The sequence below is a fragment of the Mumia sp. zg.B21 genome, from assembly GCF_019550855.1.
In the GTDB taxonomy this organism is placed as follows: domain Bacteria; phylum Actinomycetota; class Actinomycetes; order Propionibacteriales; family Nocardioidaceae; genus Mumia.
This window is the reverse complement of sequence record NZ_JAHWCJ010000002.1, coordinates 1,069,395-1,126,036: the sequence shown is the minus strand read 5'-3', so window position 1 is coordinate 1,126,036 and position 56,642 is coordinate 1,069,395. Positions and strand designations below refer to the sequence as shown.

Annotated in this window: 41 protein-coding genes, 1 tRNA gene and 1 pseudogene (1 of these 43 only partly in view); 13 read left to right on the top strand and 30 right to left on the bottom strand. The window is 70.7% G+C overall.

The features are described from left to right. Both KV100_RS14230 and KV100_RS14225 read right to left on the bottom strand, forming a co-directional pair. Positions 1–4,820: pseudogene (locus tag KV100_RS14230) on the bottom strand (DUF11 domain-containing protein); the annotation flags it as partial. A gap of 127 nt (positions 4,821–4,947) precedes the next feature. Continuing rightward, positions 4,948–6,321: a cystathionine beta-synthase gene (locus tag KV100_RS14225; RefSeq protein WP_220343672.1), complete on the bottom strand. Its 1,374-nt coding sequence runs from the start codon at positions 6,319–6,321 to the stop codon at positions 4,948–4,950. Positions 6,322–6,383: 62 nt separating this feature from the next. On the opposite strand from KV100_RS14225, the gene KV100_RS14220 reads away from it, so the two are divergent. Continuing rightward, positions 6,384–7,358 carry an SGNH/GDSL hydrolase family protein gene (locus tag KV100_RS14220; RefSeq protein WP_220343671.1) on the top strand — a complete coding sequence of 325 codons (975 nt, stop codon included), beginning with the start codon at positions 6,384–6,386 and terminating at the stop codon, positions 7,356–7,358. Positions 7,359–7,487: 129 nt separating this feature from the next. On the opposite strand, the gene KV100_RS14215 is transcribed toward KV100_RS14220, so the two are convergent. Next, positions 7,488–8,348, bottom strand: a complete 861-nt coding sequence (locus KV100_RS14215) for a Bax inhibitor-1/YccA family protein (RefSeq protein ID WP_220343670.1) — start codon at positions 8,346–8,348, stop codon at positions 7,488–7,490. Positions 8,349–8,687: 339 nt separating this feature from the next. Here KV100_RS14215 and KV100_RS14210 point away from each other — a divergent pair, with 339 nt between their 5' ends. The 8 genes from KV100_RS14210 (at position 8,688) to KV100_RS14175 (ending at position 17,392) form a co-directional block, all read left to right on the top strand. After that, positions 8,688–10,277 (top strand): ABC transporter substrate-binding protein, encoded by a 1,590-nt coding sequence (locus KV100_RS14210; protein WP_220343669.1) that lies wholly within the window; start codon positions 8,688–8,690, stop codon positions 10,275–10,277. Between the two features lie 95 nt (positions 10,278–10,372). Further along, the gene (locus KV100_RS20215) at positions 10,373–11,377 is read left to right on the top strand and encodes an ABC transporter permease (protein WP_220343668.1); all 1,005 of its coding nucleotides are present in this window, start codon (positions 10,373–10,375) and stop codon (positions 11,375–11,377) included. Further along, positions 11,370–12,305, top strand: a complete 936-nt coding sequence (locus KV100_RS14200) for an ABC transporter permease (RefSeq protein WP_220343667.1) — start codon at positions 11,370–11,372, stop codon at positions 12,303–12,305. The genes KV100_RS20215 and KV100_RS14200 overlap by 8 nt, the downstream gene beginning before the upstream one ends. A gap of 8 nt (positions 12,306–12,313) precedes the next feature. Continuing rightward, a complete protein-coding gene (locus tag KV100_RS14195; protein WP_220343666.1) occupies positions 12,314–13,330 on the top strand; it encodes an ABC transporter ATP-binding protein in 1,017 nt (338 codons plus the stop codon). Continuing rightward, on the top strand, positions 13,317–14,372 hold the full coding sequence (locus tag KV100_RS14190; protein WP_220343665.1) for an ABC transporter ATP-binding protein: 1,056 nt from the start codon (positions 13,317–13,319) through the stop codon (positions 14,370–14,372). Before KV100_RS14195 ends, KV100_RS14190 begins: the two co-directional genes overlap by 14 nt. After that, a complete protein-coding gene (locus KV100_RS14185; protein ID WP_220343664.1) occupies positions 14,356–15,108 on the top strand; it encodes a type 1 glutamine amidotransferase in 753 nt (250 codons plus the stop codon). Before KV100_RS14190 ends, KV100_RS14185 begins: the two co-directional genes overlap by 17 nt. Position 15,109: 1 nt before the next feature. Next, the gene (locus KV100_RS14180) at positions 15,110–15,913 is read left to right on the top strand and encodes a serine hydrolase (protein WP_220343663.1); all 804 of its coding nucleotides are present in this window, start codon (positions 15,110–15,112) and stop codon (positions 15,911–15,913) included. 132 nt (positions 15,914–16,045) lie between these two features. Next, on the top strand, positions 16,046–17,392 hold the full coding sequence (locus tag KV100_RS14175) for an FAD-binding oxidoreductase (protein ID WP_220343662.1): 1,347 nt from the start codon (positions 16,046–16,048) through the stop codon (positions 17,390–17,392). A 197-nt stretch (positions 17,393–17,589) separates the two neighbouring features. Here KV100_RS14175 and KV100_RS14170 read toward each other — a convergent pair. The 3 genes from KV100_RS14170 to KV100_RS14160 form a co-directional block, all read right to left on the bottom strand. Further along, a tRNA-Leu gene (locus tag KV100_RS14170) sits at positions 17,590–17,662 on the bottom strand. 39 nt (positions 17,663–17,701) lie between these two features. Further along, positions 17,702–18,529 (bottom strand): hypothetical protein, encoded by an 828-nt coding sequence (locus KV100_RS14165; RefSeq protein WP_220343661.1) that lies wholly within the window; start codon positions 18,527–18,529, stop codon positions 17,702–17,704. After that, a complete protein-coding gene (locus KV100_RS14160) occupies positions 18,522–19,367 on the bottom strand; it encodes a uracil-DNA glycosylase (protein WP_308291446.1) in 846 nt (281 codons plus the stop codon). Before KV100_RS14160 ends, KV100_RS14165 begins: the two co-directional genes overlap by 8 nt. Before the next feature lie 61 nt (positions 19,368–19,428). Here KV100_RS14160 and KV100_RS14155 point away from each other — a divergent pair, with 61 nt between their 5' ends. Together KV100_RS14155 and KV100_RS14150 are read left to right on the top strand one after the other, a co-directional pair. After that, positions 19,429–21,744, top strand: a complete 2,316-nt coding sequence (locus tag KV100_RS14155; RefSeq protein ID WP_308291445.1) for a glycoside hydrolase domain-containing protein — start codon at positions 19,429–19,431, stop codon at positions 21,742–21,744. After that, positions 21,741–23,051, top strand: coding sequence for a glycosyltransferase (locus KV100_RS14150; RefSeq protein ID WP_220343660.1), 1,311 nt, complete (start codon positions 21,741–21,743; stop codon positions 23,049–23,051). The genes KV100_RS14155 and KV100_RS14150 overlap by 4 nt, the downstream gene beginning before the upstream one ends. 13 nt (positions 23,052–23,064) lie before the next feature. Here KV100_RS14150 and KV100_RS14145 read toward each other — a convergent pair whose 3' ends face one another. From KV100_RS14145 to mfd, 8 genes are all read right to left on the bottom strand, one after another. Then, a complete protein-coding gene (locus KV100_RS14145; protein WP_220343659.1) occupies positions 23,065–23,985 on the bottom strand; it encodes a Ppx/GppA phosphatase family protein in 921 nt (306 codons plus the stop codon). After that, positions 23,982–24,521 carry a DUF501 domain-containing protein gene (locus KV100_RS14140; protein ID WP_374107003.1) on the bottom strand — a complete coding sequence of 180 codons (540 nt, stop codon included), beginning with the start codon at positions 24,519–24,521 and terminating at the stop codon, positions 23,982–23,984. The genes KV100_RS14145 and KV100_RS14140 overlap by 4 nt, the downstream gene beginning before the upstream one ends. After that, positions 24,518–25,081: a septum formation initiator family protein gene (locus KV100_RS14135; protein ID WP_220343658.1), complete on the bottom strand. Its 564-nt coding sequence runs from the start codon at positions 25,079–25,081 to the stop codon at positions 24,518–24,520. Before KV100_RS14135 ends, KV100_RS14140 begins: the two co-directional genes overlap by 4 nt. A 4-nt stretch (positions 25,082–25,085) precedes the next feature. After that, positions 25,086–26,363 (bottom strand): phosphopyruvate hydratase, encoded by a 1,278-nt coding sequence (eno, locus tag KV100_RS14130; protein ID WP_220343657.1) that lies wholly within the window; start codon positions 26,361–26,363, stop codon positions 25,086–25,088. Positions 26,364–26,495: 132 nt separating this feature from the next. Then, positions 26,496–27,428 carry a MazG family protein gene (locus KV100_RS14125; RefSeq protein WP_308291444.1) on the bottom strand — a complete coding sequence of 311 codons (933 nt, stop codon included), beginning with the start codon at positions 27,426–27,428 and terminating at the stop codon, positions 26,496–26,498. Next, positions 27,425–28,093: a hypothetical protein gene (locus KV100_RS14120; RefSeq protein WP_220343656.1), complete on the bottom strand. Its 669-nt coding sequence runs from the start codon at positions 28,091–28,093 to the stop codon at positions 27,425–27,427. Before KV100_RS14120 ends, KV100_RS14125 begins: the two co-directional genes overlap by 4 nt. 105 nt (positions 28,094–28,198) lie before the next feature. Next, positions 28,199–28,642: a Fur family transcriptional regulator gene (locus tag KV100_RS14115; protein ID WP_220343655.1), complete on the bottom strand. Its 444-nt coding sequence runs from the start codon at positions 28,640–28,642 to the stop codon at positions 28,199–28,201. Between the two features lie 77 nt (positions 28,643–28,719). Continuing rightward, positions 28,720–32,289, bottom strand: coding sequence for a transcription-repair coupling factor (mfd, locus tag KV100_RS14110; protein ID WP_220343654.1), 3,570 nt, complete (start codon positions 32,287–32,289; stop codon positions 28,720–28,722). A gap of 185 nt (positions 32,290–32,474) precedes the next feature. Here mfd and KV100_RS14105 point away from each other — a divergent pair, with 185 nt between their 5' ends. Next, entirely contained in the window at positions 32,475–34,055 is a 1,581-nt protein-coding gene (locus KV100_RS14105) for a right-handed parallel beta-helix repeat-containing protein (RefSeq protein ID WP_220343653.1), read from the top strand. 2 nt (positions 34,056–34,057) lie between these two features. Here the strand turns inward: KV100_RS14105 and KV100_RS14100 are convergent, their stop codons facing one another. Continuing rightward, positions 34,058–34,897, bottom strand: a complete 840-nt coding sequence (locus KV100_RS14100; RefSeq protein WP_220343652.1) for a sugar phosphate nucleotidyltransferase — start codon at positions 34,895–34,897, stop codon at positions 34,058–34,060. Positions 34,898–35,018: 121 nt separating this feature from the next. Here KV100_RS14100 and KV100_RS14095 point away from each other — a divergent pair, with 121 nt between their 5' ends. Further along, positions 35,019–35,705: a phosphatase PAP2 family protein gene (locus tag KV100_RS14095; protein ID WP_220343651.1), complete on the top strand. Its 687-nt coding sequence runs from the start codon at positions 35,019–35,021 to the stop codon at positions 35,703–35,705. Here KV100_RS14095 and KV100_RS14090 read toward each other — a convergent pair. From KV100_RS14090 to KV100_RS14020, 15 genes are all read right to left on the bottom strand, one after another. After that, positions 35,672–36,853, bottom strand: a complete 1,182-nt coding sequence (locus tag KV100_RS14090; protein WP_220343650.1) for a polysaccharide pyruvyl transferase family protein — start codon at positions 36,851–36,853, stop codon at positions 35,672–35,674. The two genes, KV100_RS14095 and KV100_RS14090, sit on opposite strands and share 34 nt — an antisense overlap. Further along, a complete protein-coding gene (locus tag KV100_RS14085) occupies positions 36,850–37,755 on the bottom strand; it encodes a glycosyltransferase family A protein (RefSeq protein ID WP_220343649.1) in 906 nt (301 codons plus the stop codon). The genes KV100_RS14090 and KV100_RS14085 overlap by 4 nt, the downstream gene beginning before the upstream one ends. Further along, positions 37,752–39,068: a hypothetical protein gene (locus KV100_RS14080; RefSeq protein WP_220343648.1), complete on the bottom strand. Its 1,317-nt coding sequence runs from the start codon at positions 39,066–39,068 to the stop codon at positions 37,752–37,754. Before KV100_RS14080 ends, KV100_RS14085 begins: the two co-directional genes overlap by 4 nt. 2 nt (positions 39,069–39,070) lie before the next feature. After that, a complete protein-coding gene (locus KV100_RS20210) occupies positions 39,071–40,273 on the bottom strand; it encodes a glycosyltransferase (protein ID WP_220343647.1) in 1,203 nt (400 codons plus the stop codon). Continuing rightward, positions 40,270–41,481, bottom strand: a complete 1,212-nt coding sequence (locus KV100_RS14070; RefSeq protein ID WP_220343646.1) for a hypothetical protein — start codon at positions 41,479–41,481, stop codon at positions 40,270–40,272. The genes KV100_RS20210 and KV100_RS14070 overlap by 4 nt, the downstream gene beginning before the upstream one ends. Further along, positions 41,478–42,962, bottom strand: a complete 1,485-nt coding sequence (locus tag KV100_RS14065; RefSeq protein ID WP_220343645.1) for a hypothetical protein — start codon at positions 42,960–42,962, stop codon at positions 41,478–41,480. Before KV100_RS14065 ends, KV100_RS14070 begins: the two co-directional genes overlap by 4 nt. Continuing rightward, a complete protein-coding gene (locus KV100_RS14060) occupies positions 42,959–44,527 on the bottom strand; it encodes a hypothetical protein (protein WP_220343644.1) in 1,569 nt (522 codons plus the stop codon). The genes KV100_RS14065 and KV100_RS14060 overlap by 4 nt, the downstream gene beginning before the upstream one ends. Beyond that, positions 44,520–46,589 (bottom strand): alginate lyase family protein, encoded by a 2,070-nt coding sequence (locus KV100_RS14055; RefSeq protein WP_220343643.1) that lies wholly within the window; start codon positions 46,587–46,589, stop codon positions 44,520–44,522. The genes KV100_RS14060 and KV100_RS14055 overlap by 8 nt, the downstream gene beginning before the upstream one ends. After that, a complete protein-coding gene (locus KV100_RS14050) occupies positions 46,586–48,751 on the bottom strand; it encodes a bi-domain-containing oxidoreductase (RefSeq protein WP_220343642.1) in 2,166 nt (721 codons plus the stop codon). The genes KV100_RS14055 and KV100_RS14050 overlap by 4 nt, the downstream gene beginning before the upstream one ends. Positions 48,752–48,777: 26 nt before the next feature. After that, the gene (gene asnB / locus KV100_RS14045) at positions 48,778–50,679 is read right to left on the bottom strand and encodes an asparagine synthase (glutamine-hydrolyzing) (protein ID WP_308291443.1); all 1,902 of its coding nucleotides are present in this window, start codon (positions 50,677–50,679) and stop codon (positions 48,778–48,780) included. An 11-nt stretch (positions 50,680–50,690) separates the two neighbouring features. Next, entirely contained in the window at positions 50,691–51,956 is a 1,266-nt protein-coding gene (locus tag KV100_RS14040; protein WP_220343640.1) for a glycosyltransferase family 4 protein, read from the bottom strand. Continuing rightward, a complete protein-coding gene (locus KV100_RS14035; protein ID WP_220343639.1) occupies positions 51,953–53,272 on the bottom strand; it encodes a nucleotide sugar dehydrogenase in 1,320 nt (439 codons plus the stop codon). The genes KV100_RS14040 and KV100_RS14035 overlap by 4 nt, the downstream gene beginning before the upstream one ends. A gap of 155 nt (positions 53,273–53,427) precedes the next feature. Beyond that, complete coding sequence (locus KV100_RS14030; protein WP_220343638.1) at positions 53,428–54,750, bottom strand: DUF4910 domain-containing protein; 1,323 nt, start codon at positions 54,748–54,750, stop codon at positions 53,428–53,430. Next, a complete protein-coding gene (locus KV100_RS14025; RefSeq protein WP_220343637.1) occupies positions 54,747–55,769 on the bottom strand; it encodes an NAD(P)-dependent oxidoreductase in 1,023 nt (340 codons plus the stop codon). The genes KV100_RS14030 and KV100_RS14025 overlap by 4 nt, the downstream gene beginning before the upstream one ends. A gap of 118 nt (positions 55,770–55,887) precedes the next feature. Then, positions 55,888–56,642, bottom strand: the 3' portion of a protein-coding gene (locus KV100_RS14020) for a glutamate-1-semialdehyde 2,1-aminomutase (protein ID WP_220343636.1). Its footprint extends 562 nt past the window's final position; 755 of the gene's 1,317 nt are visible here — the last part of the coding sequence; the start codon falls outside the window, past its right edge; its stop codon occupies positions 55,888–55,890.

The window sequence follows — 56,642 nt, the reverse complement described above, 5'->3', positions numbered from 1 at the left end:
GAGCCGGCAGCGACCAGCAGGAGCGCCACCGCCCCGATCCAACCGGCAGGACCACCCGTGCCGGGGAGATCCGGGAACCCCGGACCGGCAGGTGTGCTCGGACCACCAGGACCACCAGGACCACCAGGCCCACCAGGACCGCCAGGCCCATCGGGACCCGGTGGCGACGGCTCGGTCGGCGTCTCGTGGGTCGTCGTCCGACAGTCGTCCTCGTCCGCCGGCGCCGCCGCACGGGCGGCAGGCAGGTCCGGACCCTCAGGCGGACACGGCTCAGCCCCGTCGCCGGTCACGACGTTGACGAGGGTCACCCCCGACGCGTCGTCGTCGACCCTGACCTTGTACGTCAGGGTCTGCGTACCCGTGAGCTCTCCGATCTCCCAGCGCAGCGTCGTCCCCGTGACCGCTGCCGTACCGGACGTCGCCTCGACGCTCCCCGGGACCAGCGACGCCCGTGAGAGCACCCGCGACAGGTTGTCGGTCACGACCACCCCATCGACGCTCGACCCGGTCACCACCCCCGCACGGACCGTGTACGTGATCACATCACCAGGATCGACCGTGGAACCCGACGGCGGATCACTCGTCTTCAGCACCGTCCACGTGCTCGCCGGCGGCACAGCATTGTCGTCGTTGGTGATCGTGCAGGTCACGTCCGCGCCGTTGGGGACGGCGAGACTGCCGTCGTCGTCGACGGGCAACTGCGTGTTCGCGGCGACGCACTCCCACGGCGACGCGGTGTAACCCGAAGGCCCGAACTCCTCGAGCTGGTAGGTGCCGGCGTTCACCGTCACACCGGTCACCGCCTCAGACCCGGTGACGCCCGACAGTGGCGTCGGACCGTCAGCGGCCACCGTCCAGTCGGTCGGCTCCGCCGTACCACCGTCGTCGTTGACGACCTCCTTGACCAGCGTGAGCGTGGCCGGCTGGTCGTCGTTGACGATCGTGCAGGTGGCCGCCTCACCGTTGGCCAAGGTGATCCTCGCACCGTCGATGACACCGCCCCCGCCGCAGATCCAGTCGCTCGCGTCATAACCGGCAGGCCCAGACTCCGACAGATCGTACGCGCCAGCAGAAACCTCCGCGTCGGTCACGGCCGCCTCACCAGTCGCGCCGGAGATCGTCGTCGGCCCCGTCGCGGTCAACGTCCAGTCACCGATCACCGCCGTCCCGCCGTTGTCGTTGAAGACCGTCTTCACCAGCGTCAACCTCGCCGGCTCGTCGTTGTTGGTGATCGTGCAGGTCACGTCCGCGCCGTTGGCGACCGTCACCGTGGCACCGGTCACCGTCGCGCCGGTGCAGGTCCAGTCCGACGCGGCGTAACCGGCCGGCCCGTCAACCTCCGACAAGTCATACTCACCCGCCTCCACCGTCGCACCAGTCACCGCGCCAGTGCCAGTCGCACCACTGATCGGCGTCGGCCCATCAGCAGACAGAGTCCACTCCGTCGCCTCCGCCGACCCACCGCTGTCGTTGACGACCTCCTTCACCAACGTCAACGTGCCCGGCGCATCGTCATTCGTGATCGTGCACGTCACGTCAGCACCGAGGCCGACGGACACGGATCCTGCGACCACGGGTAGCGAAGTCCCGTCCGTGACGCACACCCACTGCGAGGCCCCGTACCCCGCCGGTCCCCCAGACTCGGCCAAGGCGTAGGAGCCGACCGCCACGTCCCTGTTCGTCACCGGCGCAGACCCCGTCACCCCCGAGATGCCCCCGGTCGGCCCCGTCGCCGACAACGTCCAGTCGGTCGGCGCCGCAGTGCCGCCGGCGTCGTTGACGACCTCCTTCACCAGCGTCAACGACGATGGCCGAGCAGTGTTGGTGATCGTGCAGGTCACGCTGGCGCCGTTGGCGAGCGTGACGGCAGAGCCCTCGAGCGTCCCGCCGGTCCCCTCACAGGTCCAGTCGCTCGCGTCATACCCTTCCGGGCCGGCCTCGCTCAGGTCATAGGTCCCGGCGATCACGTTCACGTCAGTGACACCGTCGGCGCCGTCGCCGCTGACCGGGTCCTGGTCTGGGATGTCCTGCGGCGTCGCCGTCAGCGTCCAGTCCGCCGGTGTCTGCGTCGCCCCGGTCGAGCCGGCGTCGACGAGCTTGCGCAGCGTCAGCTGCGCGGGGTCGTCCGTGTTGGTGAAGACGCACACGACGTTCTCGCCGGCGCGCACGACGACCTCAGTTGCTGGCTGCGGCGTCCCGTCGACGAAGCACAGCAGCTCGGTGAGCTCGTAACCCTCCACCCCTGACTCACTCAGCGTGTACGGATGGTTCGGACGGACCTCGACCGACTGGGCCTCACCGCGGGCTTCACCGATCACCGCGACGTCGGCGAGTCCCGGCACCGCCGGCACCGGGCTCGGCTCAGCACGCAGCGTGAAGTCTGCGGCGACGGCCGTACCGCCGGAGTTGTTGACGACATCCTTCGCGAGCGTGAGGAGTCCAGTCTGGTTGGTCGCGGTGCAGCTGATGCGTTCCGCGATCGGGACGGTGACGCCGCCGTTGAGGCCGTCGTTGAAGCCGGGGATCTGGCCGCCGTCGGCGTCGATGCGGATACACGTCCACGAGCCCGTGGAGAGCGGATAGGTCTGCAGGTTCGTCCGGTTGTCGACCTGGAGGTACGTCGGAGGGCCGCCGGACTCGGCGAGCTGGTACGGGATGCCCGCGGTGACGATCTGGTCGGTGACCGCGGCGCTTCCGGCCTGTCCGCTCGGGCCGGGCAGCTGTCCCGCCGGTGTGCCGGGAGCGGGAAGGGCGGCCAGGTCCCACAGGGTCGGGGCGGCGCTTCCCTCGACGTCCTTGGCGAGCGTGAGGCGCGACTCGCAGTCGACCGTGTTGCGGACGGTGTAGCTGTTGGCGCCCTCGACCAGATCAGCCGCGTACCCGGTGTCGGCCAGGGGGATCGGCGTCACCGGTTCACCGCCGATCTCCACGATCTCGCCCGGAGAGACCTCGCAAAGGTCAGGATCGATAGCAGGCGCCTCCAGCGTCACCTCCTCGTCGATCACGACCTGTTCACCCGCCACGTATCCCGTCCGGGTGACCCCCCACCCCTGGTCGGTCGCCGGGTCGTCGCCTGGACCGGTGAGCGTCAGCTGAGCAGTGAACCCCGAGGGCTGATTGCCCTCCGGCACGGGGTCGGCGCCGTTGATCACCCACTCTTTGTCCACCGTCACCGACGCCGGTGCCGCCGCCTGGTTGTAGACCGTGCAGCTCACCGCGGCCGTGCTCGACACGTCCACCGTGAAGCCCGCCGCCCCGGCGTTGACGACGGGCACGCTCGCGCCCGTGTCGAGGTTCGTACAGACGGCGTTCGCTCCGCCCACCGGGAAGAGCGCGGTCCCCGGCTGAGTCTGCTCCTGCACCTCGATCGCGCCGGAGGTCACGCCGCCGCTGAAGGTGATGGGATAGTTCACCGCGCTGGAGGAGTCCGTCGTCGCGCTCGTCGTCGGCAGTGTCACACCGGTCGACGCGGTCGAGGCATCGAAGGTCCATCCGGCGCCGCCGGGCGTGGCGTTGGCGATGTCGCCGTCGGCGCCGACGATCTGCTTGACCACCGACAAGGAGCCGGCACAGTCTCCGAGCGCCAGCTCGCGCAGCGCGTCACCCACAACCCCGTAGTTGGAGACCTGGTAGTAGTCGGCGGTCGACGCGTTCGTCCCGTCGTACCGGGTCGGGCCCGAGATCGCCGACAGGTTGAGTCGAGTGGCCGGGTCGCTCACCCCCGCGCCGACGCCGACGGCGATCGTCCGCGTGCCCTTCGCCTTGAGGGCGTTGGCCGAGAAGATCCCGTTCTCCGTCTCGCGAAGTCGGTTGAAGTTGCCGGGGCCCTCTGCAGGCTGGGAGTAGTACGTCGGGTCACCATCGGTGATGACGACCGCGATGTCGTACGTCGGTGACGATTGCGCTGCGACCGCCAGCCCGCGGTCCCAGTTCGTGCCGCCACTGGCGGTCCAGCTGGTGTACCGCGACTTGAAGTCGTCCGCGCCGTTCTGTGTGGAGACGGGCACGAGGCCTGGATAGTTCTGAGTCGCCCCGAGCGCAGGTGAGGTCGTCGAGAACGAGAAGAGCGCCATCTGCGACGGCGTCCCGACGAGCGAGTCGGTGAAGGTGTCTGCTGCGGCCTTGAGATTCGCGAGCTGAGGAGCAGTAACCGATCCCGACAGATCCAGGATCAGCGCGACGTCGAGCCCGCACTGCTGCACGGGCGCTGGGTTGACCCGGGACTGCTGCCAGACGCCGCCGGACGCCACACGGTTCGTGTTTCCCGAACCGATCATGAAGTCGGCGGCCGAGGTGTAGGTGTTGCCGGCGCGCAGGGTCGTGCCCGTCCGGAACCGGTACGGCGTCTCCTGCGACCCGCTCCCATCACCGTTGCCCGTACGGAGGGTCGGGTTCTCGGTGAAGCCGGAGGGCGCGTCGGTCTGGACGATCCAGAACCTCCGGTCGCAGTTGACCCCTGCGCCACCCAGGCATCCGGCCGCCCCGGTCTGGGTGTTGGGGACGACGAAGCTGCAGTCCCCGTCGGCGTCCGACACGCAGGTCGCCCATGCGTCGGCCACCGGGGTCGTCGGGGCCGACGTTCCGTTGTAGAGCCGGAGGGTCACGCCGGCCAGGTTGGTGACGCCGGTCGTGCCGACACGGTCGGCGCCCACCTTGACCGTGATGACGGCGTTGGTGCCTGTCGCCGGCGGGACGTCCGCAGGCGCAACGGCCGGCACCGCACCCGTAGGCGGCGCGCCGAGGAGACCCATCAGCAGCAGCACCGCGGCCGACGCCACGAAGCGACCCGACCGCTTGTTCCAGAATTCCTTGCCGCCCATGGATCCCCCAACCCGGCCCGTGCGTGACGCACTCACGCACGCATAACGGGCATCCTGCCCCAGATGGGACGAACCGGCACACGGGAGCCGGGTCGGGGGCCAGGTCGGGGGCCAGAGGGCTGGAGGGTCAGAGCGTGGCGACGTACCCGAGGAGGTCCTGACGGGTCAGCACGCCGACCGGATCCCCGTCCTCGTGAACGACGACCGCATCGGCGTTCTCAAGCTCGCCGACGGCCTCCTCGACCGGCTCACCGGCTCCCACGCTGGGCAGCGGCGGCGCCATGTGCTCCTCGACCATGTCGGAGAGCGACGCGACTCCGTGGAACAGCTTGTCGAGCAGGTCGCGCTCACTGACCGCTCCCGCGACCTCTGCGGCACGGATCGGCGGCTCGGCCAGCAGGACCGGCATCTGCGAGACGCCGTACTCCCTGAGGATCTTGACCGCCTCGGCGACCGACTCGTGCGGGTGCGTGTGCACGAGGTCGGGGAGGCGCCCGTCCTTGTCGCGAAGCAGGTCACCGACCGTCCGCTCACCCCGGGGCGGGGTGAGGAAGCCGTAGCGGGAGAGCCACTCGTCGTCGAAGACCTTGGTCAGGTAGCCCCGGCCGCCGTCGGGCAGCAGCACCACGATCACTGCCTCAGGATCGTTCAGCTCCTTCGCAAGGCGCACGGCCGCGGCGGCCGCCATGCCCGACGAGCCGCCGACCAGCATGGCCTCCTCGCGGGCGAGACGTCGCGTCGTCGCGAACGAGTCGGCGTCGCTCACCTCGATGATGCGGTCGCAGATGTCACGGTCGTACGTGTCAGGCCAGAAGTCCTCACCGACGCCCTCGACGAGGTACGGGCGACCGGTCCCGCCGGAGTAGACCGACCCGTGCGGATCGGCGCCGACGATCTGGACCCGCCCGTCGCTGACCTCCTTGAGGTAGCGGCCCGTGCCCGAGATCGTCCCACCCGTCCCGATGCCGGCGACGAAGTGCGTGATGCGGCCCTCGGTCTGTGCCCACACCTCAGGCCCGGTCGTCTCGTAGTGCGTGCGGGGGTTGTTCTCGTTCGCGTACTGGTTGGGCTTCCACGCGCCGTCGATCTCGCGGACCAGGCGGTCCGAGACGGAGTAGTAGGAACTCGGGTGCTCCGGCGGCACCGCCGTCGGGCACACGACGACCTCGGCGCCGTACGCCGTAAGGACGTTGCGCTTGTCCTCGCTCACCTTGTCGGGGCACACGAAGACGCAGTGGTAGCCCTTCTCCTGGGCGACCATCGCGAGGCCCACCCCGGTGTTGCCGCTGGTCGGCTCGACGATCGTGCCGCCCGGCTTGAGCTCGCCGGACTCCTCGGCGGCCTCGACCATCCGGGGGGCGATGCGGTCCTTCACGCTCCCGCCCGGGTTGAAGTACTCGACCTTGGCCAGCACGAGGCCGGGTGCGTCGTCGGTCACTCTCCTGAGCTTGACCAGCGGTGTGTCACCGACGAGGTCAAGCAGCGCGTTAGCGTAGTCCACACCCTCAGTCTAGGGAACCCTCGCGAAGGCGAGCACAGCGAAGGGGATGATGGTGTGAGTCGATGACCCGGGCACGAGCAGCGCGCAGGCTGGCCGCCGCCGCCATCGTCGGAGGCGGCGGTGTCGGGGTGCTGGGGGGCAGCGCCGTCGGGCTCCTCAAGATGCAGGCCGGACTCGCACGCCGTGCGATCGGGGTCAGCGACGAACGCCCTCCCTCCCCCGACGGTGTCTACGGTGCCGATCTGCCCGGAGACCCGCTGCGGTTCGTCATGCTCGGCGACTCCACGGGCGTCGGCTACGGGATGACGCGGGCCGAGGACACTCCTCCTTCCCTCATCGGTGCCGGGCTGTCCCAGATTGCCGGGCGTCCGGTCGAGGTGACCAGCCAGGCCGTGGTCGGCGCTGTCTCGGCCGATCTCGCGGAGCAGGTCGAGCTCGCCCTGCCGACGAGGCCCCACGTCGCGGCGATCGTCATCGGCGCCAACGACGTCACCCACGTGAGCAACGTCAACGCGATCTCCGGCGCGGTCGCCGCGCTGGGTGAAGCGGTGCGGGCCCTGCGCCAGCACGGGTGCGAGGTCGTCGTCGGGACGTGCCCCGATCTCGGCTCCGTCCGCCCCCTGCCGCAGCCGCTGCGCTTGATCGCCCGCCAGTTCAGCCGGAGGCTGGCCGCCGCCCAGGTCATCACGGTGGTCGAGGCCGGCGGCCGTGCGGTGTCGCTGAGCGACCTGCTGCAACGCGACTTCTGGAGCGCGCCGACCGAGATGTTCGGTGACGACCGCTTCCACCCGTCGGCGACCGGCTATGCCAGCATGGTCGCCGCGATGCTGCCGTCCGTCGCGGTGGCCGCAGGCGTGTGGGACGAGGACGAGGAGTCCGCCGCCTTCCCTGAGGGCGTCGTGCTGCCCATATCGTTCGCCGCTGCCGAGGCGGCCGACACCGCCGGCACCGAGGTCTCCCGTACGCAGGTCGGCGGCGCCGAACGCGGCCCGCGGGGGCGTTGGGCCGCACTGCGGGTCGTACGCCGATCGCCCTGATCGTCGATCGCCGGAGAGTGACCCGCGAGGGCCGGAGAGTGACCCGCGATCGCCAGAGAGTGACCCGCGAGGGGAAAGGGGAGCGCCCCGCCCCTCTGACGAGGGACGGGGCGCCGGAGGTCCGACCTGCTAGTTATCTCCGCGCAGGATCGCGAGGATGCGCAGGATCTCGATGTAGAGCCAGATCAGCGTGACCGTCAGGCCGAACGCGGCGCGCCAGGACTCGCGCTCCGGGAGACCGGCCTTGATGCCGTTCTCGACGAAGTCGAAGTCGAGGATCAGGCACAGCACACCGAGGACGACGGCGATGCAGCTGACGATCAGGCCGAGCATCGAGAAGTCGCGGATGCCGAAGTCGGCGCCGAAGAAGCTCAGCACGAAGTTGAGCAGGATGACGGCCATGAAGCCGAACAGCGCGGCGGTCACGCCTCGGCGGAACTTGTCCGTGACCTTGATGTTGAAGAAGCGGTAGACGAACAGCGTGCCGGCGAATGCGGCGATCGTGCCGAGGACGGCCTGCGCGACGATGCCGGGGTCACCGACGTAGGAGGAGACGACCTTCGAGAGGGCACCGACGAAGACGCCCTCGACGACCGCATACGCGAGGACGAGCGGCGGGCTGATGACCTTCTTGAAGGAGTTCACCATCGCCAGGACGAAGCCGATGATCGCGCCGCCCGTGGCGAGCGCGAAGGCGGTCGCGAGCTTGCTCTGGTCGGCCGAGATGTCGCCGATCATGAACCACACGACGGCGGCGCTGAGCGCGGTCAGGCCGATCGTCAGAGCGGTCTTCTGGACGACCGAGTCGATCGTCATGCGATCGGCGACGGCGGTGCTGTGCGGCCCCTGACCAGAGCCGCCGTCGTAGCCATCGGACTGACCGATCTGCCACGTGCTGGGGTCCGTGTATCCGGTAGGCGCGGTGCCGGGCCGGGCGGCGCGACCGTTGAACTCGTCGCTGCGGGCAAAGACGGGGTTGTTGCTCTTCATCAATCCTCCGTACGGGGGCGGGCTCGGACAGGAGTCCGTCCTGGTCAACCCTACCGGAGCAGCGGTATTCCCTTCAGGACGTTCACCGCGAGCCCCTGCGGGGCGACAGGCGGCGCGGCAACAGCACCGGAGGGAACGCTCTTACGTATGGTTTCCTGGAAGTCTTCCCCCAGAATCACCGTGATTCTGAACGATCTCGGATCGGTATCCGGTTCGTAACCTCCTCGGACACCCTGGTCACAGATTCGTCACGGCTGTATCGTCTCGCCGGTCGCGTGCGGCAGGATCGACCCAGCCGCCTTGGCCGAGGGGGCGCACTCTGGGAGGTACACAGTGAAGATGGCTCGACTGGCCGCGGGGCTGACAGCCCTGGCCTTGGTGGTGACCGGCTGCGGAGGCGGCGACGACGACGAGGGAGACGGTGGCGCGACGATCCGCCTGCCGCTGAGTCAGGACGTCGAGACGCTCCTGCCGATGGACTCCAACGTCGGCGACAACATCAGCGTGCTCGACGTGGTCTACGACGGTCTCGTGCGCTACGACCCCCAGACGACGAAGCCCTACAACTACGTCGCCGAGGACGTCAGCACCACCGACAACAGGGTGTGGACGATCAAGATCAAGGACGGCTTCGAGTTCCAGAACGGCGAACCGGTCGACGCGGAGGCGTTCGCCCGGGCGTGGAACTACGCCGCGTACGGCCCGAACGCGATGGGCAACTACTACTTCTTCGAGCGCTTCGCCGGCTACGACGCGATGCAGGGCGAAGAGCCGACCGCCAAGGAGCTCTCGGGCCTCAAGGTCGTGGACCCGGGCACCCTCGAGGTCACCCTCAAAGCCCCGTTCGCCGGCTTCTCGACCATGCTCGGCTACACCGGGTTCTTCCCCGTCGCCCAGGAGTGCCTCGACGACGTCGACGCCTGCGCGACCAAGCCCATCGGCAACGGCCCCTTCGAGATCGAGGAGTGGGACCAGGGCCAGAGCCTGACTGCCGTCAGGTGGGCCGACTACAGCGGTGAGGAGACCCCTGACTACGACAGGATCGAGTGGAGGGAGTACTCCGGCGACTCCGACTGGGCCGACTTCGAGGCCGGCGATCTTGACGCCACCTTCCCGCCCCCGGCGGAGTGGGACCGCGCCGCGAACGACCCCGAGCTCTCCTCCCGCATGGTCGAGGGTCCGGGCGCGGCGCTGACCTACGTCGGGTTCCCGATGTACCTCGGCAAGCCGTTCGACGACATCGAGTTCCGCAAGGCCATCTCGATGGCGATCGACCGTGACTCCATCATCGAGAAGGTCGCCCCCGGCCGCTTCGTCGCCGCCGACAGCTGGGTCGTCCCGGACGGCGTTCCCGGCGGCGTCGCCGGGACCTGCGAGTTCTGCACCTTCGACCCGGCCGCAGCGAAGGCCGCGCTCAAGAAGGCCGGCGGTTGGCCCAAGGGCAAGAAGCTCACGATCCACCTCGGCGAAGACCCCGAGAGCGAGGCGATCTTCAAGGCCGTCGGAGACTCGATCCAGCTCAACCTGGGCATCCCCTACCAGCTCGACCCGACACCGGACTACTTCGACCGCCGCACGGCGCGTGACTTCACCGGCATCATGCGGGCGAACTGGTTCGCGGACTACCCGCTCAACGAGAACTACCTCGCCCCGGTCTACGGCAGCGGCGACCCCAAGAAGGGCAACGAGAACTTCGGCTACTACAACGCCGAGTTCGAGAAGCTGATCAAGGAGGGCGACGCGGCTCCGGACCTCGAGGCGGCCGTCACGAAGTATCAGGAGGCGGAGAAGGTCATCGCCTCCGACATGGCCTCCGCTCCGGTCGCGTTCGGCAACAACGTCATGTTCTACAGCGACCGTCTCGACGACGTGGTCCTCGACCCGTTCAGCGGCGAGGTCGAGCTCAGGCTGGTGAAGGTCACCGACTGACGGTGAGCGAGTCCTGGGGTGGCCGGCGTCGACACGGCGCCGGCCACCCGACACGTGCCGCGACGCGGCGATCATGACGAGGAGCTGAGGACGGCGTGGGTCGATACATCGTGCGGCGCGTGCTGCAGGGCTTCCTGACCCTCGTCCTCGTGGTCTTCCTGCTCCACGTCCTGACGACGCTCGCCATCCAGCTCAACGGCAACCCTGCCCTGGCCTTCTTCGGCGAGCGCACGCCGAGCCCGACACAGCTGGCGGCGGTCGAGAAGCGGTACGGGCTCGACGACCCGTGCTACGACCAGACCGGCAACCCCTGCCTCGGACCGTTCGTCGACCGCCTGGGCTCCTACGCGCAGGGGGACCTCGGAGAGAACCTGCGCGGCCGACCCGTGAGCGACATCGTCGGCACCGCCGCCCCCAACACGCTCAAGCTGTTCGCGGTGGTCACCGTGACGTGGGCCGTGATCGGGATGACGCTCGGCTCGATCGCCGCCCGCCGTCGTGGCCGCCTGAGCGACCACGGCATCCGCGGCCTGTCGATCCTCATCGACGCCCTGCCCGTGTTCGTGATGCTGCTGATCTATCGCTACGTGTTCGCCGTGCCGCTGAGCAACTGGGCCAAGGACACGTTCGGTCCCGACAGCCTGCCCGCCCTCCTCTTCAAGCCGTCGTTCTCCCCCGAGAACCCGTGGGCGACGATCATCGTCCCGGGGATCCTGCTCGGCCTCGCGGGCTCGGCCGCGTTCATCCGTGTGGTCCGCGCCGCACAGCTCGAGAACTATCAGGCCGAGCACGTCCGCACGGCACGGTCCAAGGGCCTGACGGAGCGCCACGTGACCCTGCACCACGTCGTCCGCAACTCCTCGATCCCGGTGGCGACCGCGGTCGGCATCGTCTTCACCGAAGCCCTCGCGGGCGTGGTCATCACCGAGGGCATGATGAACATCTACGGGATGGGCGGTGTCCTCTGGAGGGCCGTGCAGGACAGCGATGTCGCCGTCGTGATCGGCATCGTCACCCTCCTGGCCGTGGTCACGATCGTGGTGATGATCGTCGTCGACATCGTCTACGCCGCACTCGACCCGAGGATCCGCTATGAGTGACCCCAGCGTCTCCGCCCTGATCGCGGAGGAGACCAATGCGGGCCTCCCGCCACGCTCGCTGTGGTCGGAGGCGTTCCGCAGCCTCCGACGACGCCCCGACGTGATCCTCGCGACCGTCGTCGCCGCGTTCTTCCTGCTGGTCGCTCTCTTCCCGTTCCTCTTCACGCGCAAGGACCCGCAGCGCTGCGACATCGCCGACGCGCGCATCCCTCCGCAGTGGTTCGGGGGCGCCCACCCGTTCGGCACCAACGCGTACGGGTGCGACGTGCTGGCACAGCTGGTCCACGCCACGCGACCGTCCTTGCTGCTGGCGGTCATCGTCGTCAGCGTCTCCGTGCTGATCGGCGTCACCCTCGGCACGGTCTCGGGCTACTACCTCGGCTGGGTCGACGCCGTCATCTCACGCGTCGTCGAGGTGTTCCTCGTGATCCCGCTCCTGCTGGCGGCCATCCTGCTGCTGTCGCTCTTCCGCAACGTCGACCTCGGCAGCAGCCAGCTCGCGACGATCGCACAGCCGGCGATCGTGCTCACGATGTTCGCGTGGATGGGCTACACGCGCTACGTCCGGGCGAGCGTCCTCGAGGCCAAGAACCTCGACTACGTGACGGCGGCACGCGTCCTCGGCGCCTCCGACCTCCGGATCATGGTCAGACACGTGCTGCCCAACGCGATCGGCACCGTGACGGCCCTCATCCCCACCGCGATCGCCGCGGTGATCAGCTATGAGGCGGTGCTCGCCTTCCTCGGCATCGGTGTGCGCCCGCCGGCGGTCAGCTGGGGAATCATGATCGAGGAAGGCGCGCAGTGGTTCACCGGCGGATCCCGCTATCTGCTGTATTTCCCCCTCGGCTGTCTGATGGCCACCGTTCTCTCCTTCGTCGTGATCGGCGACAACCTCCGCGACGCGCTCGATCCCAAGCTGAAGTGAGGGCTGACGTGACCGATCAGGTTCCCGCGACGACGACTCCCCTCCTCGAGGTCGAGGACCTGGCCGTCGAGTTCACGACCCCCGACGGCGTCGTCCGTGCTGTCGACGGCCTCTCCTACTCGGTCACCCCGGGACGGACGATGGCGATCGTCGGTGAGTCCGGAAGCGGCAAGAGCGTCAGCTCTCTGGCCGTGATGGGCCTACTCCAGATGCCTCCGGCGCGGATCGTCCGCGGGTCGATCCGGTTCAAGGGCGAGGATCTGCTCGGCCTCGGGCCGGCGAGGCATCGGGCCGTGTGCGGCGAGCACGTCGCCATGGTGTTCCAGGACGCGCTGGCCTCGCTCAACCCGGTCCACACCGTCGGCTGGCAGCTCACCGAGGCGCTCCGAGCGCGCCGCGGGCTGTCGCGTCGTGATGCCGGCAAGCAGGCCGTCGAGCTGCTCGACCTGGTCCAGGTCCCGCACGCGACGCAGCGGGTGAAGGAGTACCCGCACCAGTTCTCCGGCGGCATGCGCCAGCGGGTGATGATCGCGATGGCCCTCGCGCTCGATCCGGAGGTGCTGATCGCCGACGAGCCGACGACCGCGCTCGACGTCACCGTCCAGGCGCAGATCATGCGGCTGCTCGGCGAGATCCAGGCAGAGCGGCAGATGGGCCTGGTCCTGATCACCCACGACATGGGCGTCGTGGCCAACGTCGCCGACGACGTCACGGTGATGTACGCCGGTCGCGCCGTCGAGCAGGCGTCGGTCTTCGACGTGTACGCCGCACCCGCGCACCCCTACACCCGCGCTCTGTTGCGTTCGATCCCCCGTCTGGACCAGAAGGGTGGCGGCCTGGCCGTCATTCCCGGGCGCCCGCCCGACCCCACGAGCGTGCCGGACGGCTGCCCGTTCCACCCGCGCTGCGAGCGCGCCGAGGACATCTGCCGGGTGGACCCGCCACCCCCGTCGATCCCGCTCCCCTACGACAGGACCGCCGCCTGCCACTTCGCCGAGGAGGTGATGAACGATGCCCGAGGTTGACGTGGTGCTGGAGGTCCGTGACCTCGCCAAGCACTACCCGGTGCGTCGCGGTGTCGTGCTCAAGCGGCAGATCGGTGAGGTGAAGGCCGTCGACGGCGTCTCGTTGACGCTGCGCAAGGGACGCACGCTCGGCCTGGTGGGCGAGTCAGGGTCAGGCAAGTCGACGCTCGCCAAGGTTCTGGTCGGCGTCGAGAAGCCGACCCGCGGGCAGATCCTCGTGGACGGTCGTGACGTCACCGACGTCGGACGCGCCGAACGCCGCGCGCTGCGCCGCACCATCCAGATGGTGTTCCAGGACCCCTACACGTCGCTGAACCCGCGCATGTCGATCGGCGAGATCGTCGGCGAGGCGTTCGCCATCCATCCCGACATGGCTCCGGCGGGTGACCGGGGGAAGGCGGTGCGCGAGCTCCTCGACCGCGTCGGGCTCAATCCCGACCATGTCCACCGCTACCCGCACCAGTTCTCGGGCGGGCAGCGTCAGCGGATCGGGATCGCGCGCGCCCTCGCCGTACGCCCGCGGATCCTGCTGTGCGACGAGCCGGTCTCGGCCCTCGACGTCTCGATCCAGGGGCAGGTCATCAACCTGCTCGAGGAGCTCCAGGACGACCTCGGCCTCTCGTACCTCTTCATCGCCCACGACCTCTCGGTCGTGCGTCACATCGCCGACGAGGTCGCGGTGATGTATCTCGGGCGGGTGGTCGAGAGCGGGACCGACGACGAGGTCTACGAGCGCCCTCACCACCCCTACACCCGGGCTCTCATGTCGGCGGTGCCGGTTCCGGACCCGACCCGCCGAGACGACGGCCTCGAGATCATGCTCGAGGGCGACGTCCCCTCTCCGCTCGATCCGCCGACCGGCTGCCACTTCCACACCCGTTGCTGGCTGGCCCCGCTGATCGAGGGCAGCGTCGACGCCGAACGCCCCGACGGGCGACCGGTCCCCGCCGTCTGCCGCAACGACCGGCCGAAGCTCGCCCCCCAGGAGTCCCCCGATCATCACGCCGCCTGCCACTTCGCCGCCGATGTCGCCCGCCGTTGAGCTGCCCGACGCCGAGGGTCCGAGGGTCCTCGTCGTCCAGAACTCGCCGACCAGCCACGCCGGCCGCCTCCTCGACTGGTTCACGGAGGCGGGAGTCGTCCCCGTCGTCCTCGCCGGGAGCGAGCTGCCGGCGACGCTCGACGGGTACGGCGGCCTCGTCACGCTCGGCGGCGGGTTCATGCCCGACGCCGACGACCATGCGCCCTGGCTCCCGCACGAACGCAGGCTGACGGTGCAGTCGCTGCAGCGAGAGGTGCCGTTGCTGGGCATCTGCCTCGGTGCCCAGCTCCTCGCCCTCTGCGCGGGTGGCGAGGTGACTGAGCGCTCCGGTGAGACCGAGCGCGGATCCTGCTCGGTCGACCTGCTGCCCGTCGCGGCGGACGACCCGGTGTTCGGCGGGTTCGCCGATGAAGGCCGGCTGCTCATGATCCAGAACCACAGCGACAGCATCACCGCGCTCCCCGCGGGCGCCGACCTTCTGGCCACCAGCGAGGTCTGCCGCGTGCAGGCCTTCCGCGTCGGCGTGTGCGCCTGGGGGGTGCAGTTCCATCCCGAGGTCGGCCCTGAGCGGCTCGCCCAGTGGGACGAGGCGGCTCTCGCGGCCGACGGCTACGACCGCGTGGCGCTGATGGAGTCTGCGGAGGCCGACGCCGACGACAACGAGCGTCAGTCACGCGGGCTGGTCACGGCCTTCGCCGACGTCGTCCGGGCGGCGGCACTGCGGACGGAGGTCTGAGATGTCGCTGCGAGCCACCTACAGCGACGGCACACCGGTGATCGCGTACCGACTGGCCACGGCCTCCGGGGAGGTGCTCGCCGAACGCCGTCCCACGGAGCGGTTCTATGCCGCGAGCACGATCAAGCTGGCACCGCTGGTCGCCGCCGTCCGCCTCGTCGAGTCCGGGGACCTCGCCCTCGACGACACGCTGATCAGCCGAGACACGTTCAGCAGCCAGGTGCCCGAGGCCCCCGACTACCGGTTGGTCCCCGACGACGTCGACCACGGGATGGCCCCGCCCGGAGACCCGATGCCGCTGCGCGACGTCCTCGAGCGGATGATCGTGGTCTCCTCCAACGAGGCGACCAACATGGTCGTCGAGCGGGTCGGGCTGGAGGCGATCGCGAAGGTCCTCGCCGATGCCGGCGCCCACGAGAGTCTGATGGCGCGGCAGTTCGGAGACCAGGTCGCCGCACGGGAGCACGGGGCGAGCAACGTCGTCACGCCGGCCGACCTCGCCACGCTGATGGCGGCGATCGTGTCGGGTCGTCTCGCCGGCCCGGAGGGAACCCGCCTGATGACCGAGATGCTCGCACGCCAGCAGGATCCGCAGATCGCCGCCGGTGCACCCGCCGGGCTGCCATGGGGCAGCAAGTCAGGATCGGTGGACGCGATCCGGCACGACGTCGCCTACCTCGGAGAACCCGGCCCGGGCGCTCTGGTGCTGGCCGTCTGCACACGGGGCTACGCCTATGACGATGCGGACGAGGCGATCCAGGCGATCGGCCAGATGGCGATCGAGCTCACCGGCGTCGACCGCTGAGCGTCACTCCCTCCAGGCGCCAGGTCCATGAGTCGATCCTGACCTTTTCGACCGACAAATCTCACACACTGTGTCGCTGTGTCGTCGTACTGGTGAGAGACACGTTCGGGAACGACGAAGGAGCACGACCTCATGACCGACTACTCGACACTGGCGGACCGCCTGACCGGGACGCTGACCACTCGGGACGAGCCAGACCACACCGCCGGCGCGACCGCGTTCAACCTGACCGTCCAGCACGACCCCGACGCGGTGGTCCACGCGGCGACCGAGGAGGACGTGCTGCAGACCGTCCGCTTCGCCGCCGCGGAGGGAGTCCCGATCCACCTCCACACGACCGGGCACGGTGCGCACGCCGCGTACGAGACCGGCATCCTCCTTGCCCTCGGCGGGCTCTCGTCGGTCGCGATCGACCCCGCCGCGCGGACCGCGAAGGTGGGGGGCGGCACGCGCTGGGCCGATGTCGTCGCCGCGGCGGCCGAGCACGGTCTGGCACCGGTCACGGGGTCCTCGACCAACGTCGGCGTGGTCGGCTTTCTCGTCGGCGGGGGCCTCGGCCCGCTGGCACGCAGTCACGGCTTCGGGTCGGACCACGTGGTCTCGGCGCGGGTCGTCACCGGCAACGGGGAGGTGGTCGACGCGTCGTCGTACGGCGACACCGAGCTCTACTGGGCCCTGCGCGGCGGTAAGACCGGACTCGGAGTGGTCACCGAGATCACGCTCGCGCTGGCGGAGGTGCCGTCGCTCTACGCGGGCACCCTCTTCTTCGACCTCGAGGAGAGCACCGAGCCGTACGCGCGCTGGCTCGACTGGACGACCACGGCACCGACCGACGTCACGACGAGCGGGCTCATCGTCGGCTTCCCCGACCTCGAGGTCGTCCCGTCGCCGATGCGGGGCAAGCACCTGTTCGCGCTCCACGTGGCGTATCCCGGTCCCGAGGACGACGGAGCGGCCCTGAGCGAGCCGCTGCGCGAGCTGGGGTCGGTCTATCTCGACGACCTTGGACCGCTCCCGCTGGCCGACGTCGCACGGATCACGAACGATCCCACCCAGCCCGGCCCGTCCTTCCTCCGCGGAGCGACGCTGACGCACGTCGACCGCGACTTCGCCGAGGCCGTGCTCGCGCTGGCCGGCCCGGGCAGCGACCTGCCGATCATGGGGCTGGAGGTCCGCCACGTGGGCGCCGCGACGGCGGTGGAGACCTCCGAGACCGATGCCGTCGGGTTCCGAGACTTCGACTACACGCTGACGATGCTGGGAGCTCCTGACCCGGCCCTCTTCGGAGAGGTCCTGCCGAGCGTGTTCGCCCGGGTGGAGGAGACGGTGGCGCCGTGGCGTTCTCCGCACCTGACGCCCAACTGGATGGCCGACCCACGCGATCCCGACGAGGAGGCACGGACCTGGCCGGCAGGCGTGCGCGCACGGCTCGCCGCCGTCCGCGCCGCGTACGATCCCGCGCACGTGTTCCAAGCCTGAGCCGGGCAGCCGGGCCTCACGCCCGTCGCGCTGGCTCCCTGCCCAGGCGCTCCGGCGCAGCGTCACGCGCGCGTGAGAACGGGTCGTCGACGAAACCGACGCCTCGGCGATCCGGCCGAACCGCTCCAGCATCCGCGCCGGTCACCGCGACCTGGGTGGTCTCGGGCGAGCGACGACCGCGGGCAGCGGTCGGCACGTGCTCCCGGCGGGATTCGAACCCACACTGAGACGGGTTTAAGCCGTCTGCCTCTGCCGTTGGGCTACAGGAGCGTGGGGCTATTGTCGCTCAGGCGACGGCACCGGCGACGACTATGCCGGGGCTCCGCTGATCGCGTAGGCCCGCACCGCGCGTCGCTCGAGGTTGTCGCGCACGAGCACGAGCGACACTCGCCACATCCGCGTGTGCTGCACGCCGACGGCGTCCACGACGGCGTCCCAGTGCTCCATCAGCCGTCCCCCGATCTGGCGCAGACGCTCGCGCTCGTCGGCGACGGCGTCCTGGACGGCGTCGACGACGAGGCCCTCGCTCTCCCAGCGGGCGATGGCGGCACTGAGTGGCTCGGGCACGGTGTAGACGATCTCGGTCCGTGCGTTTGCCTCCTCGGCGCCGCTGCCGAGGATCGCGTCGGCGAGCCCCGCGGCGCCGCTGCCGAGGATCGCGTCGGCGAGCTCCGCGGGAAGCTCGGCGCGGATCTGGCCCGGGACGTCGAGGTGTCCGGTGACCGCGTCGACCGGTTCCGAGGGTCCCCGGGGCGCAGGCCCCACCGCTCCGAGCTGGACGGTCAGGCGCAGGACCTCACGCCGGTCGGCGGGCTCCAGGGCGCGCTTGGCGGAGGCCTGCTCGACGTAGTCGCGCATCAGGCGGACCGCGGTCTCGAGGTCCCCGTCGACCGTGAGCTCGCCGGCGATGTAGGCCTTGGCGATGCCCTCCTGCCCCGGCGACCACATCAGCCGGCGGACCGTCCGGCGCGACTCGAAGTGCGCCTCGATGTCGGCGTCACCCGACTCGGGTTCGACGCGGGAGCCGTCCCAGGCGGTGAAGGTGACCGGCGGTGCTTCGCCGTAGACCTGCACGAGCAGGTCGACCAGTCGGCCGGCCACTCCGGTGGCATGCGTCTCGATGGTGCCCTCAGTCATCTCCAACCTCCTTGGCGCGGATCATGACAGCGTCGAGCATGGGCTCGGTGAGCCGTCCTGTGAACGTGTTCTGCTGGCTGGGGTGGAAACAGCCCAGAAGCTGGACCGTACCCCCCGACGGTTTCGGGAGGGTGACCTCGACACCGTGACCGAACTTCGGCCGCGGTCGCGGGACCACCGCACCGAGTGCACCCAGGGTCCGCAGCGCCGCGTCCCAGCCGTAGCCGCCCAGGGCGACGATCGCGCGCACCGAGGGCAGGACCTCACGGAGCTCCTCCTCCAACCAGGGTGCGCAGGTGTCGCGTTCATCGTTGGTCGGCTTGTTCGCCGGAGGCGCGCAGCGCACGGCGGCGACCATGCGGGCTCGGAGCAGTCGCTGGCCGTCGCCGGCGTGGGTGCTGGTCGCCTTCGCGGCCAGGCCGACACGGTGCAGCGACGCGAACAGCCAGTCGCCGGAGCGGTCACCGGTGAAGATCCGGCCTGTCCGGTTGCCCCCGTGCGCGGCCGGCGCGAGGCCGACGATCAGGACCTTCGGCTCGGGGTCGCCCCACCCGGGGATCGGCCGCCCCCAGTACGGCTCGTCGGCGAACGCCCGCCGTTTGGTGACCGCGACCTCCTCACGCCACGCGACGAGGCGCGGGCACGCGCGACAGACCGAGACCCGTGCGTCGAGGTCGTGGAGAGAGTCGGCCCGGGCGGCCAGCGCGCGGACGTCGGCGGCGCTCTCGGCCACCGGCGTCGACGCAGTCGCGGGATCGTCGGGCCAGCCCGTGCCGGGCAGGACCGGCGAGGTGAACGCCGACGAGGTCAGCGGGTCACCGTCGACTCTGCCAGACACCCTCCCACCCTAGTCCGGACGCCGACCGACAACCTTCACCTCCACGAAATCCGCTCGACACGTGCCGTACGTAGCGTCCACGCACGAGCTCGAGCCGGTGCACGCACCGGGTGTGCGACGAGGGGAGGATCCGATGGTCGTCGACCCCTTCATCGGCACGTCCGCGACCGACCTGCCTCCCGCGACCGGTCTCGCCGCGACCTGGTGGTCGCCCAAGCCCCAGGTCGGCAACACCCACCCAGGCGCCTGCCACCCGCTCGGGATGGTCTCCGCGTGCTCCTACTCGGGCGCGTACCCGACCGGCTACGGGCGCTACGACCTCAGCACCGAGGGCGTCCCGACCGCCATCTTCGACGAGCCGGTCGCCTCCGGGTTCACCCACTTCCAGCAGTCGGGCACGGGCGCGATCCGCAAGTACTACAACTACTTCCGGGTCACTCCGATGCTCGAGCCCCTCGACGCCCTCGGGCGTACGTGGGGACTGCACGAGGAGGAGGCAGGTCCGGGCTGGTACGCCGCCACGCTCGACTCCGGGGTGCGGTGCGAGATCACGGTCGGCCCCAAGAGCGCCGTGCACCGCTACACGTTCCCAGCGCACCACGACGCACGGCTGGTGGTCGACCTCTCCCTCGGCGGGCTCGCCATCCCGTACGGCGCCACCGTCCCTCTGCGCTCGCACCTGGAGTCCGTCGCCCCCGGTGTCGCGCGCGGCGAGATCGTCGTCGAGGGTGCACCGCTGGCGGTCCACCTGGAGTGCGACGCCGACCGGTGGCGGCAGATGCTCTGGTACGACCGGCGGCTGATGGCCGGCGGGAGCCGGCTCGACTTCAGCGACATCCGGACCACGACGCTGCGCCCGTTCGGCGTGATGTGGGCGGGTCCGACGACCGCCGGTCAGGTCGTCGAGCTGCGGCTGGGGTTCTCGCTGCGGGGAACGGTCCAGGCACACACCAACCTCGTCGCGGACTGCGGGCAGCAGAGGACGAGCTTCACGACGCGGCGTGCCGCGACCACGCGAGCGTGGGACCAGCACCTCGGTCTGCTCGAGGTCGACTGCCCCGACCCGAAGCGCCGTACGGTCTTCGAGACCGCGCTCTACCACTCCCTCGTGAAGCCGTGCCTCGCACCGGACGAGAGCCCGTTCTGGCCCGCGGACGGGCCCTTCGCCTTCGACATCAGCACGATGTGGGACATCTACCGCACCCAGCTCCCCCTGCTCACGGCGCTGGTCCCAGAACGCGCCGTGGAGCTCGCCAATGCCCTGCTGCACGTGTGCGAGGAGGAGGGCAACCTCCCGATCGGCTACCGGATGGCGCGAGGCGCCGACGTGTTCTCCCGCCAGGCGAGCGCTCTCGTGCAGACGTTCCTCGCCGACCTCTGCGGGCTCGGTCTGGCCGGCGTCGACTGGGACTGGGCGCTCGTCCACATGCACAACGACCTCCGTCGGGGCTACGGCGAGGACTACCTCCTGCGTGGGGTCGCCCATCCGATCAGCCACACCCTCGACCTTGCCTTCGGCTACTGGTGCACCCAGCGGGTCGCCGAGCACGTCGGCGACAAGGCGCTGGCGGCCGAGCTCGCTCCGTACGCCGCCGGGTGGAGCAACGCATTCGACCCTGCCACCGGGCTGCTGCTGGACTCGACGTTCTACGAGGGCGGCCGTTGGAACTACTCGTTCCGGCTGCTTCACGACATGGCGGGACGGATCACGCTCGCGGGAGGACCCGAGGCGTTCATCGCGATGCTCGACCGCTTCTTCGGCTACGACGCCGAAGGGGTCACGCAGCCGGGCGAACGCCCCAGCGTCCAGGAGATGGCACGCGGCTACGCGCTGGACCGGTTCGAGGGCCTCAACAACGAGCCCGACATGGAGGCACCCTGGGCGTACCACTACGCCGGGCGACCGGACCGTACGGCCGAGATCGTGCACGCCGCCCTCCATCAGCGCTTCGGCACCGGGCCTGGCGGCCTGCCCGGGAACGACGACTCCGGGGGTCTGAGCTCCTGGTACGTCTGGGCGTCGCTCGGCCTCTTCCCCGTGGCCGGACAGAACGTGTTCCTCCTCAACGCACCCTCCTTCGCCGGCGCGGTGATGCGGCTGGGCGAGGCCACGCTCGAGCTGGAGACCACCGGATTCGTCGAGCCCGGCCCGGACACGCCGCCGCAGTACGTCCAGTCCGCATGGCTCGACGGCCGCCCGCTGCACCGCACCTGGCTCGACGGCGCCGAGCTGCACCGGGGTGGGCGCCTGCTCGTCGAGCTCGGAGCCCAGCCCAGCCCGTGGGGGCGCGACCCGTCGTCGTTCCCGCCGTCCTTCCCCGCCGGCTCCAGCCGTACGGGTGTCGTCACCGTCCCTCCACCGAATGGGGTGTCATGACCATGCAACCGCCGTACCGTCTCGTCATCGTGGTCCGGGCCGACCCCGTCATCTGCGGGCACTCCGGCGAGGCACGCAACCTCGCCGAGGCCGCGCTCTCCCGCGGGTTCACCGACGTCCGCATCGTCACCTGGCCGATCGACCGCCTCGAGGAGGCAGGGCTTCCGCTGAAGCCCCTCGACTCGGTCCTCCCCTACTCTCCGGGCATCACCGTCGAGCGCCCTGCGCCCGTCGGCGACTACAAGGTGCCAGACGGCCGCTATCTCGCCGGGCTCACCGGCCGGCTCGTGGAGCTGTTCACCGACGGAGTGCCGACGGTGGCCCTGTCGCTCTACCTGAGCCCGCACGCGATGGCCGTCGCCGACGCCGTCCGCGTGGCACGGGCCACCGGGCTTCCGGTGGACGTCACCACGGTCGCCGAAGCCGTCGGCTCCGACGTGACCAACGTGGTGCGGTCGTGCCTCGACGAGGACCGGTTCGGGGCCGCGGCCCACGTCTTGACGACCTACCTGAGCAACGACGTCTGCCTCGCGGTCTCCCGCTACACCCGCGACCTGGTCGTCGCGTGCGCGCGCGAGATCGACGCACGCCACGGCACCCGGTTCGCCGTCGCCTGCGAGGAGCGCATCGGCATCTCGTACCCGGCGATCGACACCCGCGCCTACACCGCCCTCGACGAGACGGCGATCGACGACGCGCTGGCGGCTCGAGGGCTGGAGCGCGACCACTACGTCCTCTTCCTCTCCCGGCTCGCGGCGGCCAAGGGCATCGACGACCTCATCGACGGGTTCGCCCGCAGCGCGGCGGCACGCCGGACGACGTTGGTCATCGCCGGCCGGGGACCGGAGGCGCACGAGCTGCGGGACCACGCCGCCTCCTGTCCGGTCGCTGACCGCATCCTCTTCCTCGACGACGTCGACGACGCGGAGAAGCCGCTCCTGATGGCCGGGTGCGCTGCCTTCGTCCTCCCGAGCAAGCCGCGGCCTGAGTTCGTGGAGACGTTCGGGATCGCGCTCGTCGAGAAGATGCTGGCCGGCGGCGGTCCCGTCGTCACGACGGAGACCGGCGGGATCGGCGAGGCGGTCGGGGACCACGCCACGATCGTGGGGACCGAGGACCCGGCGGGCATCGCTGCCGCGATCGACGAGGCGGTCCTGCGCACCAGCGCGTCCGACCGGCTCCGCAAGGCGGAAGCCGCGCGCGCTCACGCCCTTCAGTTCGACCGTGCGAACGTGCTCGACGGGATCCTGCGTCAGCTCTGGGCCGCTCGGAGCGCCTCCACGCTGGAGACCGCCATCGGGGCGTGAGCGCCGGGAGCGCTCACACCAGCGACCAGGCGACCCCGTCAAGGATGTCGTGCTCGGAGATCACCAGAGTGTCCGTGGCCGCACGTCGCAGGAGGCAGGCGACGATCAGTGCGCCTCCCCCGATGACGTCGGCTCGACCCGGGTGCATGAACGGCCACGAGCGCCGCTCCGCGTGCGACGCCGCGACGATGGCGGCGCACGAGCTGAGCACGTCGGAGACGGCCAGCCGCGCGTGGTGGATACGGGCGGAGTCGTACCGGTCCAGTCCGAGGACGTGCGCTGCCGCGGTCGTGAGCGTGCCGGCGACACCGACGACGGTACGCGCGTCGGTGAGGTCGACCGTCGCCCCGTCGAGCACCGCGTCGACGTCGGCCACGCAGGCGGCGATCTCCTCGGGCGTCGGCGGATCGCTGTGCAGGTGGCGCTCGGTCATCCGCACCGACCCGATGTCGAGCGACTGCTCGGTCTCGGCAGCACCGTCCCGGCCCAGGATGAGCTCGGTCGAGCCGCCGCCGATGTCCACGACCAGCAGCGGCTGGTCGACGCCGGGGAGGTCGCGGGTCGCGCCGGCGAACGACAGCGCGGCCTCCTCGGCTCCGGAGACGACGTCGGGCACGACACCCAGGCGCTCGCGCACACCGGCCGCGAAGAGGTCGGCGTTGTCGGCGTCGCGCGTCGCCGACGTCGCCACGAAGCGCAGGCGCTCGGCGCCGCACTCGGCGATCACCTGCGCATAGTCCTCGCACGCCGCGAAGGTCCGCTCCAGGGCACGCTCGTCGAGCCTCCCCGTCCGGTCGACGCCGTGCCCGAGCCTGACAATCTCCATCCGTCGGACGAGATCGGTCGCTGTCGCCGCCTCACGGTCCAGATCGGCGACCAGCAGCCTGATGGAGTTGGTGCCGCAGTCGATCGCGGCGACCCGGCTCACGCTCACGGGACCTCCCGAGCGCCGGCGAGCTGAGCGGGCGGCTCTCCGGGTCCGTCACAGGTCGTCCCCGTCCACCAGTCGCCGAGCAGCACGACGGCTTCGTCGCCGAGCGGGTTGACGCCGGGTCCCTTGGCGAGCGCGTGCCCGACGAGGACGTGGAGACACTTGACCCGGGTCGGCATCCCGCCTGCGGAGACGTCGTGGATCTCGGGCACCTCGGCGAGAGCCTCGCGCTCCTCGAGGTAGGAGGCGTGGGCGCGGGCGTAGGCCGCGGCGAGCTCGTCGTCCTCGGTGAGGCGCTCGCTCATCTCCCGCATCAGTCCCGACGCCTCGAGGGTGCCGATCATCGCGTTGAGGCGGGTGCAGGTGACGTAGAACAACGTCGGGAACGGCGTGCCGTCGGGCAGTCTCGGCTCGGTCTTGACGACGTTCGGATGACCGGACGGGCATCGGCTCACCACCGCGACCACGCCTCGCGGTGGTCGGCCGAGCTGGGCCTGGATCGCGTCGAGGTCAGCCTGGCTGGGAGGTCGGTCGATCACTGGCCTTCGTCCTGAATCTTGGGGGTCACGACCTCGTCGCTCGGGGTCGGAGTGGTCTTGTCGGGCACGCCGCCGGCGACCTCGACCGATCCCCACAGCGTCTCGTGCCACTGCGGGCCCGGACTGGCCGCGGGCGGGGCGTCGGGAAGCTCGGGTCCCTTGCCGACGGGTTTTCCGTCGGGGCCGAGGACGGTGAACCCGATCTCTCCGGGCATCACCCACCCGAAGCGCGAGCGCGCCTGCTGCTCGACGTACTCCGGGTCGTCGAAGCGGAGCTTCTCCTTCTCCAGCCGCTCGATCGCGGCGCTGGACTCCGAGATCTGGGCCCGCGTCGTCGCCAGTGCGTCACGTTGCTGGAGGAACGCCTTCAGACTCGAGGCGTAGGAGATCGCGAGCACGAGAAGCACCAGGAGCAGCACCGCCATCCGGCGGGTGATCCGCGGGGAGCCGTACGTGGTGACGGCCTCGGCCGCCGCCGGCGTCGCGGCGCGTCCTCGGCGGGCGGCACCGGGCCGGCGGCCCGGATGCCTCGAGGACGGGCGGCGCGACGTCGGCGGCACCGCGTCAGGCCTTCAGCCGCGGGAACGCCGCGCGACCGGCGTACGTGCCCGCGTCGTCGAGGAGCTCCTCGATCCGCAGGAGCTGGTTGTACTTCGCGACCCGCTCCGAGCGTGCCGGGGCGCCGGTCTTGATCTGGCCGCAGTTCGTGGCGACGGCGAGGTCGGCGATCGTGGTGTCCTCGGTCTCGCCCGAGCGGTGGCTCATCATGCAGCGGTAGCCGCTGCGGTGGGCGAGGTCCACCGCGTCCAGCGTCTCGGTCAGCGTGCCGATCTGGTTGACCTTGACCAGCAGCGCGTTGCCCGCGCCCTCGTCGATCCCGCGCTGGAGGCGCTCGGAGTTGGTCACGAACAGGTCGTCGCCGACGAGCTGGACCCGGCCGCCCAGCTCGCTGGTGATGGCCGTCCAACCCTCCCAGTCGTCCTCGTCCAGCGGGTCCTCGATCGAGACGATGGGGTACGACTCGACCAGCTCGGTGTAGTAGGCGGTCATCTCGGCAGCGGTCTTGGTGGCGCCCTCGAAGCGGTAGCCGCCGTCGCTGAAGAACTCCGAGGCGGCGACGTCGAGCGCCAGGGCGATGTCCGTGCCGAGCTTGAGGCCGGTGGTCTCGACCGCCTTGGCGATGAGGTCGAGCGCCTCCCGGTTGGAGCCGAGGTTGGGGGCGAACCCGCCCTCGTCACCGAGGCCGGTCGCGAACCCGTCGGACTTCAGGACCGACTTCAGCGCGTGGTAGACCTCCGCGCCCTGGCGCAGCGCCTCCGCGAAGCTGCTCGCACCGATCGGCGCGATCATGAACTCCTGGATGTCGACGTCGGTGTCGGCGTGGGCGCCGCCGTTGAGGATGTTGAGCATCGGCACCGGGAGCACGTGCGCGTTGGCGCCGCCGACGTACTGGAAGAGCGGGAGGCCCGCCGAGTCTGCTGCCGCCCGAGCGACGGCGAGCGAGACCCCGAGGATGGCGTTGGCGCCGTACTGCCCCTTGTTGGGGGTCCCGTCCAGGCGCAGCAGCGTCTGGTCGATGTAGCGCTGCTCGTCGGCGTCGAGGCCGATGATGTCCGGGCGGATCGCCTCGTTGACGGCGTCGACGGCCTTCTGGACGCCCTTGCCGCCGTAGCGGCTGCCTCCGTCTCGCAGCTCTACCGCCTCGAACTTGCCGGTCGAGGCGCCGGAGGGGACCCCCGCCCGGCTGATCGTGCCGTCGTCGAGGGCGACCTCGACCTCGACCGTGGGGTTGCCGCGCGAGTCGAGGATCTCTCGGGCTCCGACCGCTTCGATGCTTGCCACTACGGACTCCTCATGAGGGATGGTCTGTGTCGTACACATCCTAAGAGCACGGCGCTTCCGCGCCCTCCTGGTCCGCCCTCGTGGCGCGCCTCGCGTGGCGCGGCCCCGTCGGCGCGTGTCACTGGGCGCGTCTCACTCGACGAGCGCGTTGACCGTACGGCGCAGCGCCGCCTCGGGATCCTCGTCCGCGGCGCGTGCCGCCAGCACGAGCGCGAGCAGGCGGTCTCCCACCGTGTCGCCCGTGGCCTCGACGAGCGTGCCCTCACGCTCCAGACGCCCCACGACCTTGTCGGCGTAGGCGAGGGCGGGCAGCGTCGGCGGCACTCCGTCGAGCACGGAGCTGCGCTGCTTCTCGGTGGCCTTGAGCCGCTGCCACGCCGCATCGACCTCCTCGGGCGTCGCCGCGTCACCGTCGGCGAAGACGTGCGGGTTGCGCCGTACCAGCTTGTCGACGATCCCCGCGGCGACGTCGTCGATGTCCCAGCCGTCGGGGCCGCTGGACGAGTCCGAGGCGTCACCCGGTCGAGCGGCGACGGCAGCGTGGAAGACGACCTGCATGAGGAGGTCGCCCAGCTCCTCCCGGAGCTCGTCGGTGTCGCCCCGGTCGAGGGCGTCGAGCACCTCGTACGCCTCCTCGAGGAGGTAGTGCTGGAGAGAGGCGTGGGTCTGCTCGCGCGTCCACGGGCACTCGACGCGGAGCTGGTCCATGACCGCGACCAGGTCGAGCAGGCGGGCACCCGGCAGGTCGTACGACCCGAAGACCACCTCGACCTCGCCCGGGGCGTCCACGCCTCCGCCCGCCGCGGAGACGAGCGAGTCGGCGAGGCGGCGGGCCCAGGCGACGTCGCCGATGGGTGCGATCCAGAGCGTCGAGCCCTGCTCGGCGGAGGTGTCGACAGGACCGGGGGGCGCCGGCTCGACGGTGAAGCCCGCGTGTCGGACCGCCTCGACCGTCGGGTCGTCGGTGTCCGCGGCGATCACCCGACCGGCCTCGCGCACGGCGTCCCACGCCGCCAGCGTCATCAGTCCGGGAGCGACGCGGGGGCTGGTGACGAGGATCCTCACTCGCTCGACTCTACGCCGCGGCAGCGCTGGTTGGCGGGCACCGTGGCGGGGTCCTCCTGGGCGAGCTGCTCGCGCGACGCCGACAGGCTGAGGCCGGGGTCCGGCTGCCCCTCGGCGTCGAGGCCGAACCGCGGGTCGACGGTCGCGTCAACCCGCCGCAGCTCCTCGACGACGGCCTCGGTCCCGCTCTGCAGCAGCTGCTCGGTGTTCTCCTGGGTCACTGCCGTGCCAGTGACGTCGGCGCCGATCGCCGTACGCAGGGCCTGGCTCTCGAAGTCACGCTCGAGGATCTCCTGGACGTCGTCGGCGCGGCCCCGGAACATCGTCTCGAGCTGCTCGAGATCCTCCGCGCCGAGCGCCCACCGCGACCGCGGGACGTCGAGGTCGAGCTCCTCACTCAGGAGACGCGACCCGGCGAGCTGAAGCTCCTGCGTGACGAGGATCTGCCGGACGGCTCCCTGGCTTGGCGCCTCCGAACCCTGGGACGCGGCCGCCGTCGCGAGGTAGGCGCAGCCCGCGTCGGCCAGCGCGTCGAGCTTGCTCATCGAGAGCCGTTCGTCGCCGACGACCACGGCGTCACCCGGATGGACGCCGCCGCACCCGGCGAGCACGAACGCGCCGGCGACGGCGGCGAGGAGCGGGCGGGACGAAAGGCGACGGAGCATGCGGGGACGTTCCTCTCGGGCGGCGGCAGCCACGTGACACGGAACACACGCGGCAGACGACAGCCTAGAGCGCGCCGATCTGCCGCTGCACGGCGGTCTGGGGCCTCACTGGGGCGAGGCCGCCGCCGTCGCGCAGTCGGGGCAGGTCCCCCAGAACACGACCTCGGCCGCGGAGACGGCAAAGCCCTGAGCGTCGTCGGGGATGAGGCACGGCGCCTCGCCGGACACGCAGTCGACGTCGGCGATCTTCGCGCACGACACGCACACGAGGTGGTGGTGGTTGTCCTGCGTGCGGGCCTCGAAGAGCGCCGGAGAGCCCGCAGGCTGGATCCGACGGACGAGCCCGTGCTCCGCGCAGGCAGCCAGGACGTCGTACACGGCCTGGACCGACACCGATCCGAGCGCTTCTCGGGTCACGGTGGTGAGCGTGTCGGCACTGGCGTGCGGGCGGTCTCGAAGGGCATCGAGGACGGCGAGCCGCTGGCGCGTCACCCTCAGTCCAACCTTCCTGAGGGCAGCCGCGGCGTCCCAGACCTGGGTCGATGGCATCTCTCCACGGTCGTCCCATGTCCGAGATCGTGCAACCGGGGCGAGATGACCGAGATGACCGAGATGTTGGCCGTCGGTCAGGCCGCTGCCGGCGCCGGAGCGATGACCGTGTCGATCAGCGTGCGGCACCAGTCCATGAGCTCGGCGTCGCGCAGCGGCTGGCCTCCGACCGGCTTCGTCTTGGGGCGCGGCACCAGCAGGAGCTGCGCCGTGGCCTTGACGACGGAGCCCGGATAGACCCGCTTGAGGCGCATCTGCCGCGACTCGGGGAGCTCCACCCCCGCGATGCGGATGTTGTTGCCGGCCACGGTGAGCTCGGAGATCCCGGCGTCGCGGGCCCGCACCCGCAGCCTGGCCACACCGAGCAACGCGTCGACGGCGGCCGGCGGCTCGCCGTACCGGTCGACCAGCTCGTCGCGGACCTCGGCCACCTCGGCGGCGGAGCGCACGTCGGCGAGCCGCTTGTACATCTCCAGCCGCAGCCGCTCGCTCTGGACGTAGTCGTGCGGCAGGTGGGCGTCGACGGGAAGCTCGAGCTTGACCTCGCGCACGTCCTCGCCCTGGTCGCCGCGGAACTCCGCGACGGCCTCGCCGACCAGCCGCACGTAGAGGTCGAACCCGACGTCGGCGATGTGCCCGGACTGCTCGCCGCCGAGCAGGTTGCCCGCGCCGCGGATCTCGAGGTCCTTCATCGCGATCGCCATGCCGCCACCGAGCTCGGAGTGCTGAGCGATGGTGGACAGGCGCTCGTGCGCGGTCTCGGTGAGCGGTTTCTCCGCCGGATAGAGGAAGTACGCGTACGCCCGCTCGCGCGACCGCCCGACGCGCCCTCGGAGCTGGTGCAGCTGCGAGAGTCCGAGCATGTCGGCCCGCTCCACGATCATGGTGTTGGCGTTGGACACGTCGAGCCCCGACTCGACGATCGTCGAGCAGACCAGCACGTCATACTTCTTCTCCCAGAAGTCGACCATGATCTGCTCGAGCTGGTGCTCGCCCATCTGACCGTGCGCCATCGCGATGCGGGCCTCGGGCACCAGGTCCTTCAACCGCTTGACGGCCTTGTCCATCGAGTTGACGCGGTTGTGGATGTAGAACGCCTGTCCGTCGCGCAGCAGCTCGCGCCGGATCGCGGCGACGACCTGCCGGTCCTCGTACGGCCCGACGAAGCTGAGCACCGGGTGCCGCTCCTCGGGCGGGGTCTGGATCGTCGACATCTCACGGATGCCAGTCACCGCCATCTCCAGCGTGCGCGGGATCGGGGTCGCCGACATCGCCAGCACGTCGACGGCGGCCCGCAGCGTCTTGAGCGCCTCCTTGTGCTCGACGCCGAACCGCTGCTCCTCGTCGACGACGACGAGGCCGAGCTTGGGGATCTTCACGCCCTTCTGCAGCAGCCGGTGGGTGCCGATCACGATGTCGACCGAGCCGTCGGCGAGTCCGTCGAGGACCTCCTTGGACTCCTTCTCGGTCTGGAAGCGCGACAGCGCCTTGAGGGTCACGGGGAACTGGGCGTAGCGCTCGGCGAACGTCGCGAAGTGCTGCTGGACGAGCAGCGTCGTCGGGACGAGGACGATCACCTGCATGCCGTCCTGGATCGCCTTGAACGCCGCACGCACCGCGATCTCGGTCTTGCCGTACCCCACGTCGCCACAGACCAGCCGGTCCATGGGCACGGGACGCTCCATGTCGCGCTTGACCTCGTCGATCGTCGCGAGCTGGTCGGGTGTCTCGTGGTACGGGAAGGCGTCCTCGAGCTCCCGCTGCCACGGCGTGTCCTTGGTGAAGGCGTGGCCCTGCGTCGCCTGCCGCGCGGCGTACAGCTTGATGAGCTCGCCGGCGATCTGCTTGACCGCCTTGCGGGCGCGCGACTTGCGCTTGTTCCAGTCCGCGCCGCCGAGCCGGTCGAGCGACGGCTGCTCGCCGCCGACGTAGCGCGTCACCTGGTCGAGCTGGTCGGTCGGCACGAAGAGACGGTCCGGCGGCTGCCCGCGCTTGGAGGCGGCGTACTCGATGACGAGGTACTCGCGGACCGCTCCCTGGACGGTGCGCTGCATCATCTCGACGTACTTGCCGACACCGTGCTGCTCGTGGACCACGTAGTCGCCGGGCGTGAGCTCGAGCGGGTCGATCTGCTTCTTGCGGCGCGAGGGCATCTTGCGGTCGTCGCGCGGAGCCGCGGCGGTCTGGCCGACGATGTCGTCCTGCGTGAGGACGACCAGGCCGATGCCCTCCGCGACGAGCCCGTGGTCGATGTCACCGCACATGACGTGGACGACGTGCGGCGTGAGGTCGTCGACCGTGACCATCGGGTGGAAGCGTGCGGGGATGTCGTGCTCGCCGAGCACCTCCACGCTGCGCGCCGCCTGCCCCTCGCCGGGGGTCACCAGCGCGACGCGCGTGCCGTCCGACAGCCAGCCCTTGAGATCGACGAGGGAGCGTTCGACCTCGCCGCGATAGGACGGAGTCGCCACGAACGGCAGGTTGACGCCGTCGACGTCGATCCGTGCGAACTCGTCGGGCTCGCCCGTCTCAGCAGTCGGGCGATCGTCGTCGAGCAGGAACGGCGAGGTGGACCACCACGCCCGTCCGGACCCCAGCGTGTGCTGGCGGACGTCGGCAAGAGACCAGAACGCGGCGGCGCCGAGGTCGACGGGAGCCTTGCCACCACCGGCCGCGGCCGCCCACGAGGCTGCGAGGAACTCCTCGCTCGTCGCGACCAGGTCGTGGGCGCGGGTACGGACCCGCTCGGGGTCGCAGACCAGGACCGTCGCGTCCTGGGGAAGCAGGTCGACCAGCAGCTCCATCCCGTCGACGAGGGCGGGCGCCAGCGACTCCATGCCCTCGACCGCCTGCCCCTCGGCGAGCTTCTCGAGCATCTCGCCCAGCTCCGGGTGCGCAGCGGCGAGCTCGCGTGCACGGGCACGGACGTCGTCGGTCAGCAGCAGCTCGCGGCACGGCGGCGCCCAGACGTGCTCGACCGGGTCGGTCGAACGCTGGTCGGCGACCGAGAAGTGCCGGATCTCGTCCACCTCGTCGCCGAAGAACTCGACGCGGAGCGGGTGGTCCTCGGTCGGCGGGAAGACGTCGATGATGCCGCCGCGGACGGCGAACTCCCCACGCTTGGTCACCAGGTCGACACGGGTGTACGCAGCGTCGGCGAGTCGGCGGACGACGTCGTCGAGCTCGGCCTCCTGGCCGCGTCCCAGCTCGACCGGCTCCAGGTCGGCCAGACCTCGGACCTGGGGCTGGAGCACCGATCGGATGGGAGCGACGACGACCTCGAGCGCGCCGGCGTCGGGCGTCGCCCCCGGGTGCACGAGGCGCCGCAGGACCGCGAGCCGGCGACCGACCGTGTCCGAGCGGGGCGAGAGCCGCTCGTGCGGGAGCGTCTCCCACGCAGGGAAGTCGGTGACCTTCTCGGGACCGATCAGCGAGCCGATCTCCTCGGTGAGGGTCTCGGCGTCCCGGGCGGTCGCCGTCACGACGAGCACGCAGGAGCTCACCGGCACCAGGGCGGCGGCGAGGAAGGGTCGGAGGGACGGCGGGGCAGAGAGGTCGAGCGCGGTCACGCCTGCACGACGGTCGGTGACCGTACGGGCGAGGATGGGATCGGCGGCGACGGCCTGGGCCAAGGCGTGCAAGGACATCGTGTCCAGAGTAGTCGTACGGTCCAGCCGCCCCGGCCGGCCCACGACCGCGTGGCCGCGGAGTGATCGGAGGCGCCGTCCCCGCGGCGATGAAATCGGACATCTGGCCCCCGCCGTGCCGTGTAGCGTCGAGCCCTGGGCGGCCCCACCCGCCCGACTCGGGGACGCACCCCCAGGAGGTGTCCATGGCTGACCGGCGACGGTGTGCCAGTGCCGCGTTCCTCGTCGCGGCTCTCGTCGTCGGAGCCTGCTCGGCCGACGTCGCCGTCCCGCTCACCGACGCAGCCGGCACGGCGACCGCGGCGCCCGGCACGGCCCGGCAAGAGTCCTCGCTCGCTGCCCCGTCCGAGCGTGCGCCGCGGCGCCCCGTGGCCAGGCGGTGCGGTCGAGCGGGTCGCCACGGGCCGGCCCGAGCGCCACGCGGCGTCCGCCGTGTCGGGGTGCGGACCAACCTCGCGGCGGCAGCGCGGCGCGCACCCGCGGGGACGACGTTCTGGCTCGCTCCGGGCATCCACCGGCTCGGGCCAGGCGCCTACCGACAGGTGCGACCGAAGAACGGGCAGCGCTTCATCGGCGCACCGGGAGCCGTCCTCGACGGTCGTCACAGCAACCTCTACGCCTTCGCCGGCCACGCCCGGCGGGTCGTCGTCGCGCACCTGACGATCACGCGGTTCGGTCGTCGCGGGACGACCCAGAACGAGGGCGTGGTCAACCACGACGCCGGCCACGGCTGGCGCATCCTGCACAACACCATCCGCGGCAACGCCGGAGCGGGTGTCCTCGTCGGCAGTCACAACGTCCTGCGCGGCAACTGCCTGGCCGCCAACGGTCAGTACGGTTTCAGTGCCTACGAGCCGTCCGGCGTCACCGGGATCCGCATCGTCCGCAACGAGATCGGGCAGAACAACACCGACGACTGGGAACGCCGCGAGCCAGGATGCGGGTGCAGCGGAGGCGGGAAGCTGTGGGAGACGCGGGGCGCGGTCTTCTCCCAGAACTGGGTGCACCACAACCGCGGCGTCGGGATCTGGGCGGACACCAACAACACCGGGGTCGCGATCGTCGGGAACTACTTCGCGCGCAACCGCAGCGAGGCGGTCATCTACGAGACGAGCTACAACGCTCGCATCGTCGCCAACACCTTCGTCCGCAACGGCATCTGGGCGGGCCGTCGGCAGGCCGGCTTCCCCGTGGCCGCGATCTACGTGTCGGAGTCCGGCAGCGACCGCCGCGCCGGCCGCCTGTACGGCAGGGTGTTCCGTATCTCGCGCAACCACTTCGTCGACAACTGGTCGGGCGTCGTCGCCTGGGAGAACGCCGACCGCTTCGCCGGGTCACCGGCCAACACGAGCACCGGCGCCACCACCCTCGTCGCGCCCAGGACGGCCACGGTGAAGGCCTGCTCGGACCCGGCCACGATCAGCCGGCGGCCGTACTACGACGACTGCCGCTGGAAGACGCAGAACCTCCTCGTGGACCACAACCTGTTCGTCTTCCGCCGGTCACAGATGCCGGCGGCCTGCACGCCCTCGCGGGGGTGCGGGTTCATGGTGCTCGCCTCAAACTGGGGCAGCTACCCGGACTGGTCGCCGTACAAGGGACGCGTGGTCGAGGACCAGGTGACGTTCCGGCAGCGCAACCGCTGGACCGCGAACCGGTACGTCGGCTCCTGGCGGTTCATGGCCCACGAGCTCTGGCACACGGTGAGCTGGAAGGGATGGCGGTCGAAGCCGTACCGCCAGGACGCGCGCAGCACCCGCCGTTGACGTCAGTGCGCGATGGCCGGGTCGGCCTCGACGACTCCGAAGATCGAAGCGCCGGGGCTGGTCGGTGTGTCCTTCCACAACGCCCACGGGCTCACGCCGGTCCGGTACATGGACTCGAGGGCCGAGCGCTCCTTCAGCGTGTCCATCGGCGCCCAGAAGCCGTCGTACCTGACGGCCCTGAACCGTCCGTCGCGGGCGGCACGGACACAGGCGTCCATCACCAGGTCCTCACCTTCGAGGAGGTAGTCGAAGATGGCCTGCCGCAGGACGAAATAGCCTCCGTTGATCCACATCGCCATGTCGGCGACCGGGACCAGACCGGAGACCTTGCCGTCCTCGCCGATGTCGACCACGTGGAAGGAGTCCTGAGGCTTCACGGCGAGGAACTGACCCACGGCGTCCCCGTCGGCGAAGTCGTCGACGAGCGTGTCCATCGGGGCATCGGTGAGGACGTCGCCGTAGTTCGCGAGGAAGATCTCGTCACCCTCGAGGTACGGCCGGACGCGGCGGAGCCGCTCACCGATCGCGGTGTCCACCCCGGTGTCGACGAACGTGATCGTCCAGTCACTGATGTCGGTGCTGAGCAGCTCCACGTGCTGCCCGCCCTTGGTGAGGACGAAGTCGTTCGAACCGGTCTCGCGGTAGTTGAGGAAGTAGTCCTTGACCGCGTCCGCGCCGTATCCGAGGCACAGCACGAACTCGGTGTGCCCGAAGTGCGCGTAGTAACGCATGACGTGCCAGAGGACCGGACGGTGCCCTATCAGCATCATCGGCTTGGGCAACGACTGGTTGTCTGCCCGCATCCGCATGCCCAACCCGCCGCAGAACAGTACGACCTTCATCAGGACCCCCTGGGTTTTGCTTACGGGTGAGGCCCCCGTTGAACGGCTCGAACACGGCCGCGGCGCACACCCGTCGTTTGTGCGATAGTGACCGTTGCCCTTCCTGCGCGCAGGAGTTTTCATGGACTTCCCGACCCGCTCGACCGCCGGTGCGCCGTCGCAGCGAGAGCACACGACCAGGGTCTGGCTGCTGGTCGGCGGCGTCTCCGCCGCGACTCTCCTCGTCCTCACCGTCCTCGTCGCGCTCGGCGGCACGCAGGGATGGGACGACGCCGCGCGGGAGGCGTTCCGTCCTGGTGACGTCTGGGGAACGACTCAGCAGCGGGTGGACCACCTCGTCGAGGGCCTCGACCCACGAACGGTCCTCGTGCTCCTCGTCCTGACCGGTGCCCTCGTCAGCATCGTCCGCCGGTCGATCAGGCCGGCGCTGCTGGCACTGGGCGCCTCGGCCCTCACCGTCGTCGCGACGACGGTGCTCCAGATCGCCGTCCAGCGTCCCGACACCCACGGGGAGACTCCGGGGCTGGGTGGGAGCTTTCCGTCCGGCCACGTCACCACGCTCGTCGTCTGTGCCGGAACCCTCGTGCTGCTCCTCAGGCTCGACGGCCGCCGCTGGCCCTGGGTAGTGGTCGCCGTGGCCGGCGCCGCGATGGGGACCGCCATGCTCCTGCAGGCAGCGCACTGGGCGAGCGACGTGCTCGGGGGCGCACTGCTGGGGACAGTCGTCCTCGCCGCGGCCGCCCTCCTCGCACGCGCTCTCGTCCCGGCGTCGGATCAGTCACCGACCACCGTCGAGAGCACCTCGTAGAGGTCGTCGAGCTCCTTTCGGAAGCGCTCGAGAGCCTCGGCCGTCGCGTCGCTCACCGCGGGCCCGGACGACGCGGCCCGATCGATCTCGGTCAGGAGCCGACCGAGATCGATGTCGTCGATGCGCTGGCTCGCGCCTGCCAGCCCCACCTCCGCGAGGAGACGGGCGTTCTTCTCGGCATAGCCGAGCGACACGACCGGAGTCCCGGCCAGCACGCCGGCGACCACGTGGTGGAAGCGCGACGCCACGACCACCCCGGCGCCTGCGGCCTCGTCGAGCAGTGCTCCCATCGTCGCGGCATCGCACGCCTCCACCGGGCAGGACCTTCCCGCCCGCGACTGCGACCGCGCCACGATCTCCCGGGCCAGCGGCAGGTCGGCGAGGTCCCCGACGATCGTCCGCACTGCTCTGCCGGACCCCACCAGCGCGCACACGAGGTCGGTCATGGTCGACGCGTAGCGCTCCACCGCCCCGTCGGGATCGTCCTCCACGTCGTACCGCATCACACCCAGCACGACGAGGTCACGTCGGCGGGGGCGCGGCGCAGGTGCGGGAAGGCCGAAGGCGAGGTCGGGGTAGACCAGGGCGTCACCACGCGGGGCACCGGACTCCGCCATGGCCGCCCGCGAGGCCGTGTCGCGATAGCTCACGTGGTGCGCGAGGCGCACCGTCCAGGCGTGCAGGGTGCGCGTGACCCGATCACGCGCCGGCTCCGCGCCGACGGCGACCAGCGCCACGCGGCGCCCTCGGAGCCGGCTGCACGCGACCGCGAGGAACATCCAGTACGGCAGGCTCCACGGCTGGGTCAGGAGGGCCGTCTCCAGCACCCCGGTCCCGGGCACGACGAGCACGTCGAGCGAGCCCATGGCGCGGAAGGTGCGGGGAACGTCCCACACCCTGCTCAGCGCCTTGACGACGAGGTCGGCGGCACGCGGAAGCGTGCCGGCGGGCCGGTAGGCCATCAGGCGCGTGGCAGGTACACCGTGCTCCTGTTCGACCTCGGCGGGGCCGGCCACGAACGCGTGCACGTCGGCGCCGGGGTGCCGGGAGCGCAACGCTGAGAGGAACGCCGCCAGGGTCCCCTCGTTGCCGATGTTGCCCATGCCGAAGTAGCCGAAGACCCCCACCCGGGTGCGCGGTGGGCTCACGCGACCACGACCCGGTCCTCGACCGAGCGACGTTCCCGGAACGGGGACAGGCAGCTGGCGAACCAGCCGCCCACCTCGGCGAGGCAGCGACGCCGCTCGGCGCTGGTCAGGCGGGCGCGACGGATCTGGTCCAGGTAGCCGCCGACGTACTCGGCGTACATCCGCACCATCGGGTGGCGGAGCCGGTCGGCACGGCGCGGCTCGAGCGCGGCCGCCCGCGCCCTGCGGTCACCGGCGCGGGTCGCCCGCCCGGCGTGGTCACGACGCAGGTAGAGGACCTGGGGTGCCTGCACGAAGGTGCCGCGCAGCGCCAGCCCTGCGACGAACACGCGGTCGGCGTTGTAGTAGCTCCCGTGTTCGCCGACGTCTCGCAGCACGTCGGTCCGGATCACACCGTAGAAGTCGTTCCCGCCGGGGACGTACAACAGGCTGTGCAGCCGGGCGGCAGGATCCGGGTTCGCCGTGTCGAGCGCGTACGGCTGCTTGTGCACCGTCTCGCCTGCCGCGTCGATGACCGCGTCCCACGCATGGGTGAGCACGGCCTCGGGGTTCGTCTCGAGCAGCGCGACGCATCGCTCGATCAGCTCAGGCGCGTAGAGGTCGTCGTGGGACGCCCACTTGAAGTACCTGCCACGGGCCTGCGGGACGAGGATGTTGTGGTTGGGACCCGCTCCGATGTTGGTCACCTGCCGCAGACAGCGGATCCGCGGGTCCCGTGCCGCGTACTCCTCGCAGATCAGCGGAGTGGCATCGGTCGACGCGTTGTCGGAGATCACCAGCTCGAAGTCGGTGAAGGTCTGGGCGAGCAGGGCGTCGAGCGACTCTCTGAGGTACTTCTCGCCGTTGTAGACGGGCAGACCGATGGTCACGGTCGGCGCCGCAGCTGCGGACTCTGTCGTCATGCCGAGGTCCCTTCCTCGAGTCGGTCACCGATCGGCGCAGCGCCGCGCCCGGCGAGGTGGTCGTCGATCGCGCGGCGAAGCTGGATCCACCACACGCCAGTGGCGACCGCCGTCCCTGCCGCGACGCCGAGGCACGAGCCGCGGGCACCGTCGACGATCGCCCCGACCGAACCGCCCACGACGTACAAGCCCGACGTGACGAGCTGAGCAGAGAGACTGCGCCGGGCAGCGCCGAGCGCACGCACGCCCGTGGCGGCGCCGATCTCGAGACCCCCGGCGACCATGCCGACGACGACGATCGGGAGGAGGGCCCCGGCGGGACCCCACAGGTCGGCGAGGAGGAGCTCTCCGAGCCCGAACGGAAGCAGCACGAGCACCGCGACTCCCCACAGCGCGGCAGCCGCGGCCTGGGCTCCCCCGATCACCAGACAGAAGGTGCCGAGCCGGTCGGGGCGGTTGCGGACGACGTGGGTGGCCTCGGGCACGGCAACCTGGCTGAGACCCATCAGGACCACGAGGAAGGGGCCCATGAGGAGCTCGGCTGCCCGGACCTCGCCGACGGCGGCGAGACCGGCGAACGCTCCGAGCGCGATCATCCGGAGCTGGCGCGCGAGGCCGACGCTGAGGTTCTCCACGAGGTAGCGCGCCCCGAGGTCCCGGTGGGTGCGTAGCCACCCGCCGACGGCTCGTAGCGCAGGCGCCGTCCCGCTCTGGAGGAGGCCGAGACCCGCAGCCGCGGCACCCGTGGCGCCGAACGCGATGACCGCCGTCGTCACGTCGAGTCGCCCGGAAGCGTGCAGCGCCAGGACGGCACCGAGCAGCAGCAGGCCCCAGAACACGTCGTTCAGGAACGCCTTGACAGGCGTACCGGCAGCGAAGAACACGAAGCGCCAGGCGTCCTGCAGCATGAGGGCGGGGAGAGCGACCCCGAGCGCGACGAACGCCGGACCGATCGTCTCGGGCAGCGACAGGCCGGCGAGCACGCAGACGACGCCGGCGACGAGCCCGACCGACATCGCCGTCCCTGCGGCCGAGGCCGCAGGGCCCCTGCCGCGATCGCCTGTCCCGCTGTGCCGGACGATGAGCGGATCGGTCGCCAGCCCGCGCGAGGCGTTGAGCACGAGCGCGTACGTCACGTAGGCGAGGCTGAAGCCGCCGAAGTCGACCGGGCCCAACGAACGGGCGACGATGATCCCCAGCGCGAAGTTGCTCAGCGAGGACGCGGCCTGGTCACCGACGCCCCACCCCAGTCGTCGAACGACCTGACGGCCACGCGCCGGCACTCCGGCACGGGCGAGCACGCTGCGAACCATGCTCATCGCCTCCCCGGGGTCACGGGCCGGGCCACCGCGAAGCGATAGATCTCGAGCAGCTCCTCGACGTCCCGCTCGGGACCGAAGCTCTCCTCGTAGTGCCGTCGCCCTCGCGATCCCTTCGCCAGGTAGACCTCGGGCCGGTCGTCGACGTCGGCCAAGAGGTCGACGAGCCCGGTGACCGATCCGGGCGCGAACCGGGCACCGACGTCGGCCCCGACCAGCTCAGGGAAGGACCCGTGGTCGGAGACCAACGGCGCCGTTCCCACGGCCAGAGCCTCGATGGCGACCAGCCCGAACGTCTCCTCCCACTGCGAGGGGACCACCGCCGCGCGTCCCCGCGCGAGCACCCGTACCGCCTCGGCGCGCGACACGGTGCCTCTCACATCGACCGACGGGTGCCCCTCCGCCCAGCGGCGCACCTCGTCCTCGAGCGGGCCTCCGCCGACGATGTGGAGACGAAGCCCCGACCCAGGCCGTCGACGGCGGAGCTCGTCCCATGCCCGGAGCAGGAACGGCAGGCCCTTGGCGTGGTCGAGACGACCGACGTAGACGACGGCGTGCTGGCGCTCTGTCGTCGAGACGCCGGGGTCGGGGACGTGGTTGTGCTTGACGAAGACACGCTCTCGCGGGAGCCCGAGCGCCCGCATCGCGTCACGCTGGGCGGCGGAGATGAAGACGAAGGCGGAGACGAGCCGGCGCCAGCGGTCGCGGTGGAGCAACAACGACGACGTGACGGGAACCGTGGCCGCACGCGAACCGCGGTAGCAGCCGTGGACCAGTGCTGGGGAGACACTGCCGCCCGCGCAGTCGTGACAGACCGCGCCGGCCCGGAAGAAGTCTCCGCTCGCACACAGCAGCTTGTAGTTGTGCACCGTCGCGACGACGGGCACGCCGGCCTGCGCCGTCGCCGCCAGGACCGAAGGGCTGAGCAGCGGGAAGGTGTTGTGCAGGTGCAGCACGTCGGGACGGTCCGTCTCGAGCAGAGCAGCGAGGTCGGCGCGCGCCTGCCCGTTCCAGACGCTGCGGGCGGGCAGCATCGCCTTGTCCGCGAGCGACCACCCGGTGATCTCGTCGCTGTCGCGCTCGAACCTCACGACCTGATGACCAGCGGTACGGAGCGCCTCTGTCTCCTGGTCCACCAGGACGTTCTCCCCGGAGGGGGCCGACGAGCGGTACCTCCCGTGGGCGACCACGATCTTCACGCGAGCCCCCTCACCGGTCTGGCCAGGAGCGCGGCCGCGACCGCAAGGTCGAGAAGGTACGCCGACGGGACCATCAGCCCCGTCTCGGTGATCGACGCGACGATGCAGTAGACGATCAGGAACAGGGCGATCGCTCGCTCCGGACCACGCTCGCGCGTCGCAGCGGCGAGGAGCAGCACGAGCAGGACGAGCACCTGGACCACCACCCCGAACCAGCCCTGGTCGAGATAGGTCGCGACCCAGTTGCTGTCGATCGGGAGCCCGTCGAACGACTGGTCCGACAGCCCGGAGCCGAACAGCAGCTCGAACGAGCTCCGCGGCGCCTCGACGACGGCCGACCACACCTTCGTACGCCCCGTCAGCTCGGCCGCCTCCGAGGCCGACTGTCCGCGCATCGCCCAGGTGGTCAGTTGCGAGGCGAACACCGCCGAGACCACGACGAGGACGGCCGCCCCCCAGACGGATGCCCGCCGTACCCGGACGTGACCGAGGAAGAGTGTCGCCGTGGCGAGCACGCACCCGATCACCACCCCGAGGATCGCCGTCCGGGTGTGGGTCGCCACGAGGACCGCGCCGCTGGCAGCCAGGGCGAGGAGCGCCGCCCGTCCCGACTGGCGTCGGCACATCCACAAGATGACGGTCGTCCCGAAGAGGACGCCACCGTAGTGCGCGGCCTGGGTCGGCGGGATCGGCCACAGCGTGCCCGCGAGCCGGCCCTCGAACGCGAACGCCATGTTCGGGGCCACGAGTGCTCCGACGCCGACGACGACCAGGACGAACCACAGGCACGCCCGGTGGCAGCGCAGGAGAAGCATGTCGCGCCGGCCCCACCACGGCGTGAGGACCCAGAGCACCAGGCAGACCCCGAGCATGCGAATCGACCGGAAGACCGAGCCTGCCAGGAACTCGTTGTGCAGGCTCGTCATCAGCGCGACGACTGCCAGGAGCGACAGCAGCGCGAGGAACAGCTGCGGCCGGACCACGATGCGCCGGTTGGCCAGCAGTGCGAGGACAAGAGCGAGCGGAAGCGCCCCCTGGGTCACGAGCTGGCCGACCGGCTGCGGGACGGGCAGCAGGATGGGACGCGCACTGAACGTGAGGACGTTGAGGAAGAGAGCCGCCCACGCCAGACCGACGAGCGCGCGCTCGCCCCTCCGAGGATCGGTGCTCGACAGGCGTCCGACGAGGGTGGGGGCGGTGGCGCTCATCCCGAGCGCCTTCGCGTGTCGGTGACCCGACGATCCGGCTCCACGCTCGTGCCGTTGCTCTCGTCGGCGTCGTCGCCGCCGATCACGACGACGAAGGCCACGACCATCCCGGCCTGCCGCAGGACCCCCGCGCAGCTGCGGAGGTACTCCGCGCTCGAGCGGTCCGCCGTGACCACCGGAACGACGACCGTGCCCCACGTGGCGAGCTCGTCGATCCCTCCCGCAGGCGTCGGCTCCGCGAGGGTGAGGACGACGTCGGCCTGCGGCGCGACAGCAGCGGCGAGCCGGGGGACCCCGGCCGGCCGCAGCACGTCGACCTCGGTGCCGGCGGGCAGGAATCCGGCGACTCGCGGCCGGTCCCCCAGGTCGGCGACCTGCACGTGGGACGACGTCGCGAGCTCGGTCGCGAGCGCGGCGACGATCACAGCGGCGTCGTCGGCGTTCTGCAGCGCCGCCACGACCAGGCACCTCGGTGACGACTCAGAGTGCTCGAGAGCAGATCCGATCGCGTGGACGGCCACCTGCTGGTTCTGCCGCGCCGGTCGCCGGCGCCACGGGGCCCAACGGGAGGCACGGACGTCACCCGTCCCCACCTTCACCGGTGCCGCCATCACCAGCGCGATCTCCTCGCGCCGGCGCACCCGGTCCGAGGTCAGGGCGCGGAAGAGCACCAGACCCATCCCGAGAGCGAGTCCGCCGATCAGGCCCGAGAATCCGGCGAGCACGAGCTGGCGTGTCCCGCCGGCCGGCTCGATCGCCGGTCGATCGATGACGTGGCTCGCACCGGTGATGGACTCGCTCTGGAGCTGGCTGTCGGTGACGGCCTGCTCGAGCTTGTTGATCTCGGCGCTGATCTCCCCACGCCGCGTGAGGAGGTCCGCGGCCTCACCGCGGTCGGACTGGCTGCCTCCGCTCAATCCCCCGTACAGGGTCGTGAGGCGGTCCGCCTGGCGCTCGAGCTCCGCGATCCGACGCCGGTTGCCGGCGACGAGCGCGTTCGACTGCGAGAGGACCTGCTCGTTGCGGAAGGCGAGGAAGACGTCGATGAGGGCCTGCGTCCGACGGAGAGCCTCCTCGTCGTCGCCGGCGGAGGCGGTCACGGTCAGGATGTCCGACGTGGTCGGCTCGGCCCCGAACGACTCCTGGAACGCCTCGGGGCTGAGCGAGAGGTCGAGTCGGCGGATGACCTCGTGGGCCACCGTCCGGGTACGGATCAGGCTGACGTCGGTCGCCATGGCGGTCGCCGGGTCGGTCGACCGGTCGTGCGCGAGCAGCAGGGTGGCCGTCGCCGGGCTCGGCGCGGGGAGGAAGAGGACGGCGCACACTCCCACCATGAAGCCCGCGACGCCGAGCGACGCCCACGTCCTCCACCGGCGACGCAGGGCCGAGCGCACGAAGTGGAAGCTCACGAGGACCGCCTCGCCCGCACTCGCCTCGTCCTCGGCCGAGCGCAACCGCGGGGTCTGAGCCCCGCGTGTCACGACCTGCTCCGCAGGTCGTGGACCGATGCCTCGTCGCCCGGGGTCGAGACGCCGGTGAGCCTCGTCGGCACTGCGGCCTGACGGGCGCGCTCGTGCTGCAGCAGGCGCCCCGTCGTGCGGTCGAGGTCGTCGGGGTCGGCCACCACGACGCCGTCGACACGATGCCCGAGGTCGTCGGCAGCCATCGCCGCGCTCGCGAGGTCCTCGGCGGTCGCTGATCCCGGTGACACGGCGATGAGGGTCGCGTCGCCGCGTACCGAAGGATCGAGCCGCGGATCCGCCGGATCGAGCACCGCCAGCACGACGGTCACGTCCCGGTTCGCCACGCTGCGCCGGGTGTCGGCGACGAGACCGTCCCGCAGCTCTCTGCCGTCGTTGTGGGCGGCCGCCACCCACAGCGCCGCGGCCGAGGGATGACTCTGAGCGGCCACCACGGATGCCGTGACGCCCATCGACGTGGCACACACGGCGAGCTGGGGTCCAACCGCGAGCGCGCGAAGGTCACCCGCCAGCGTGACGACGAGCACCGATTCGGGCAGCACCGGCGACCGCGCGTCGCCTGCCCCGTGCTCGGCTCGGGGATACCAGTCGCCGAGCTGCCGGAGGACCTGTCGCAGGGCCCACGCGTCGACCGTCTCGGGCTGGTAGTCGGTGAGGACCGACGTCCAGGCGGCGGCGTCGCGTGCACGGGGCACGTGCGCGGAGCCGAGGACCGGGCTGCCGACAGCGTCGGCGATCTCGTCCCGGTATCTCAGTCGGCGGTCACGAGCCCTGCGGAGCACGAGGATCGCCGCCGTCGCCAGCAGTGCCACGACCGCCCCCACACCGCCGAAGAGGGCAACGCGTGCCGGCAGGCCTGGTCGGCGGGCTGTGCTCGCCTCCTGGATGACCGAGGCCGAGACCGGCGACGCGCTCGCCGCGATCTGGTCCTTGACGTTGTCGATCTGCAGTGCGACGTTCGTCTGCTCGGCAGTCAGCCTCGCGAGCGCCGTCGCGTCCGATCTCGCCGCGGCGCTCGCGGGATCTTCGGACTCACGCCGCTTCTTGGTCCTGGCGATCTCGCCGTTGACGTTCGAGAGGTTCCCTTCGAGGCTCTGCTGGCGCTCGCGCAGCCCGGCACGCTCGGCGTCGGTGAGCGAGCTTCCCCTGTTGATCGAGTACGCGACCTGGGAGGCGGCAGCCGCTCCCGCCAGCTTCTCGGCGTCCTCGGGATCACGAGCGCGGGCCGTGAACTGCAGCACGTCGCTCGTGGGTGCGGTGATATCCACCGACTTGGCCAGGGCCTGCGGCGATGGCCGGGGCGTGAACTCCGAGGCCACGGCACCGAGCACGACGTCGCTGCCGGCGACCTTCACCGCCGTGGCGACGTCACGCGGCACCGCCTGTCCGCTGGAGTCCTGCGAGGGCGGAAGCAGCACCTGGCTCTGACTGACGTAGAGCGACGGCGTGGCGAGCACCAGGGAGGCGCCGGCTGCTGCTCCCACGAGCGCCGCCGCGGCCAGCAGAGTACGGCGTCGGCGCAGCACAGACAACGCCGTACGCAACTCCAGCGCCTGCTCACCCATCGGCCCCCCCGATGCCAGCGGATGTCGACGAGCGTATTTCGGCAGGCGTCCGACGCGCAGGAGATTGGCTCGAACCCTTCGGGAAGCGCAGGACGACACGCGCCGTGAAATCCCCGCGCGTCCGTCCCTCCCCGACCAGCGTCGGGGAAGGGACCCGGATGCCGAAACGCGGCGAGTACCACCCGAGCGGGGGTGAGACCTCTCCCTCGTGGAGGGTCCACGTGAGCGCCGGCGGCAGGTCGACGTACGCGACATCCTGGAGGTCGTCGGCGCCCCAGCGCAGGCATGCGCGTCCGCCCTCGACGGTGACGGCGACGTCAGGCCCGAGGTGGAGCGGGAGGCGGACCGTGTGCGCACCGGTCGCGGACAGGTGGTCCGTGATGGTCAAGGAGCGGCGCTCGTGGTCGAGTCGGACCTGCCGGCGATGCCGGACGGGATCGGCGAGCCTCTGATAGCCGTCGTGCTCGGCCGTCCAGGTCGCCACGGTCGCACCGAGGTCGGCCTCCACCACCGTGGTCGTCGGCCGCGTGCTCCACAGGAAGGCTCCCGCTTCGACCGCCTGACTCCTCCCGTCCACCTCGACCGTGTTGTGAGCGAGCGTCGAACGGAAGTAGGAGCGCCACTGTGGCTGGTCGTGGTAGCAGTACGTTCCCGGGTCCACGAGCACCTCGACACCCGCGTACCTCACCTCGACGGCGAGCGCGTCGGCGTGAGCGTGGGCGGCGATCGACCCGAACCCGTGCGGTCCCCCGTCGCAGCGGCACCAGATCTCGGGGCCGGCCCCGAGCTCGGTCGTGAGCACCGTGACGCCGGCGTCGTCGAAGGCCGCCGGCCGTGCCAGTGGCCGCGGGGACGCGCTGCGCAGGCGCCCGCTGATGGCGGGGAGCGCGGCGCCGGCAACGCTCGGGACGACCTCTGGCCACCAGGGCTGCCGGCCCAGCATCGCGTCACCGGTCGCCTGGAGGATCGCCCACGGGTCCGTGCCCGGGCCGTCGACCACGAGCGCGCGGCCCTCGTCACCATCGCCCTGCCGCGGCGGCCGGCCGTCGACGTCGACCACCGCCGCCGCGCCGTCGAGCATCCGCGTGAGCAGAGCCACGATCTCGTCGTCTGGGGGAAGGCCCGCGGCGCAGCCCTCCGCGATGGAGACGAGGCCGAGATCGGCGACGAAGCGGTGGTAGTCGGTCGCCAGCTCGCGGTTGATGCCGGAGGCGAACGTGTTCTCGACCAGCGCACGGTGGAGCCGGTGCCTGGCCAGGCGCTGCCAGCGCGGGCTCTCGTCGAACCAGGCGAAGGCGCTGGCCGAGGTGAACAAGCCTGCGGCCTCCGCGACCGCGTGGTTGTTGGCCGACGACCCCCGGCTCGGAAACGCGGCGAGGAACTCCTGGTGCCAGCGGATCTGGCGGAGGGCGTCGTCGTTGTCGTCGAAGAGAGCGCCGACTCCTGGCCAGTCCGCGAGCAGCCGACGGATCCACACCCAGCTGATCAGCCGCACGCCGAGCTCGATCCCGCTCGTCCAGTGCACTCCGGACAGGAACGGGTTCTCCCGCCACCAAGAGCGGAGCTGGCGGTCGACGGCTTCGGCATACGCGTCCTCGCCGGTCAGCCACCAGGCAGCCGCGAGCACGGTGAGGTGGTGGTGACGCGAGATCTCCCAGACCACCTTCACGTTCCCGGTGACGGACTCGTCGCGGTGGTCGACGCGGAAAGCGAGCCGGCGCTGCGGCGCCCGGCGCCCACTCACGGGGTCGAGGAACCAGTCGGGGTCCGCGATGGTCGGACACCGAGTGCCCAGGACCGTCCATCGCCCCTCGAGGACGCCACGGGCGGCGTCGACCAGACTGTCGCGAGCGACCCCCGCGACCGGCACGCCGTCGCGGACGAGCGGTGACGCAAAGGATCGGCCGGCCCGTGCCCCCGTCAGGTCTGGCCAGTGGTCACCGGGTCGCACGTGCCTCGACGCCCAGCGAGCCCGTCGGGCCAGGTCACCGACGCGCCCGGCGACCTCTCCCGCCGACATCCCTCGGAGCCGGTGCGCGTACCAGGCGACCGAGCTGCTCACAGACGCACCGTCCCACCGCTCAGGACGCTGATCTCCGCGGCGAGCGTCGCGCGGGTCGTCGCCTGCAGCGACGCCCACGGGATGGGCATCGGCGCACCGGACGCCACGGCGTCGACGAAGGCGTCGACCTGCGCCTGCTGCCCCTTGTCCGGTCCCGCGAGCGCCCGTCGTACGGTCTTGGCGCGTCCGTTCCAGACCGTCGCCCGCGTGAAGTTGTCGAACCGCGCGCTGCGCCCCGCACCCGCCACGTCGAAGGTCTCCTTCGGGAAGCGGCTGCTGCCTCCGGTCACGTACGACAGCACGCCGACCGAGCCGCCGGCGAACCCGAGCACGACGTGAAGGTCGCCGCCGTCATGGGTCTGCGTCGCCGTCACGTGGACGATCGACTCACCGGCCCACGCGGTCATCGTGTCGAGGAAGTGACCTCCTTCACCGATGAACCTGGAGCCCTCGCGCTCACGGTCGAGGTACCAGCTGCCGCCGTCGAGAGAGCCCGCGCTCACGAGGTACCGCATGCTGACCGGACCGACGTCGCCGAACCGCTCCCGCATCTGCGTGAGCAGCGGGGCGAACCGTCGGTTGAACCCGACCATGAGCCGGTCGTTGCCGGTCTCGAGGACAGTCTGCTCGACCGAGGCGAGCTGGCCCTCGTCGAGCGCGAGCGGCTTCTCGACGAAGACCGCCTTCCCCGCCCTGAGCGCGCGACAGACCAGGTCGGCGTGGGAGTGGTGACGCGTGACGACGAAGACTGCGTCGACCGTCTCGTCGTCGAGCACCTCGTCGACGCAGGTCGTGGCGGTGGTGAAGCCGAACTTGCGCTGGGCGTTGACCGCCGACAGCGACCGGGTCGTCACGACGGTCTCGAGGCGGACGCGTTCGTGCCGCGCCAACCGCGGCAGCAGCATCGAGGTGGCGTACCCGCCGGCGCCGACGAACCCGATCCTGACCTCGTCGCCCGCCCCGCGGGCCGTTCGCGGCGTGGCGACAGGTCTCGCCGTCTCCCCCTGCGGGCGCGCGCATTCCTCGTCCGAGCCCGGGTAGCGGAAGAGGAAGCCGACTCCGGGGAGCTCACCTGTACGGAGCCGGTCGTAGACGGACACGGCGTCCGCGACGGGGTGCACGCCGGAGACGAGCGGCGAGACGTCGACCGTACCGGCCGCGATCAGATCGACGAAGCACGCGAGGTTCCGACGCTCGGTCCACCGGACGTAGCCCGCGGGGTAGTCGACGCCGTCGAGCTCGTAGCGGTCGTCGTAGCGTCCCGGACCGTACGACCGGGAGAACACGACGTCGAGCTCCTTCTCGTAGTACTCGTTCCACGGAAGGTCCAGCCGCGTCTTGCCGATGTCGACGACGCGGGCGCGGTCACGCGCGAGCCGCGCCGCGACCTCGACGGGTCCGTTCGACGACCCGCCGGCCGCAAGCAGCACGTGGTCTGCCCCGAGCCCTCCGGTGACCTCGTGGAGAGCGCGTTCTACCGCCGCGGTGCCGTCCTCGTCCGGAGTCGCGCAGACCAGCGCACCGGCCTTCTCCGCCAGACGGCAGCGGGCTTCCACCGTGTCCAGGCCGACCACACGGACACCGGCGGCGACGAGCAGCCGGACCACGAGCTGCCCGACCAGCCCGAGCCCCACCACGCAGGCGGACTCGCCGAGCTGGACCTCCGAGCGCCTGACCCCCTGCATCGCGATCGCCCCGACGGTCGCGAACGCCGCGTGCTCGGGGAGGACGCCGGCCGGCACGGGCACGCACAGGTTGGTCGGGATCCAGTTGATCTCGGCGTGAAGAGCGAACTCGTTCCCCGCGGCCGCCACGAGGTCACCGACAGCGAACTCGTCGACGCCGGCACCGACCTCGGTCACGACCCCGCACAACGAGTAGCCCAGCGGGGTGTAGCTGTCGAGGCGGTTCATCGCCTTCTGGTACGTCGCCACCGGGCCCTGCTGCGCGAGCGCCGAGACGACCTTGCGGACCTGGTCGGGACGGGCCCTCGCCTTCCCCAGCAGGGAGAGCCGGGCCTCGTTCACCTTCATGAGCTCGGTGCCGGTGGAGATGAGCGAGTACAGGCTGCGGACCAGCACCCCACCCTGCCGGCACGCGGGCGCCGGTGCGTCGAGCACGGTCAGCTCCCCCGACCTGTAGTTCTGTGCCACCTGGAGCATGGAGTTCCTTCCTGGACGCTGGTCGTTCAGATCGCGGCGACGCCGGCGCGACGGACGCTGCGGTACCAGAGCTCGAGGCTGAGCAGCTGCCAGAGCTGCTTGGACATGTCCCGCCGGCCCGCCCGCTGGTCCCGGAGCATCTGCAGGAGCGGGTCCCGGCGTACGACGCCGCTCCCGATGAGCTCCCCCTCGACCAGCACGTCGTCGAGCAGCTCTCGGAGATCGGTCGTGACCCACGCCCTCAACGGCGCTCCGAACGACGCCTTCGGACGGTCGACGATCGTGTCCGGGAGCCACTGGCGGGCCGCCTCCTTGAGCGCCACCTTCTGGTGCCGTCCGGAGATCCTCGTTCGCCCGGGCAGCGAGAAGGCAGCCCGGAACACGGACGGGTCGACGAACGGCACGCGGACCTCGGTCGAGGCCGCCATGCTCGCGCGGTCGGTGTAGGTGAGGTTGAGGCCGCTCATGAACATCCGTGAGTCCATCAGGCACATCCGGGCGATCTGGTCGTCGAGCGTCGCCTCGTCGTACGTCGCGCGGTGGCCGTCGACCACCTGCGTGACGGCGGGCGCCAGCTCCGGCGAGACGAGGGCAGCAAGGTCGTCCGGCGCGTAGAGCGTGTAGCTGCGACGGAAGGCCTCCTCCTCCGGCAGGTCCGCGAACGACACGAAACGCTGAGCCCACCGCACGCTGCGCACCCCGCGGCCGGCGACCGCCACCGGCATCGCATCGACGCACCGGGTCGTGAGGTGCCGCAGCCGGCGAGGGGCGCGGCGGTACCGGGCTGCGATCAGGCACGCCAGGTGCTTGCGGTAGCCACCGAAGAGCTCGTCGGCGCCCATCCCCGAGAGCAGGACCTTGACTCCGGACTCGCGTGCCGCGTGGCACATCAGATAGGTGTTCAGCGCGGCCGGGTCCCCGATCGGCTCGTCCAGCACGTCGACCATCGTCGGGAGGAGGTCGACGACATCCGGCGCGATCTCGATCTCGTGCAGCCTGATGCCGAGGCTCGCCGCCATCTGCCGAGCGAACCGAGCGTCGTCCGGCATCGCCTCCAGCCGCTGGTCGACCGCGCGGAAGGCGATCGTGTACGCCTCGATGTCAGGGTTGCGACGGTGCGCCAGCGCCGTGATCAGGCTCGAGTCGAGTCCGCCGCTCAGGAACGTCGCAACGTCGACATCCGCGACCAGGTGGGCGTCGACCGAGTCGGCGATCACCTGTCCCACGTCGGCGCGAGGTCCTGCCGCCGCCGCTGCGGCCTCCTCGACCGGGTCCCAGAACACGCCGCTCCGGGTCCTTCCGTCCTGCTCGTGACGCTGCCACGTCCCCGCCGGGAGCTTGGTCACGCCAGCGACCGCCGAGACGTCCGGCGGGAGCCAGTAGTAGAGAGCGGACGCGACCAGCCCGGTCGGGTCGACGCTGAGCTCGGGGCCGACGGCGGCGACGAGGGCCTTGAGCTCCGAGGCGAAGAGGATGCCCTCCCCGCGGGGCAGGACGAAGAGCGGCTTGATGCCGAAGGGGTCGCGCGCCAACGTCAGCGACTCGTCCGCCTGGTCGAGCACCGCCAGGGCGAACATTCCTCGCAGCCGCGCGAGGGCACCCGTGCCCCACTCCCTCCACGCCTCGAGCAGCACCTCGGTGTCGGAGTCGGTGGCGAACTCGGCACCCCGGGCACTCAGCTGCGCCCTCAGCTCGCGGTAGTTGTAGATCTCGCCGTTGAAGACGAGGACGAGCCCGTGCTTGACCATCGGCTGGTCGGCGGAGGACGAGAGGTCGATGATCGACAGGCGTCGGTGGGCGAGGACGCACGACATCGACGGCGTGCTCGTCTCGACCAGCCCGCTCGCGTCCGGGCCACGGGGACCGAGCCGCTCGCTCATCGCGACCACGAGCTCCTTGCCGTCCGGCTGCTGGAACGCTCCTGCCACGCCGCACACGGTCAGCCTTTCGCGAGCGAGGCAGTGCCGGCCCGAGTACGGCTTGCGTGTGCCCCCCTCCCCAGCAGGGCCGCGCAGGCGGCAAGGTAACCGGCTTGCTGGTGCTCCCAGGCCAAGTGCTTGACGACGCGTTCGCGGCCGAGCTTGCCCATCGCCTCACGACGCCCCGGGTCGTCGAGCAGTCCGATGACCTGCTCGGCGAAGGCCGTCACGTCGTTCGCGGCCGCGTACACGGCGGCATCGCCGGCGGAGACGGCTGTCTCGTGCAGGTCGAACGCGACGACGGGCAGCGCGAACGCCATGTACTCCATCGTCTTGTTCATCGTCGAGGCGTCGTTGAGCGCGTTCTTCGGGTCGGGGCACAGCCCGACGTCGGCGGTGGAGAGCACCTGGATCACGGTGTCGTCGGGGACCCGCCCGGTGAACTCGACATGAGCCTGCAGCTCCAGTCGGTCACGCTCGGCGACGAGGTCGGGCCAGCAGTCGCCGGCGCCCATGAACGTGAAGGCGATGTCGTCGCGCGCCCGGTCGTTGATGATGTGCGCGGCGGCCGCGAGGGCAAGGTCGACACCGTCCTGCGGGCCCATCACCCCGATGTAGGCGACCAGGTGACGGTGTCCGCGTCGTAGTTCGGCGACGGAGCCGACCGGCTGGAGGCGTTCGGAGTCGGGTCCGGTCCGGACCACGGTCACGTCCGCGTCACGTTTCCCTCCGCGCTCGCGGGCGATCCGTGCGTACGACTCGTTCGTCGACGTCACGGCGTCCGCCGTCCGGAACGTCGCGCGCTCCAGGAGGAGCAGGCCGCGATGGGCGAGGTCACCGGTGCGCCCGAAGCGCGACTGGTACAGCTCGGGACAGAGGTCGTGGTGGTCGAACAAGAACCGCGTGCCGTCGCGCCGTCGGAGCAGCCAGGCGATCGGCCAGAAGATGTCCGGAGGGTTGCACGCCTGGAGCAGCGCGAACGCCCCGCCTCGCCGGCGCGCCCTCAGAACGAGCCAGAGGGTCGTCGCGAACGAGTAGAGGTACTCGACCACGAAGCCGAGCGCTCCGCCTCCCGGCGCGTACGGCCGGTAGGTGAAGACCTCGACGCCGTCGATGACCTCGTGCGGTCGCGAGTCGGGGCCGCGTGGACAGACGACCGTGACGCTCCAGCCGTCGTCGCGCAGGGTCTGGCACTCCAACCACACCCGCCGGTCGAACGGGACGTGGAGGTTCTGGATGATGATCAGGGCGCGCGGCGCGTCCCCGTTCTTGCGGCCACCGGTCACCAGCCGACCCCCTCGTATCCGACGAGGTGCTCGATGTCGTCCCCGAGGTGACCGTGCAGGTCGATGACGTGCCGGGGGGCGCCGTCCATGAGGGCTTCGTGGACGTGGTGGTCGCCGCTGGACACGACCGCGACGCCCGCGCCGTCGAGCGCCTCCCCCGGCGAGCGTGCGAGCAGCCGGTTGAGGTGAGGGAGCCTCGCCTCGACGTACCGTCTGTTGGCCCCCACCAGCCGGTGCGGGTTGACGATCGGATCGAAGATCGAGACCTCGAACCCCTTGCCGATCAGTCGCTCCGCGAACTCGACGTTGGGACTCTCCCGGAGGTCGTCGGTGTCGGTCTTGAAGCTGAGGCCGAGCAGGGCGACCTTGCGCTCGTCGAGCGCGATCACCCGCTCGGTGACCTGTCTGACGACGAGCTCGTTCGAGAGTGCGGTCCCTGCGAGCAGGGGTGCGTCGACGTCGTGCATCCTCGCGAGGTGTTGGAGCGCCCTCAGATCCTTCGGCAGGCACGAGCCGCCGTAGGCGAACGCGGGGCGTAGATAGGTCGGCGCGATGTTCAGCTTGGTGTCCTGGCAGAAGATCTCCATCACCTCGCGGGCGTCGACCCCGAAGGGCTTGAAGACGCGGCTGACCTCGTTGGCGAACGAGATCTTCACGGCGTGGAAGGCATTGCAGGCGTACTTCAGCGACTCTGCCGTCTCGACGCCGACCTGGTGGACCGGCATCGGCAGGAAGTCGAACAGCCGGTCGAGCGTCGCCGCGGTCGCCGGGTCACCGGTCCCGACCACCACGAAGGGTGGTGCGTAGAAGTCGGCGACGCTGGTCCCCTCCCGAAGAAACTCCGGGCACATCGCCAGCCCGACGTCCCAGTCTCCGGGCGCGCCGTCGGCGAAGACGGGCGCCACGACCGAGGACACCGTGCCGGGCGGGACGGTGCTCCGCACGACGACGGCGTGGTGACCGGACTCGGAAGGAGAGGTCAGCGCCATCGCGTCGTACACGTCGCGGACGCACGAGCGGACGAAGGAGAGGTCGGACTCTCCGTGCGAGCCGGACGGCGTACCGACGCAGATGAGCGAGACCTCGCTCCCGTCGAGGGCGGCGACGGGATCGGTCGTCGCCGTCAACGCGCCGGCCGCGACTCCCGCCCGCACGAGGTCCTCGATCTCCGGCTCGACGACCGGCGAGCAGCCCGACCGGATCGTCTCGACCTTCATGTCGTCGACGTCGACGCCGACGACCTGGTGCCCTTCGCGGGCGAGACCGGCCGCCGTGACCGTTCCCACGTATCCGAGTCCGAAGACGACGACCTTCATGCAACCCCTCCGCGCATGTCCGAGGCGGAGCCTCGCCCGAGACGAGGCCGTGATACCGATCACGCTAGGGACAGCTTCGTCGCGATTTCAGGAATTGCTAAAACCCGTACGAAAGGTATTTCCCGCCCAACTGGTTCGTTGGACACCCCTTCGGCTCACCTCAGCTGAAAGCGCCCCTCAGCCGACCCCTCGTCGGCGAGCAACCCCGCCTCGCACAAGGTCTGCGCGGCGTCCTTCAGGAGCCCGAAGCCGACATCCGACCGGCGCGCGATCTCCAGCAGCGACATCTGACCGTCCGCGTACGCGAGGATCCACAGCATCGCCATCACGGTCTCGCTCGCGTTGCGCCCTCCGGTGGAGGGATACAGGCCACGCTTGCCGAGCTGCGGCTCTCCGTACGGGGCGAGGTTGCGGTAGACGCGATCGTTCTCCAGGACGTCGACGACCTCGGACACCGTGTCCAGCGCCTCGACCAGCTTGTCGTCCTTGACGAGGTCGAGGTCGTCAGCAGACGTGTGGTACTCCGGGTACTCACCATGGGGTGTCCTGGAGAGTCGCCCGACAGGCATGTCGAACCCGAGCGCGTTGAACTGTCGCTCGTCGTACCCGTACGGCGAGTAGGCGCGCACCTGGCCGTCGCGACGCTCGACGACCGAGGCGCCGACGTCGTCGATGCGGCGGTCGCCCCGTCGTGTCCGTTTGTAGACCAGGGGTCCGGGCCCGCCGAGCCCGGTGAGCACCATGCCGTGCCGCACCCGCGACGGCGCGTCAGGATTGCCGGCCAGCCACGTGATCGACCCGATCGTGCCGGGCGCGAACAGGAACCGGTAGGACCAGCGACGCTGCGGCAGCGCCGAGATCCGCTGGGCGAGCGCGACGGCGACGGCGATGCCGGCAAGGTTGTCGTTGGCGAGCGACGGATGGCAGACGTGAGCAGTGAACAAGACCTCCTCCGCACTCTGGCCGGGGATCAGAAGCTCGCCGTAGTTGAGGACACCAGGCCCGAGCGTCGCGTCCACGACGACCTCGTACGGTCCCGGGCGGCTGCCGTCCGCGAGCTCGTCGTACCGGCGCCGGGTCAGGCAGAAGCCCCAGTCGCGGTGGTAGTAGGACGTCCGGTACGGGATCCAGTCAGGGTGGTCAGGAAGCGTGTGCAGGTGGGGACGCAGCTCGTCCCAGGTGAGCGTCGCCCGCACCGGCACGCTGTAGCCGACGAGGTGGAGCGTGTGGTCGGCGAGGTCGACCACCCGCCGGCCGGTGCTGTCGGCGACGTAGGCCTCGCGCACGTTCCACTCGTCGTTGACCGTCCAGTCGTACGCGGTGGTGCCGCTGGGCACGCTCACGACCTCGAGTGCCGGGAGCCGCGCTCCGATCACCTCGAGCGTCTCACGGACCCCGTCACCGGTGATGCTGCGGCAGATCGGGTAGAGCCGCTCGATCTGCGCACGCATGTCGACGCGCGGCGCAGCGGGACTCATCGCGTCAGGCGCAGCATGTCGTCCAGCACGCCGTCGGCCTTCAGCCGGTTCACCTGCTCGAGCCTCACGTAGCGGGGCCCTTCGAAGTCGGCCCCGTCCAGACCGATGCGTGCCATGTCGTCGGCGAGCTGAGTGATCCCGTCCGGCACCGTCCACGCCGGCTCGAACGCCGGGAGCAGCGACCGGATCTTGGTGAAGTCGACCTTGTAGTCGCGCTTGTCGGCGCTCGCCCCGTCCGCGAAGGTCACCGGCGCACCCATCCGCGCGGACACGGCGTTGGCGACGTCGCGGATCTGAAGCACGTCCTCGTCCCGTCCCACGTTGAACGCCTGGTCGTGGACGACGTCCCTCGGCGCCTCGAGGACGGCGAGAAAGGCGCGCGCGATGTCCTCGGCGTGCACGAGCGGGCGCCACGGACTCCCGTCGCTCTGCAGCCGGACCTCGCCACGGGTGAACGCGGTCCCGGTCAGGTTGTTCACCACGATGTCGGCACGCAGCCTGGGCGACGAGCCGTACGCCGTGGCGTTGCGGAGGTAGGAAGGGCTGAAGTCGTCGTCGGCCAGCGCGGAGATCATGCGCTCGGCCATGACCTTGCTCTCGCCGTACGGCGTCACCGGGTTGAACGGGCTCTCCTCGTCGACGGGCGCGTCACCGGCGGCTCCGTACAGGGAGCACGAGGAGGAGAACAGGAAGCGTGGGACGCCTGCTTGCTTCGCGACTCGCGCCATGTGCGCTGCACCGTGCGCGTTCACCGAGTAGGTCGCCTCGGGGTTGAGGTGGCCGACGGGGTCGTTCGAGATGGCCGCGAGGTGCACGACCGCGTCGAATCCCTCGAGGTCCTCCGGATCGGCGTCGCGGACGTCGCCCGTCCGCGACGTGTAGTCCGTCGGCTGGGCACCGAAGTCGCAGCCGTCGTACCAGCCGGCATCGAGGCCGACGACGTCGTGACCTGCGTCGAGGAGGAGTGGCACCAGCACCGCACCGATGTAGCCGCGGTCACCGTTGACGAGTACGCGCATGGCAGACCTTCTGAGGTTGTGCGAAGACGTCCGGATCGTCCGGTTGAGGCGATTTTGATCCTTCCACCAAAGTCCGTCGGGCGAGACGGCATTGAGAAAATGACGGCCGGCTCGCGAGTCACGCGAACGTTCGGAAGACGGGCTTGACCGCGCGACCGCCCGCCCATGTGAGCGGGTCACCCGAGTCGAGTGCCTTGCGGTAGGTACGGCACGCGGCGCCCACCGCGGCGGCGGTGCGCTCGAGGTCCTCGTCGGTCAGAGCGGCCGAGACGACGAACGAGGGCGCCAGCACACCGTTCAGAAGGAGCTCGCGCATGAACAACGTCCGGTACTCCTGGGACGGCGCACCCGACGGATCGAGGGTGGCGAAGACCAGGTTGCACGGCCGGCCACGGACCACGACACGATCGGCCACGCCTTCGCTGGCGGTGACCTCCTCCACCAGCGTCCGCAAGCGGCGACCGACCGCGTCGAGTCGCGCCGCGACACCGTCTCGGCGACAGATGCGCATCACGGCGCGGGCGGCAGCGAGCGCGTGCGTCTCACCACCGTGCGTCGTCGACAGAAGGAACACGCGCGGATCGCTGGTCGCGAGCCCTCCGCGCTCCATGACCTCGCGGCGGCCGGCAAGCGCGGACACGGCGAACCCGTTGCCCATCGCCTTCCCGAAGACCGTCAGGTCGGGGCGTACTCCGACGAGACCCTGGACTCCTCGCTCGGAGCGACGGAATCCGGTGATCGTCTCGTCGAGCACGACCAGCGCGCCGTGCTCGTGAGCCAGCTGGTGCAGCGCAGCGAGATATCCCTCCGGGGTCGCCTGCGCTGTCTCCGGCTCGAGAACGAGGCAGGCGATCTTCCCGGCCCGCTCCTCCA

What these genes read in the sequence shown, in the direction of transcription:
- KV100_RS14030 (WP_220343638.1), bottom strand. Translation starts at nt 54,750, where the DNA reads ATGAGTCCCGCTGCGCCGCGCGTCGACATGCGTGCGCAGATCGAGCGG.
- KV100_RS14175 (WP_220343662.1), top strand. Translation starts at nt 16,046, where the DNA reads ATGACCGACTACTCGACACTGGCGGACCGCCTGACCGGGACGCTGACC.
- KV100_RS14115 (WP_220343655.1), bottom strand. Translation starts at nt 28,642, where the DNA reads ATGCCATCGACCCAGGTCTGGGACGCCGCGGCTGCCCTCAGGAAGGTT.
- KV100_RS14050 (WP_220343642.1), bottom strand. Translation starts at nt 48,751, where the DNA reads ATGCTCCAGGTGGCACAGAACTACAGGTCGGGGGAGCTGACCGTGCTC.
- KV100_RS14085 (WP_220343649.1), bottom strand. Translation starts at nt 37,755, where the DNA reads ATGACGACAGAGTCCGCAGCTGCGGCGCCGACCGTGACCATCGGTCTG.
- KV100_RS14025 (WP_220343637.1), bottom strand. Translation starts at nt 55,769, where the DNA reads ATGCGCGTACTCGTCAACGGTGACCGCGGCTACATCGGTGCGGTGCTG.
- KV100_RS14200 (WP_220343667.1), top strand. Translation starts at nt 11,370, where the DNA reads ATGAGTGACCCCAGCGTCTCCGCCCTGATCGCGGAGGAGACCAATGCG.
- KV100_RS14060 (WP_220343644.1), bottom strand. Translation starts at nt 44,527, where the DNA reads ATGGGTGAGCAGGCGCTGGAGTTGCGTACGGCGTTGTCTGTGCTGCGC.
- KV100_RS14105 (WP_220343653.1), top strand. Translation starts at nt 32,475, where the DNA reads ATGGCTGACCGGCGACGGTGTGCCAGTGCCGCGTTCCTCGTCGCGGCT.
- KV100_RS14150 (WP_220343660.1), top strand. Translation starts at nt 21,741, where the DNA reads ATGACCATGCAACCGCCGTACCGTCTCGTCATCGTGGTCCGGGCCGAC.
- KV100_RS14035 (WP_220343639.1), bottom strand. Translation starts at nt 53,272, where the DNA reads ATGAAGGTCGTCGTCTTCGGACTCGGATACGTGGGAACGGTCACGGCG.
- KV100_RS14095 (WP_220343651.1), top strand. Translation starts at nt 35,019, where the DNA reads ATGGACTTCCCGACCCGCTCGACCGCCGGTGCGCCGTCGCAGCGAGAG.
- KV100_RS14080 (WP_220343648.1), bottom strand. Translation starts at nt 39,068, where the DNA reads ATGGTTCGCAGCGTGCTCGCCCGTGCCGGAGTGCCGGCGCGTGGCCGT.
- KV100_RS14185 (WP_220343664.1), top strand. Translation starts at nt 14,356, where the DNA reads ATGTCGCCCGCCGTTGAGCTGCCCGACGCCGAGGGTCCGAGGGTCCTC.
- mfd (WP_220343654.1), bottom strand. Translation starts at nt 32,289, where the DNA reads ATGTCCTTGCACGCCTTGGCCCAGGCCGTCGCCGCCGATCCCATCCTC.
- KV100_RS14120 (WP_220343656.1), bottom strand. Translation starts at nt 28,093, where the DNA reads ATGCTCCGTCGCCTTTCGTCCCGCCCGCTCCTCGCCGCCGTCGCCGGC.
- KV100_RS14165 (WP_220343661.1), bottom strand. Translation starts at nt 18,529, where the DNA reads ATGACTGAGGGCACCATCGAGACGCATGCCACCGGAGTGGCCGGCCGA.
- KV100_RS14190 (WP_220343665.1), top strand. Translation starts at nt 13,317, where the DNA reads ATGCCCGAGGTTGACGTGGTGCTGGAGGTCCGTGACCTCGCCAAGCAC.
- KV100_RS14180 (WP_220343663.1), top strand. Translation starts at nt 15,110, where the DNA reads ATGTCGCTGCGAGCCACCTACAGCGACGGCACACCGGTGATCGCGTAC.
- KV100_RS14070 (WP_220343646.1), bottom strand. Translation starts at nt 41,481, where the DNA reads ATGAGCGCCACCGCCCCCACCCTCGTCGGACGCCTGTCGAGCACCGAT.
- KV100_RS14215 (WP_220343670.1), bottom strand. Translation starts at nt 8,348, where the DNA reads ATGAAGAGCAACAACCCCGTCTTTGCCCGCAGCGACGAGTTCAACGGT.
- KV100_RS14220 (WP_220343671.1), top strand. Translation starts at nt 6,384, where the DNA reads ATGACCCGGGCACGAGCAGCGCGCAGGCTGGCCGCCGCCGCCATCGTC.
- KV100_RS14100 (WP_220343652.1), bottom strand. Translation starts at nt 34,897, where the DNA reads ATGAAGGTCGTACTGTTCTGCGGCGGGTTGGGCATGCGGATGCGGGCA.
- KV100_RS14210 (WP_220343669.1), top strand. Translation starts at nt 8,688, where the DNA reads ATGGCTCGACTGGCCGCGGGGCTGACAGCCCTGGCCTTGGTGGTGACC.